A 56,164-nucleotide genomic window follows, 5' to 3' on the forward strand; every position below is an offset into this window, starting at 1 on the left:
TTGAGCACCACGCAGTTGCCGGCCGCCAGGGCCGGAGCCAGTTTCCAGGCGGCCATCAGCAGCGGGAAGTTCCAGGGGATGATCTGCCCGACCACGCCCAGCGGTTCGTGGAAGTGATAGGAGGCGGTGTGTTCGTTGATCTCCGCCGCGCTGCCTTCCTGCGCGCGGATGCAGCCGGCGAAGTAGCGGAAGTGATCGGCGGCCAGTGGCACGTCGGCGTTGAGGGTCTCGCGCACGGCCTTGCCGTTGTCCCAGGTTTCCGCGACGGCGAGCAGTTCGAGGTTGGCTTCGATGCGGTCGGCGATCTTCAGCAGGATCAACGCACGGTCCTGCACCGAGGTCTTGCCCCAGGCATCGGCGGCGGCATGGGCGGCGTCGAGGGCCTTGTCGATGTCCTTGGCGTCGGAACGGGGGAATTCACCGATCACCGAGGCATCCACCGGGCTGGTGTTGGTGAAGTACTGGCCACCGACCGGGGCGACGAATTCACCGCCGATGTAGTTGCCGTAGCGCGGCTTGAGGGTGACGACAGCGCCTGCGGTACCGGGTTTGGCGTAGATCATGACAGTTCTCCCAAGGACGGTTTCTTGTAGTTGTAAAGGGGTCGATGGTTCGACCGGAGCTCGCTTGAACTATGAGACGAATTCATGTGGCTGACTTGACGCTAGGCGGGGCTGGCTGTTCTGCAAGGTCAAATTTTCACCACAGCCTTGGCTCTGTCGTGGTGAGTCAAATGGTGCGCCCTGTTTCGGTGCGGGTGTTTCCGAATGACTCGTTTTGGGGCTTTTTAGCCGGGTGCGATTCGACCTTCTGTCCGCAGAGCCTCGGTGCAGAGCCTGTACGGTCGATCCGACGAGGGGCGGCGTGCTTCTTGCTTCCAGACATGAATTGTCACGAAGGAGGCGCCATGAGCTCCGTTCTCGCCCAGTCCGGTTTGGCTGCTGGTTTGTCCCTGTTATCCGGTGGGCAAACCAATAGCGGCGTCCTGGCGGCCGCTGCCAGCGGTCTGTGTGGCTTCATCGAAAAACACGGTGGTGACGCGGATCGCATCCTCGGCGTTTCCGGTATCGACCCGGAGTCCCTGCGCCACCCGACGCTGAGCCTGGCCCTGCCCAATTACTGCCAGGTGCTGGAGGAGGCCTCGCGGCAATCCGGCTGCGACAACTTCGGTCTCTACTATGGGCAGCAGTTCAAGCCTCAGGCGCTGGGGCTGCTCGGTTATATCGGGTTGTGCTCGGCGACCGTCGAGCAGGCGTTGATCAACTTTTCCCGTGCCTTCCCCCTGCATCAGCGCAATAGCCTGATTCGCCTGGTGGATGAAGGCGAGTGCTACCGCTTCGACTATCAGGTACGCCACGGCGCCATTCTTTGTCGCCGTCAGGATGCCGAGCTGACCCTGGGCATGGTGCTCAATCTGGTGCGTCACGTGCTCGGCCATCAGTGGGCGCCGCGGGCCGTGCATTTCGAGCACCCGCGCCCCGAACACTGGCATGAGCACTGCAAAGTCTTCGATGCGCCGGTGTATTTCGAGCAGCCGTTCAACTCGCTGGTCATTCCCAAGCGCGGCCTGGATCGCGCCATGCCGCAGAGCGACCCGGTGTTGCTGCTGGTCATGCAGGACTCGCTCAGCCAACTCAGCAACCTGAGCGGGCGAGGCGAGCGGGATATCGCCGACGACGTCCGTGAGCAGATTCGCCAGCAATTGTTGATTGGTGAGCCGGTGCTGGAACTGGCTGCCGAGCGGCTGGGCATGAGCAGTTGGTCACTGCAGCGACGCCTGCGCGACCAGGGCCTGACCTTCTCCGCGATGGTGGACAAGCTGCGCCGCGAACTGGCCACCCATTACCTGCGTCAGCACCAACTGCCCATCTCCAACCTGTCGCCACTGCTCGGTTACTCGGAAGTCAGTGCCTTCTCACGCGCCTTCCGCCGCTGGTTCGGTGTCAGCCCACGGCAGTGGCGACACGACAGTGACGGCGTCGGCGGGCGCGCTCACTGAGTGAGCGGCTCAGTACGTCGCAACAATGCTTGTGGGATTAAGCGTGGATGAAGCTCCTCCCACAGGGACTGTGGTCTGTCTGGTCTGTTCCCGTTCTCGTTGACTCTGCCCCTAGGGGCAACCCTCACGATGCCTTATCTGTTTCGGGTTCCACTCCTAGTGGATAAGGCTACCTATGCAAACGCTATCGCTCGTCACCGGTGCTAATGGGCATCTTGGCAACACCTTGGTCAAAGAGTTGCTCGCCAGAGGGCAGCAGGTGCGCGCAGGCGTTCGTGACCCGCAACAGCCCACAGAATTGAACACGCTCGGCTGTCATGTGGTTCGTGCCGAACTGCTAGATCCGGACTCTTTGCGCCATGCCTTGCAAGGCGTAGACGTGTTGTACCAAGTGGCAGCTGTGTTCAAACACTGGGCGAAAAATCCGTACGCCGAGATCGTTGAGGTCAATGTGCAGGGCACACGAAACGTGTTGCGTGCTGCTGCCGAGGCGGGCGTCAAGCGCGTGGTGTATGTAAGTTCAGTGGCCGCCGTGGGGCACAGCGGCAAGCAGTTGGATGAAACTATCTGGAACACCGAGGAGCAGAATCCGTACTACCTGTCGAAGATTCTGTCTGAGCGCGCTGCATGGGAAACCGCAAAAGCTATGAATCTATCGATGGTTGCCATATTGCCGTCAGCGATCATCGGCCCGAATGCTACACGGCTGACCGACACCATGGGCTTTCTCGCTGCCGTTCTTGATCGCAGACTGGTAATTGATCCGAACTTTCATTTCAATTTTGTCGATGTACGTGACGTAGCCGATGGCCTGATTCGAGCTGCACAGAGTGGCCTCTCTGGCCAACGCTACATTCTGGCGAACTCGCAATCATCGTCACTGGCAGACGTGATTTTAGCGCTTAACGCCTGCTGCCCCGGTTATCGGCTGCCACCGCGTGCACCCAAGGCGTTACTCCTGCTGATCGCCTGGCTGCAAGAGCTGCGTGCCACCATCATCGGCAAACCAGCCGAATTGCTGCGAAGTCAGGTACGGATGTTTTATGGCGTGCAGCAGCGCTACAGCATTGAAAAAGCGGTCACCGAATTGGGTTACCAACCTCGCCCTGCGCAGGAAGCCCTGATACAAGCATTTACGCACCTACTGGCGTACAGACACCCGAATCCGGGCCAAATTGCTCGTTGAGTTGCTGCTGTAATTGGGTGAGATTAGCTTGGCGACTTAACAGAGATTGGATTTCTACGTTTAGCTCCACGCGCTTGGCTTCGATACCCTGATTGGCAAGGGCCAGGGGAAACGGCGCCTGGTGCTGCTTGGCGGCTAGCAGCTCACTCATTTCTGCCAATTTGAAACCCACCGTCTGGGCCTGACGGATCATCTGAACAAGTTTTAGATGATGTGCGGTGTAAGACCGATAGCTGCCCATCCGCTGAGGCGTTATCAGCCCCATCCGCTCATACAAACGAATGGCCTTCGGTGTGCAGTGCGCTCGTTTGGCAAGTTCACCAATATACATAAATCACATCCTGATCGTTTGGTCTGCAGGTCACAGCGAGAAATGGCCAAAACGCAAAATGACCGCTTTTTGGCCGAAAGCTGCCGGTCGCGAACGGCTGCAATCGCATTGATGTGTATCCCGATAACCAAATAAAGCGTTTGATAAGATTGATGAGCTAGAGTGCCGAAAGCAAAGACCTCAAGGACGCGCGATGATATTGCAACACAGGCCTGTGAAGGCTGATGACATCAAGACGATTTGTAGCTTTCCCCTTAACGCTCAGGAACTGTTCTATATGTTCCCGAAAGCTCAATACCCTTTGACTGAAGCTCAGCTGTCTAACGCGATTGCTCAACGATTCGATTCGACGGTTGTCGAGAGCGAGAATGGTGTAGTCGGTTTTGCTAACTTTTATCAGGTTGAAGCGGGTGGGGTTTGCTGTATTGGCAATGTCGTCGTTGCCCGAGAGGCAAGAGGTAACGGCGTGGCTACCTTTATCGTAGAGACGATGACAGCTCTGGCGTTCGACCGTTATGACGCCACAGAGGTACAGATCTCGTGCTTCAATGAAAATACAGCAGGCTTGCTACTTTATCCGAAACTAGGTTTCTTGCCCTTTGCTGTCGAAGAGAGAGCCTCTCTGGATAGCCGTAGATCAGCACTCATCCATATGACCCGCAGCAGAGCGGATCGACCATAGCTCACCTTGAGCCGCCAGTTCCTCACCTGAACTCAGTACGCCGCCAAAATCCCCTGCGGGTTATAGCCGTGGATCACCGTGCCATTGACCTTGAGCACCGGCACGCCGCGGCCGCCAAGGGCGTCATAGGCGCGGCGGGCTTCGGATGATTTCTCGATATCCAGCTCGGTATAGGCGATGCCCCGTTCGCCGAGAAACTCCCGGGTCTTGGCGCAGTAGCCGCACCAGCTGGTGGCGTAGAGGATCACCTCGCCCTGGCCGGCGACCTGCTGGCTGTTGCCGAACAGCCGTGGCTCGATGCGATCCCAGTGTTGCCAGGTCGCCAGTACCGCAAGAATCAGCAAAATCCGTTTCATGCTGCAGCCCTCTGCTCAGGTCGATCAGTCTTTGCGGCGCTTCAACTGGTCGGTCAGTTGAGTCGGCAGGTTGCGAATGGTCAGGGTGTCCGAGGCCTCGTCGTACTCGATCTTCGAGCCCAGCAGGTGGGCCTCGAAGCTGATCGACAGGCCTTCGGCACGGCCGGTGAAGCGGCGGAACTGGCTCAGCGTGCGCTTGTCGGCAGGGATCTCCGGCGACAGGCCGTAGTCCTTGTTGCGGATATGATCGTAGAACGCTTTCGGCCGCTCTTCGTCGATCAGCCCGGAGAGTTCTTCCAGGGTCATCGGCTCGCCCATCTTGGCCTGGCTGGTGGCGTAGTCGACCAGGGTGTCGGTCTTCGCCCTGGCCTGTTCTTCGGGCAGGTCTTCGCTCTCGACGAAATCGCTGAAGGCCTTGAGCAGGGTGCGTGTCTCGCTGGGCGAGTCGACGCCTTCCTGGCAGCCGATGAAGTCGCGGAAGTACTCCGAGACCTTCTTGCCGTTCTTGCCTTTGATGAAGGAGATGTACTGCTTCGACTGCTTGTTGTTGCGCCACTCGCTGATGTTGATTCGCGCCGCCAGGTGCAGCTGGCCCAGATCCAGGTGCTTGGCCGGGGTCACGTCCAGAGCGTCGTTCACGGCGACACCTTCGCTATGGTGCAGCAGGGCGATGGCCAGGTAGTCGGTCATGCCTTGCTGATAATGGGCGAACAGTACGTGACCACCGGTGGACAGGTTGGACTCTTCCATCAGCTTCTGCAGATGCTCCACGGCCTGACGGCTGAATGCCGCGAATTCCTGGCCTTCATCGAGGTAGGTTTTCAACCAGCCACTGAAGGGGTAGGCGCCGGATTCCTCATGAAAGAAGCCCCAGGCTTTGCCCTGTTTGGCGTTATAGCTCTCGTTGAGGTCGGCGAGCATGTTCTCGATGGCCTGAGAAGCGCCCAGTTCGCTGTCGCGGGCGTGCAGCACGGCAGGGCTGCCGTCGGGCTTCTTGTCGATCAGGTGGACGATACAGTGACGGATCGGCATGGGAGGTCCTTGTGACAGCGAGTGGGTGACGAAGCGCAGCGAGGCGCTAGTGTACCCGAGCAGGCCGTCACAGGTGCAGCCTGCCACCCTTGTCGATGACGCCGTGGCGGCATAGAGTGCCGCCGAGATTCGACGACCAAGGAGGGTAGTGCAATGTCCGTTTTCAATCCCCATTCCCAGACGCCATCACCAGCTCTGCTCGAACGCCTCGATGCGCTGGTCGATCGTGGCCTGCTGCTGCAGGCCTACGCGCTGGCCAGCGAGCAGGGCGATCCCCGTTACTGGCAAGGCGCCGAGGCGATGACCAGCTTTGCCCGGCTGGCAGGGCACGTCGGTGCATCACGGCTGGCCGATGCGCTGAACTGGCTGGCTTATCGACGCTATCCGCAGTCCTCCCATGCGCGTCTGCGTTACGCCCGCATGCTGTTCGCCCGCCGAGGTCACTATCGTGCCTGGCGCTTGTTCCAGTCGTTCGGCGACTGGCTGCCGCCCGAGCAGGGGTTGCGTGCTGAATGGCTGTCGTTCAAGGGCTTCCTGTATGCCTCGTTGCGTGATTTTCAGGCAGCCGAAGCGCTGTTCGAGGAGGCTCGCGCACTGAGTGGTGATGACCCCTGGTTGCTGGTCGAGCGCAGCCATGCGCTGGAGCAGGAGGACCGCCGCGAAGAAGCACTGGCGCTGTGCGAACAGGTACTCGACTCACGCCCCGATTTTCGTTCCGCCCTGATGCAGGCAGCCTCCCTGCAGTTGCAGCTCGGGCACGCCGATGGGGCTCTGCAACTGATGCGCCGTGGCGCCCGTGACATGCAAAGCCCAGGCATCTGCGCGCACCTGGTCGATCACCTGATCGAGCGCGGGCTGCTGGACGAAGCCTCGTCCTGGCTCGATCACATACAAACGCTCGAGCCGATCACCGAGCGCCGGCGTACCGACTGGGCCGCCGCCCGCCGCTGTGACATTGCCTGCCTGCAGGGCGACTACGCGGCAGCCCGCGAGCTGGCAGGCAAGGCGGGCGGCGGGTTCTACCTGAACGTGCAGACCCGTCTCGCCGAGCCGACGGGGCGGCGTCAGGTACTGCCGGTACGTTTCGTCAGGCAGCATCACATGACCTGTGTGCCTGCCACCCTGACGGCGATTTCCGATTACTGGGGGCTGCCCGTCGAACACCTCGAGGTTGCCGAGGAAATCTGCTACGACGGCACCTCGCACCAGGCCGAGCGCGCCTGGGCGGAGCGCAATGGCTATCTGGCCGTGGAGTTCACCGCGGACTGGGCGACCACCCGTGCGCTGATCGACCGCGGTGTTCCCTTCACACTGACCTTGCAATACACCGGCAGCGGTCATCTGCAGGCGCTGGTGGGCTACGACGAACCACGTGGCACGCTGCTGGTGCGTGACCCCGCACAGCCACAGCATGGCGAGTACCTGGCCGAGGAACTGTTCGAGGCACAGCGCGCCTCCGGTCCGCGGGGCATGCTGTTGCTGCCGGCTGCCGAAGCGGGACGCCTGGAAGGCCTGGTGTTGCCGGATCGTGACCTGTGGGATTTGTACTATCGATTCACCAGTGCCCTGGAAGTCCATCGCCGTGACGAGGCATTGACTGCCTACCAGGCCTTGCAGGCGCGTGCTGCCGAGCACCGGCTGACCCGCCAGGCGCAACGCTCCCTGGGCTGGTACGACGGTCAGGAACGTGAAGTGCTGCAGGGTACCGAGGCACTTCTGAAGCAGTTTCCCGAGGACTCCAACCTGATTCTGGCCAAGGCCAATTCGCTGGCGCAGCTACAGCCCCGTTCCGTTCAGTTGGACTGGCTCGCCGGGCACTGCCAGGAGCGCTGGAACGAGCCGACGATCAGCGTGCGCTATGCCGAGCTGCTCAGCGAGGATGGCCGTACCCATGAACAGGTCAGCGGTATTCTCGAACGGGTGCTGCTGCAGACCTCCACCCAGGCCCGCGCCTGGAATGCCCTGGCCAGTTTGCGCTGGGGCGAGAACCTGCGCGAACAGGCCTGCGAGCTGTATCGAATCGCTGCCTGCCTGCACGCTTCCCACGAAGGCTACAGCGTGCAGTATTTCCGCGCGCTGCGGGCGCTGGGGCGTACGGCAGAAGGGCTGCAATTCCTCGAACGGCGTCAGGCCCAGCTTGGCCGGCTGGCTGCCGCACCCAGCCTGACCCTCAGCGAGATGCTCGACGAGTTGTTGCGCCCCTATGACGCCCAGGCCCTGCTGGAGCAGGCACTGGAGCAGCGCCCCGAGGACGGCGAACTGCTGTTGGGGCTGGCCGAATACCACGGGCGCAACGGTGACATCGATGCCTGTCAGGCGCTGCTGGCCCGCGCCGAGCCGCGGTGTCGTCGCGCCTGGTGGCTGCGTGCCGCGGTCAAGCAGGGTATGCGCCGTGCCGCCGATGTGCTGCAGACGCTCGAGTGGGCACGGGAAGCCGCGGCCCTCGAGCCATTGTCGGTAGCGGCGCAGCGCATGTGCGTGACCCTGCTGGAACAGAGCGAGGGCAGCGAAGCGGCCGACCAGTACGTCGAGGAACTGGCCGGCCAATACCCGCACCATCTGGGCATCGCCGAGCTGCAAGTGGAGCGCGCGCAGCGCCGCTCGCTGCCAGCGGCGGAACAGGCGCTGCGTCGCCTGTTGGAGAATCATCCCCAGTATTCCTGGGCTCTGCGCGAACTGGCCATCTGCCTGGCTCGGCAGGGGCGTCGTGACGAGGCGTTGCAGCTCTGCGAGCAGGCTGGTCAGGTCGACATGCAGAGCACCTTCTACCATTCCACCCGCGGCTTCGTCCTGTTGCAGGACGGTCGTCGGGAGGCCGCCCGGGAGGCCATGCGACTGGCCCTGCGCCTGTCGGTCGACAACGACTATGCCAGCAATGTCCTGCTCGACACCTGCGATGGCCAGCAGCAGGCCACCCAGACGCTCGCCGAGATCCACGCCGAACTGGTGCGCCAGGTGACCTTCGGAGACGGCTGGCTGGCGTATGAGCAACAGGCGCAGCGCTTGCTCGAGCCACAGGTATTGCTCGACCAGTTGCGCGAGGCGCTGGAGCAGCGTGAGGACCTCTGGCATCTCTGGGTGGTCGTGGCCCGCCAGCTGGCGCGCATGGATCAGCACGAGGCGGCTGCCGCCACCCTGCGCCAGGCGATCGAGCGTTTTCCGCTGCTGCCCAGGCTGTCGCTGGAACTGGCGCGGCTGCACAAGCACCTTGGCGAGCTCGATGCCTGTTACGAGACGCTGCAGGAGAGCTTGCGCATCAATCCGTTGTGGACGCCCAGCGTCAGTCTCTATGTCGACTGCCTGCTGGAGCAGGACGATCGACTGGACGAGGCCGAGCGCATGCTGCGCCAGGTGTTGTCGCGTGCGCCGGAGAACACCGAGCTGCGGGTCTATCTGGCCTACGTACTGGGCCGCCGCGATGCGTTCGCCGAAGCGGCGGATCAGGCCGAGCGGGTGCTGCGCGACGAGCCGGGCAACGAGTGGGCGTGGAATCAGCTGAGGCACTATGCGGGCACGCTGCAGTGCGAGCAGCGCCCCTTGCAGTTGGCGCGGGAACTGGTGGAGAGCCGGCCGGGGGACTCCGATGCCTGGATCGCCCTGGCCGATCAGGAAAGTGACCTGGCCGAGCGTGAGCGTGCCCTGCGCGAGGCATTGCGCTACAGCCCTCGGCATCGGGCAATCAACGGCCGCCTGCTGGATCTGCTGCTGGAGGCGGGGCGCCACGACGACATGCGCAGGGTGCTCGCCGCCCCGTACTGGGAAGGCAAACCGCCGATCGACATGGCGCTCTACGGGCCGCGCGCCTTGCGTGCCGAGGGGGATGGTCCTGGAGCCATCGCCGCCCTGCGTGACCTGCTGACGCAGCATCCGGACAGCTATCAGGGCTGGCGCCACCTGGCTGACTGGCATGACGAAGATGGCGACCACCCGGCCTACATCGGCGCCGCTCGCGAAATGGTCCGTCTGGAGCCTCAGGTCGCCATGGCCCATGGCTTCCTTGGCCATGCCCTGCTGCTGCATGGCGACAAGACTCAGGCATTGCCTGCGTTCGAGCGTGCCTGGGCACTGGATGCCCGCTACAGCTTCGCGGCCTTCAACGCGTTCGATCTGGTCGCTGAACTGCAGGGCACTGGCGCCGCGCTGCAACGGCTGGACGCATTGCTCGAAACCGGTGACCAGGTCGCCGCCTGGGGTCGGGTGCTGCCGTTGGCACGGGCGAGCGGTGAACGCGAACTGCAGCGTCGGGCATTGACCTTCCTGGCCAGCGAGGCGGCCGCGGAGTCGCGCTGGGACGATGACGTAACCGACTTCGCCGTCCGTGAGCCACTGCTGCGTGAAGTGCTGGATGCCGGGATCGCCGACGGCAGCCTGCATAGCGCAGCGGTGGAAACCTGGCTGAGCTGGCGTACCCATGACCTGCTGAGCAACCTCACGCTGTCGTACGCCTTCCGCAAGGCGCTGCGCAATGACCCGCGTCACGCGGCCAAGTGCGCGATGTTCCGCATACTGGGCAGGACGCCGCACGCCAATCGCATCCTGCTCGGCTCCGTCCTGAACAACTGTCGACAGGCCATTGCCGAGGAGGCCGACGTATGGGGCGCCGCCAGCTATGCCCTGGTCGAAAGCAAGCGCTATCGACTGCTGTTCGACACCCTCGGTGACTGGCAGCGGCCCGATGCACCGGCCTGGGCATTGGGCAACCTGGCGCTGGGCTATCGTGTGCGCGGCATGGATGACACTGCCGCGGCGATTTCAAGGCAGGCGCTGGAGCGTGATCCACGGGAAGCCGATGCCATGGTCTGGCTGGCTGTCGACGCGGCACTGGCCGGTGATCAAGAAGCCCTCGGTGGCTGGCTGGAGCGCCTGGAGGGCGCCTCGATGCGCAATTATTATCGCGCCTTGCTGAACCTGGCCGAGGCCTGTGCCGACGCCGTCACCCCGGACCAGGCTCGTGAGCGCCTGCAGCAAGGCGAGGATCTGGCGGGGCCGAAGCACCTGGCATTCTGGCGCCTGCGCCAGCGCGTTGGCGTACGCCTCGGGTTGCATGGCGAGTTGCTTTCCGCGCGCTGGCGCTGGCGTCTACGCCGCTGGTGGAAGGGCTGACCTCATGCCACGCAGGCCCGGCGCGCCTGGCGCCTGCGGTCGAGCAGCATCAGCACACCCAGCAGGCCGATGGCATACAGCGCGTCGATGCCGAGCATCAGCAGGATGCCGAGGCAGAGCAGGGCGCTGATGCCGGCCAGCCAGCGCCATACGCCCTTGAGCAGCACCCAGCCGGCGGCCATGCTGAGCAGGTAGATGACGACGAAGTTGCCGTTGGCATAGCGGATCAGTTGATCCAGCGACAGTGACAGGCACCAGATCACCGTGGTGCTCAGTGCACAGCTGAGCACCACCAGCAGCAGCGCCCTGGCCGGCACACCATTGGCATTACGGGCAGCCAGCAGGCGCGGCAGCTTGCCTTCGTCGGCTAGGCTCCAGATCAGCCGCGCGAAACCCTGGATATACACGTTCATGGACGCGAAACACGCCAGATAGCCGATGCTTGCGCTGAGCCAGCGCGCCTGGTCGCCCAGCAGCACATCGAGCATACGTGGCAGCGATGCGGCATCGGTGCGCACATCGCCGTAGGCATGAAAACTTAGCACCGCCACTGAACAGGCCCAGTACACTAGCCCGGCGAGCAGCACGCCAAGCAATAGCGCCAAGGGGAAATCGCGCTGCGGATTCTTGAATTCCTCGCCCAGGTGAGTGAAGGCCTCGATGCCAACGAAACACCAGAACATCACCCCCAGCGCCACCGGCAGCAATTGCCAGTTGCCGGCCAATGGCGGCAGCAATGGTTGCTCGGCGTGGGGCAGGTCGCCCTTGAACCAGATCAGCGCGATGGTGGCGACGATGGCCAGGGCAATGGCGATTTGCACGCTGCCAGAGGTGCGCGCTGGTCGTTGGCCGAGCAGCAGGATGATGCCCAGCGTAGCCAGCTGAATGGCCAGAACAGCGAGATCACTCAGCTCGAACAAGGCATGCCAGAACCCGCTGGCGATATTCAGCGCCGCCGGCAGGCCGACTGGAATCACCGCGAGAAACAGAAACGCGCTCATGCGCTCCATGCGCTCGCCGAATGCACGACCGATCAAGTGCGGCGCCCCGCCGGCATGCGGGTAGTAGCGGCCAAGCTGGGCGAAGGTGAATGCCATCGGCAGAATCAGCACGAGCAGCAGCAGCCAGGCCCACAGCGATATCTCGCCAGCGGCCGTGGCGGCCAGTGCTGGAATCACGAAGATCCCGGTGCCCAGCAGAGACGTGCACAACAGGCCAATCCCTTGCAGCAGCCCCAATTCCTTGTTCAATCGACTCATGTTGTATGCTCTCGCTCGTCGTGACATGGCGGCTGTCACCCGTTGCGGTGCGCTGATCCGCCAGGCTGTCATGGTAAGGCCGCCTCGCTTCGGCGGCTGCTGGCGAAGTGTCGGCGTAGACCGACGAAACGGCGGGAATGCCCGTCATCTTGTATGTGCAGACGGGTGCAGAGAGCCACGTGGACAAGTTCGATCAACGCATCATCGCCTTGCTGCGCGCAGACGCGCGCCTGACCGTCACCGAGGTCGCCCGGCAGGTCAACCTGTCACGCTCCGCGGTGAGCGAGCGCATCCGCCAGCTGGAAGCGTCCGGGGTCATTCAGGGCTATCACGCCCGCATCGCCGAACCCACCAGTATCGCGGTGCGGGCTTATCTGGAGCTGTTCTACACCGGCGGGCGCTGCGAACAGTACGTCGAGCGCATGCGTGTATTCCCGGAAATCCGTCGCTGCTCCGGCATCAGCGGGGAAACCGACATGCTGCTGTATATCGAGGCACCTTCCATGGAACGGTTGGCTGAAGTACGTGGCGAAATCGAGAACTTCCCCGGTGTCTTCAAGGTGAAGACCCATGTGCTGGTCAAGGACTGGCTGATGTGAGTTTGAGCCGTGGCGAACATGCAGTGCCATGAGCGGCAAGGGCTATTCAAGGGGGATACGTAGCACGCAGAGCTTGATCAGGCTCACCCCAGCCGGCGAGCCTGCGTGCCCGCCGCGCCTGCAATAAGCGAAGTAGGTAACAAGGTCATCCGCTCCTTGGCGCCCTTGCCGTCATGTACGGCGATCACCTACCGATCAAAATCCACATCCTTGCTACGCAGGCGAGCGGCCTCCACCATGCGCAAACCGGTACCTTGCATAACTGCGGCCAGTAACTGATACGGCTGGCCAAGCTGGGCGATCAGTGCCGTTGCCTCAGCATGCGTCAATACGCAGGGAATAGGTGTGGGGCGTTTGGCACGCACCACCTCACCAAGTTGGCCCAGCGGCACAAGCACGTTGGTGCATAGAAACACCAACGCATTGAGCACCAGGTTCTGGGTCGCGGCAGCCACCTTGCGATCTTACCGCCACGCCAGCCACGCAAGAAAATCGCTGACCTCCACAGCTCCCATCTCCATCGGATGGCGCAACCGATGAAAGCGGATGAAATAGCGAATCCAGTACCAGTAAGACTGCTCGGTGCGAATGCTGTAGTGATCACACGCATCACTGCGCTGACCTGCTCACGCAGGCGAGGCTTGGAGGGTGAACGATCCATGTCGACTCCAGTGTGGTGCTTCTGGTTTTATATGCAGTGGTGGCGGGAGGTGGAATACACAAGTCAAGCGAGTACGGCGTGTGGGGATGTATGGGCTTAAGATCCTGATAAATAAGTATTTTTTCTTATGCTTACGTTGGGTGGTGCGGCATTATGCGGAATTCTTTACTATTGCTTTAACGAAGAATTCCATCTAGTCACTGTCAAGCTCAAAACAAGATCCAAACCACCCAAACCTCAAGGAAGAAAATGAAATACATCATCCTCATAATGCTAGCTGTCGGCGGTTATTACGCATACACAAACTATGCAGTAGAAAACATCACCGTGGACAGCTATCAGGCTCTACTTAGAAAAGTAGAGGCGACAGAGGTAACCCAGCAAGAGGTAAAGGCTGGCTCAATCATGCTGGCTGAGTTTTTCTGCAATGACGCCGAGTTTCAAAAAAGCGGAGGCTCTAGCGTTAGTGCTTGCATGAGTAAACTCAATAACTATCGCGAAATTTGTGAGTCTCGAATCTTCAATAATGCACCTGCTACCTTTACCACCAAAGAGCAGGTAGTAGCCACTGCAAAAAGCTATGTAGCCTGCACTGGCAGCACCAGTTAGCATAACAATTGGTTTAAGTCGTTCGCTTCGCTCACTGGGACGGGCTAAAGCCCGCCTCTTAACCAAACGTTAGGTGCCTCTATGGAACTTGATCTGTCGATTCCAGGCGCTCGCGAAGAGCGGGCTAAGCTGAAATCATTCCACAGTCACCTGAATCACCCTGAAGTTGTCCCTGAACAGGTCTACCGTCGAAACTCCAGCGGTTACCCTTTAGTTAGCTATTTGAACAACATTTGCGGCCTGTACCTGAGCAAAAACTACGAGGTCATTCCAGTTTTTATCAGTAGAGCTCATCAGCACATGCAAGAGCATCCAGCGTCGGCCAATTCGAAAGCCTATTATGAACTGGCATCTATCTATATTCGGCAAATGGCTTATGTTCTTAGTGCTTACACAAATATCACTAAAGAATGCCTTAGACTCATCCCCGCCGAAATTCTTGATGCGGGCCCACAGGCCCTTGTACTTGAGTAAGGCACCTAACTAGTGGTTGAAACCGTTCGCTTCGCTCACTGGGACGGGCTAAAGCCCGCCCCTTAACCAAACGTTAGCCATACTTTATGACAGCTCGCAGATTTTCGTTTAGCAATAAAAAACTTCGTGGCATACCACGTCGTTTACGTGCACTCGCGCGCTGGAAAAAATCGTTCTCAGGATATTTTCCAAGCCAGCTAACACCAGAGGAAAAATACTGGAACTATAAGATCCCTGTGTATCGAAATCTTGTTGAGGGCAAGCAAACCACCAAGAGCATACAAGCATTTTGTGCACAGCAACTTATAGATGCCGCACACCATATATACAAAGCCAAACCCCAAGACGCTGAGTACTCTAGAGTCACATGCGTTATTTCATTTCCCTGCATGTTCTCAAGTGAGTTGTGCGTTTATACAAGTGAAGAATATTTCAAAGAGCACACAGTCGAACAAACTGGACGCTTCGGGAAAATTGAAAGAATCCAAGGGAAAAGTCTTGCTCAAGAATTTGGGCTAGAACTACCGGAGGATTTTAATGAGCTTGGAGTTTTGCGTATTGACAAAGATGATGATGGAAATCCATATATTTCTGAGCATTGGTATTTTGGCGAAGTCCATCAGTACGGCTAACAAGTGGTTCAAATCGTTCGCCTCGCTCACTGGGATTTTTCAAATACCATTGGGAGCGTGAGCATCCTGGTGAGCGCTGGCCGTGTGCCTGACACCTAACTAGCGGTTCAAATTGCTCGCTCCGCTCACTGGGACTGCGTTCCGCCGCCCCTTAACCAAACGTTAGAGAACATCATGTCAGTTAGTGTCTATGGTTTTATTGCAGGGATCACGACATCATCTCAAGATGCTCATAATATTGTGCAGCTTCAAGCTCTGCCAGAGACCGGCGCTTATCTAATCAAAAGACTTTTCTCCCATATTCCTCAGAGCCAACCTCACTCTTACTACGGTAGCCATATAAATTTTTCCGCAGGGTATAAAGAATTTTACTGCCTAGAAAATGATTGGCTCGAAGAGTTTGAAGCACTGCTATCAAATTTATACTGGAGCGAAGCAGAGTTAATAGTTACTTGGTCGAGAGAGCGCTACACGTGGCGCTCCAACTACTCCGCTGAGGCACCAGAAAGCGGGCCAAATAAAATTACGGAACGCTCAAGGTATGGAAGCGCTTGGGAGCTAAAGCAAGTCCCATGGAACTCCTAAAATGCTCTCTAACAAGTGGTTCAAATCGTTCGCTTCGCTCTCTGGGACGGGCTAAAACCCGCCCCTTAACCAAACGTTAGGACTTCCATACTTCTGAAGTGCCAGTTGGCCCACGAACATCTGAATACGGAGCACGAATGAGCTTTGCAACATTCCTAGAGATCCAATATATCGAAAACGAGATCGACGTCGATTCGATACAAGTTGAATTGAAGAAGGTTCTTGCCGAAGACGGCATGAACTTCGATGTACTCCAAGACCTGAGGGACGCGTTCTCTGGTCAGGAAGTCATGTTCAACGTCTCAGCAAGCTATCTCTCTTACCTAGTCGAGCGTGTCGCTAGTTTTCAACCCTCCGTCTCATTTCACGCGCGCGGTCGTGGTGAAGAGTTACGTGATGTATGGGTTCGAGAATTCGAGGATGGCGAGATAACCTTTTCTCAAGGCAGCTTTCTTTAGAGCCTCCCGTGGTGCTACGCGGAGCGGCGCCGAAGCCTATCCATTCCTTCAAGCGGACCCGCCTGCGGTGGTCCGCTTAACTCAAACGTTAGAAACGGTTATTCGTTTTGGTGGTTTTATATGCACGGAAGCCTTAAATCAGTTCATCAGCCAAACCTTTGCGCAGCTACAAGCATTAGGCATCAGCGCACCAGTCAGCTGAATGTCCGCAGCGTTCTGCAGTGGCCTTACCGGCCCATCGCCGGAGCAAGCCTCGTTGACGCCTCACCTTTCTTTATCTGCCAGCGCCCGCACGTTCGTTGCCCACCCTTTCGGTTCGGCTTGAGGTACATTTGGCGTCGCCTGCACATTCAATGCTCGATTTACCACCGCGTCTAACTAGTGGTTTAAGTCGCTCGCTGGTACGGGCTAAAGCCCGCCCCTTAACCAAACGTTAGGCCTCACAATGGATCCGCGAGCCTTAGTTGTTTACTTAGAGTCACCCTACAGCGAACAACGCTGCAATCAGCCCCCTGCACACGAAATTGTTCTTGCGGGTTTACAAGCTCCATCAGAATATTGGGTTGGTCTTGCTGTTAGCTGGCTAGAGCAAGGAGCGCCAGCCAACAACGAGATCACCCAGGAATTAAACTCAATTGTAGAAAACAAACATTTTTCACAGAGAGTTCGCCATCATTCATCTGCTCTTGTTAAAAAGTGGTACCAAGCTAATGGCACAGCCTAACAACTGGTTCAAACCGTTCGCTGCGCTCACTGGGACGGGCTAAAGCCCGACCCTTAACCAAACGTTAGGTCTCACATGAAGAATCCTGAGTGGACGTCCAGAGGCAAGACAATAGCTGGCTTGATTAATGAACTACTCTCGTTTGAAGATCAAGAAATGGAGGTAAGGATATCGCTGGATGGTGGCGACACTTCACAGCCAATTTCCTTAGTGGACAAGTCCAATGGAAAATATGCCTTACTCCAGAACTGCCAAGATACTCCAACCCCGATCAGGCATCGTGATGAAAGCTAACAAGGCGCTGAAATCTCTCACTTCGTTCGCTGGGACGGTGTGCCGCCGCCTCTTAGCTTAATCGTTAGGCACCATGGAGATACATTTGCATGGACATTACGCAAAACCAATTGTTGGCTTTCGCAGTTTACGAAATCCGGCAATTGCTCGCCCATCATTTAGGTAGCGACGACACTCCTGATCCGGCGGTAAAAGCTGCAGCCCATCTGGCATATGCTCTCCATAATCAAGCTGACGCTATCCTGCAAGGACGCACATTTGATCCTCAGCAAGCAATAGAATCTCTGAATGCAGTAGATCGAATGCTGGCAACAAATTTTCAAGCTAGGTTCTTACAATCAGTTAGCCATGATGCCTAACTAGTGGTTCAAATCGTTCGCTACGCTCACTGGGATGGCCTAAGGCCCGCCCCTTAACCAAACGTTAGCGGTAGTCCAGTATGAAATATCGAGATGGCGTAACTGTTGAGCTAGAGGACAGGGTGATTGTTTACTCTTTTGGTATACCTATGGAGGCATCCGTAGTATTCATAAGCTCACCGATGCGATCAATTAATGGCTATGAATGGTTGGCTTCTAATTTTTCCTCGGAATGCATTGCGATCCGCTGGGAAAACCAAGCTAAAGCACAGGAGCTTTATTGGCCTTCAGCGGAGATAGGTGAAATGGCCGATTTTTTGATAACAGATTCAGATGATGAAGAGGTTATTTTTGTATCGAGAGCAATAAATTAACGCGGTAAGACGGAACAGCACCTGTAGGATGGATCGGTGCGCGTAGCCTAGCGCAGCGTAATCCGTCATTTACCGCTAACTGGCTATATCCACCGCTAGACTGAGCGCCTCGCCTCGCACGGGGCGTTCTGTTATTGGAGCACGGTGAGGCCACTTTCATTCGGCGGATTACGCCTTAATACGCTCTACGCCTTGGTGCGTAAGTACATTTTAGCGCTGCATCAACGACGCATAGGCTTCCATCAGTAAATCCCAATCCTCGTCGGGCATGGCGCCACGGTGGCGTTGTAGCTGGCGCATGTCGTGGCGTGAGGCATCGGTTTTGCGCCAGCGGCGGCGGCTTTTTTCCAGGTCGAGTAGGGCGATCTCTGCGCTGGGTGAGTTGTCTTCAAGATCGTTGACCTTGACGAAGATGTGCTTGGCATAACAGCAACTGTGTTGCCAGCGGTTCTGGTGCAGGCGTGCCAAGGTGTTGGCCAGGGCCGTCAATATGCAGCGGGATTGCTCGGGAGCGCGTGCTTCGGCGTACCACTGATCGAGGCTGATAAAGCCCGGAAGGGCCTGGGTGATGAGCAGCGCCTGCCACTGGCCGGCTTGTTTTCTGGCCGATCCATAAACGAGTTTTGGCACATGGATGCCCAATTGCGCGAATGCCTGGTATGCCTGTAGCTCGCGCATGATGGTCGGGCGGCCCAGCGGATGGCGCAGGCTGCGATACAGATGGCCGGTCTGGCGCTTGCTGTACAGCGCCGGGTAAGACGGGTTGCGTGGTTGCAGAAATTGCACACCGCTTTCTCCCTCGCGGCGCTGGTTGAGGGGCTCCACCCAGGCGCCGCTGCATTGCCACCAGCGCTCGAAGGTCGAGCTGGCCTGCACTGCCGATTGATAGCCGATGACCGTCGCCATTACAGCACCTCACGCTTGCGCAGCACGTAGGTGCGCCACATGGCGTAACCGGGCAGGAAGTCGCGGTGGCCGAGGATCTGGAAACCGGCTTTGAGAAACTCGAATTCGATTTCGTCGCGGCGCACCACGAAGCGATTCTCGCCAACGCCGCGGCGCTGTTCCAGGCGGCGCCGACGCCAGGCCTTGTAGTTGCCGTCGACCCACAACGACACGATCACGGTATCCCGGGTGACGCGATGAAATTCGCCCAGCGCCGCCAGTCGATGTTCCGCTGACTGGAGGTGGTGCAGCAAACGAATGCAGAACACGCAGTCCACCGAGTTGTCGCCCAGGGCGATGTCGAACGCCGAGGTCTTGAAGGCTTTTACCCGAGCGACCACCTCGGCTGGTTGAGCGGCGAGGGCGGTGCTGAGCATGTCAGCGGAATTGTCGGCGGCCAGGATCACCCGGTTCGGGTGTTCGGCGAGCATCGGCCAGAAACGGCCCGCACCGCAGGGCAGGTCCAGCACCAGGTTGGGATCGCCGGCCAGGCGCAGGGCGCTACGGCCTACCTGAAGATCGCGCCAGTGGGAAAGCCGACGGGCCAGTCCGTCCTGGTGTTTGTTGAGGTAACCCTGAGCATGGTTCTGGTCGTACTTGCCGGAGAATGCGAGCTCGATGGATCTGGGCTTGGACATGGCGAGGCACCTTGGTGGTAGTGCCTCGATCTTATGCAGCGGCTTCTGATGAAGCCGTTAAGCAGACGTGAAAAAAGTGTCAGGACGGCGCCTCGAACGACACCTGAAAACAGCTCCCGGTGACGGGCAGGCTGTGCACCGATATCTGCCAGCCCTGGTGCGCGCAAATCCGTTTGACCAGCGACAGGCCCAGGCCGAGGCCCTCGCCCCGGGCCTGCTCGCCGCGCACGAAGGGGTCGAAGATTTGTTCGTGCTGCTGTTCCGGAATGCCGACGCCGCTGTCCTCGACACGAAAGCCGCCGGGCTGCAGGGTCAGCTTCACGAAGCCGGTTTCGGTGTAGTGCAGGGCGTTGCGCAGCAGGTTGGCCATCACCGTACGCAGCAAGGTGGGGTTGTAGACACCATCGTCCTGTGCAGCCACCTCCATGCGGAAATCCAGACCTTTCTCGCGCATCAGCGGTGACCAGATATCTAGCTGTTCATCGGCGATCTGGCGCAGGCTGGCGCTGCCGGCGAACAGGCTTTCGTTACCCTTGACCCGGGCCAGTTGCAGAAAGGTCTGCACCAGATCCTGCATCTCGGCGCTGGCTCTTTCGATACGTTCCAGCTGCTTGCGTTGTGCTGGCTGCAGCGCGACCTGAGAGAGCAGTTCGCAGGAGCTGGCGATGACCATCAGGGGCGTGCGCAGCTCGTGGCTGACGTCGCTGGTGAACAGGCGTTCGCGCTCCAGCGACTGGCGCAGGCGACCCAGGGTGCTGTCGAATGCGGCCGCCAGCTGGCCGACTTCGTCGTCCGGGTACTCCGGTGCCAGGGCTGGCGCCAGCGGCAGCAACTGGTCACGGTGGCGTACCTGATTGGCCAGCTTGCTCACCGGGCGCATCACCCGTTCGGACATGAACCAGCCCAGCGCCAGGGCGCCGAGTACGGAAAGCAGAAAGCCGGCGAGCACCACGTTGAACAGCACCTGCTCGCGTTTTTCGAATTCGCTCTGTTCCTGCACCAGCAGGTAACGCTCGCCGCCGATGATCTGCGTGAAGATATAGAAGGCCCGCTCGCCTTCGAACTGTTCGCTGAAACCCTCCGGCAGGTCCGCATAGCGGCTGGGCACCGCGTACTGCGGGTAGTTAGAGGCATAGAAACGGGTGCGCGAGTCGAGGCGCGGCTCCTGGCCGCTCTGCAGATCCTGCTGCACTACCACGCCCAGTTCGAGGGCGAGCTCCTCGGAAACCAGGTGTTCTTCGATCAGATGAACGATGGCCACGATGCTCAGGGAGAATATGCCGCTGACCAGAATGGTCATGGTCACGAAGGCGATGAGAATGCGCCGTCGGAACGGTTGCCTAGTTTCCATCGCGATTCGCTGCCAGGCGGTAGCCCACGCCGTGCAGGGTATGCAGCAGTGCCGTGGTGAAGGGTTTGTCGATGGCCTGGCGCAATTGATGGATATGGCTGCGCAAGCTGTCGCTGTCCGGGCAGTCGTCGCCCCACAGAGCTTCCTCCAGCGCCTCGCGGCGCACCACCGCGGGCGAGCGCTGCATCAGTACCGCCAGCAGCTTCATGCCCAGCGGGTTGAGCTTGATGAGCGTACCGGAGCGGCTCACGGTCAGCGTGTCCAGGTCGTAGGTGAGGTCGGCGACCTCCAGCAGGCGTCGCCGATTGCCCTGGGAGCGCCGCAGGATGGCTTCGATGCGGGCGACCAGCTCGGAAAGCGCGAAGGGCTTGACCAGATAATCGTCGGCGCCCGCACTCAGCCCTTGCAGGCGGTCTTCCAGGGCGTCACGGGCGGTGAGCATGAGGATCGGAATGCTGCTGCGCGCTTCTTCGCGCAAGCGGCGGCACAGCTGATAGCCGTCCAGGCCGGGCAGCATGATGTCCAGCACGATCAGGTCGTAATGCCCTTGGGTCGCCAGGTGCAGGCCGGACAAACCGTCCTGGGCACAATCGGCGGTGTAACCCTTGAGCTGCAGGTAATCCAGGATATTGGCCAAGATGTCACGGTTGTCTTCGATCACCAGAATGCGCATGCAACGTTCTCTTCACAGGGATTGACGCTTTTTTCACGAAGCGATGACGAAGCCCTCACGGGGCGATCGCAAGACTGTAGCTCGTTCATCCAGCCAGGATCATACGATGCCACAGCTTCGCTACGCTCAACTACGCTACCTGTCGATTATCCTGCTCGCCTGGATGGTCACCTTCCTGCTCACGCGCAGTGCCCTGCTGATCGGCTATTGGGGCGAGGCCGGGGCGAGCAGCGCCGAGATCCTGCGCATATACGCGGTGGGCCTGGTCTATGACACGGCCTTCCTGCTTTATGCGGCCCTGCCGCTGGCGCTCTATCTGCTGCTGTGCCCGCAGCGCCTCTGGCGGCATCGCGCTCACGCCGCGTTCCTTCACGTCCTGTTGGGTATCAGCCTGTTCGCCATGCTTTTCACGGCAACGGCGGAATGGCTGTTCTGGGACGAGTTCGGGGTGCGCTTCAACTTCATCGCAGTGGACTATCTCGTCTATTCGGAGGAGGTGATCAACAACATTCTCGAGTCCTATCCGGTATACCCGCTGATCGCCGCGTTGGCATTGATTGCCCTGATCCTGACCATCGTCTTGAGGCGGATCGTCAGCGCTGCCGTATCCGCTGTACCGATGCCCCGAAAGACTGCCTTGGGGGCCTGGGCCGTGGTGCTTGCCTGCGCGTTGCTGGGCACCCTGGCGATAAACCAGAACTTCCCCCGTGGCCTGGGTGGCAATGCCTACCAGAACGAACTGGCCAGTAACGGCCCCTTCCAGTTCTTCGCTGCCTTTCGCAACAACGAACTCGATTACCTGCAGTTCTACGCCACCTTGCCGGATCAGCGCACGGGCTCTCTGTTACGCCGGGAAGTGGTGGAGGGCAACGCTCGTTTCGTCACCAACGACCCCGAGGACATCCGGCGCGTCATCGACAATCCGGGGCCTGAGCAGCGACACAATGTCGTGCTGGTCACCGTCGAGAGTCTGAGCGCCCGCTACCTGGGCAGCTTCGGCGACAGCCGTGGCCTCACGCCGAATCTCGATGCATTGCGCGATCGCAGCCTGTTCTTCGACAACCTCTATGCAACCGGCACGCGAACCGATCGCGGGCTGGAAGCGATCACGCTTTCCGTACCCCCCACGCCGGGGCGTTCGATCGTCAAACGGATCGGCCGGGAGTCGGGCTATGCCAGCCTCGGTCAGCAGTTCAGGGACAAGGGTTATGACAGCGTTTTCGTCTACGGGGGGCGTGGCTACTTCGACAACATGAACGCGTTTTTCAGCGGCAATGGCTACCGGGTCATCGATCAGAGCAGCGTGGCCGAGGCGGACATGTCGTTCCAGAATGCCTGGGGCATGAGTGACGAGGATCTCTACCAGCAGACCCTGCGTGTCGCCGACCAGGACCACGCTGCCGGCAAGCCGTTCTTCCTGCAACTGATGACCACGTCCAACCATCGCCCCTATACGTATCCGCAAGGGCGCATCGACATTCCCTCCGGCAGCGGCCGTGAGGGCGCCCTGAAATACACGGATTACGCCATTGGCCAGTTCCTGGCCGAGGCGAAGGAAAAACCCTGGTTCGCAAACACGGTATTCCTGTTCGTTGCCGACCACACGGCGGGCAGCGCGGGTAAGGAAGATCTGCCGGTCGCCAATTACCACATCCCACTGTTCATCTATGCCCACGGTCTCATCGAGCCGGCTCGTGTGTCGCGGCTCACCAGCCAGATCGACATCGCGCCCACGCTGCTGGGGTTGCTGGGCTTCGATTACACCTCGACATTCTTCGGCCGCAACGTCTTGCGAGAGCAGGCCGGTGCCGGGCGGGCCTTGATCGGCAACTACCAGCATCTGGGCCTGTTCGATGGCCGCGACCTCGCCATTCTCAGCCCGAAGCGGGCCATGCGACGACATGACGATGCACTGGGGATCAGCCACGAAAGCCTGGCTGGCGCCGATGACGATCTCGTGGCTCGCGACATCGCCTACTACCAGGGAGCCAGCCATGCCTTCACCGAGGGCCTGTTGAGCTGGAAACCGGGGACCACGCAAACCGTTGCCACCCACCCCTGACCCCGTCGTTTCCGAGGAGCTCTCCCATGCAGGTTTCTTACGCCCAGCCGGTCGCGTCGCGTCGGTTCGATTTCAAACGGTGGCTGGGTATCCCATTGGCACTTATGGCACTGCTGTTGGTGGTCGATCCCCAGCCACTGGATTTTGCCTTGGCCGGGCTGTTCTACGATCCCGCCAGCGGGTTCATCGGCAGCAGCAGTTTCTGGCTGGAGGATGTCCTTCACGATCAGGCCAAGATACTGGTCATCGGCCTTGGCGTGATGTGCATCGCCGCGTTCTTGCTGAGTCTGCTGCCCGTGAAACTGCGCGCCTGGCGCCGGGAGCTGGGTTATCTGGTGCTCTCGCTGAGCTTGTCGACCGGCATCGTCACGCCACTGAAAACGCTCACGGCGGTGCAGTGCCCGTGGAGCCTGACCCAGTTCGGTGGCCGCGAAACCTTCAGCCCGCTGATCGGCGCCCGCCCCACGACGGACAAACCGGGCCGTTGCTGGCCGGGCGGGCATGCTTCCGCGGGTTTTTCCCTGCTCGCCCTGTTTTGCGCCCTGCGTGATCGTCGCCCACGCCTGGCTAAATGGGCACTCGCTTTCGCCCTGGCCCTGGGCACCGTGCTGTCGCTCGGGCGGATGCTGCAGGGTGCCCACTTCCTGTCTCACAACCTGTGGACACTGCTTTTCGACTGGCTGATCGCCGTGATCGGCTATCGCGCCTTGCTGTATCGGCCGATGCCGGTTCCCCGACAGACGCCAGCTCGACTGCAGGCCACACGTGAAGGAGCCCGCCCATGAGACTGCGCAGCCTTCGCGGGCTCCTGCTCGCAATGCTTGTCTGTACGCCATTCGCTTCGTCCTGGGGCGCCTTACGACCGGAAAACTCCAGCGCCACGCAGCCGCTCTGGGCGACGCCTGTGGACAAGAGCTTCAACCTCTATCGCATGCAGCCCGATCTCTATCGCAGTGCCTTGCCGAGCGCCGCGCAGCAGGGCGAGTTGCAGCAATTGAAAATCGCCACGGTGATCAACTTCTATCAGCGCAGCGATGCCGACTGGCTGAGCGATGCGGGCATTCGCCAGGTCCATCAGCCGCTGCATGCCGACCGTATCGACGACGCCGATGTGTTGCAGGCCCTGCGCAGCATTCGCCTCGCCCAGGCCCGGGGGCCGGTGCTGATTCATTGCAAGCATGGGCAGAACCGTACCGGGATGATCGCGGCCATGTACCGCATCGTCTATCAGGGCTGGAGCAGGCAGCAGGCCATCGACGAGATGCGCGAGGGAGGCTTCGGCGGCAGGGAGCGCTTCGAGGATGCCGAGGATTATTTGCAGCAGGTCGATCTGCCGCGTTTTCGCGCGGCCCTGGACAGCGGTGCCTGCAGTACCAGCCCCTGGGCCTACTGCGTGCTGAAGGAAAAAGTGCTGGATGCTTTCAACGGGTGAGGACCCTGCCATGACCATGATCGATGTGCGCCAGCTGGCCCTGGCGCTGCTGCTCGTGCCGCTGTTGAGTGCCTGCCAGAGCACCCGGGACTACATGCTTGCCCAGGGGTACTCGGTGGCCTTCGCCACCGGCTACGAGGATGGCTGCGTCAGCGGTAACAGTGCCGCCAAGGCACTCGGTGCGTTTCGCAAGAACGTGCCGGTCTATCTTCAGGATGCCCAGTACGCAACCGGCTGGGACGACGGCTTCCGCCAGTGCCAGGCCAGTGCCAACGCGGAAATCGAACGGCGCCTGCAGCCCGACAGCGACGAGGATCGCGCGTGGCGCAGGCAGGTGGATCAGGACATGGCCAGGGCACTTGGCCGCTCGCTGAAAAAGAGCTGAGCCGACCTTACAGGCTCAATCGCAAGGCGAGGGCGCACAGGGTGATCAGTAGCACTGGCAGTGTCAGCACCAGGCCCACCTTGAAGTAGTAGCCCCAGGTGATGCGCACGCCCTTGCCTTGCAGGACGTGCAGCCAGAGCAGCGTGGCCAGGCTGCCGATGGGGGTGATCTTCGGGCCCAGGTCGCAGCCGATGATATTGGCGTAGATCATTGCCTCACGGATCAGCCCGCTGGCATCACTGGCGTGAATCGACAGTGCGCCGATCAGCACGCTGGGCATGTTGTTCATCACCGAGGACAGCCCGGCGGCGAGCAGCCCGGTACCCAGTGTCGCGCCCCACAGGCCGTGCCCGGCGAGGCCATCGAGCACCCGGCTGAGCAGATCGGTCAGCCCGGCGTTCTTCAGGCCATACACCACCAGGTACATGCCCAGCGAGAAGATCACCACCTGCCAGGGGGCTTCGCGCAACACGCGACGGGTGGAAATCACCTTGCCGCGCGCGGCGATGCTGGCCAGCAGTGCGGCGCACAGCGCGGCTACCGCGCTGATGGGGACGCCCAGTGGCTCGAGGGCGAACAGGCCAACCAGCAGCAGCCCCAGTACCCACCAGCCCATGGCGAAGGTGGCAGGATCACGGATGACGGTCTCCGGCGCCGGCAGTGCCTCGGGCGCGTAGCGGGCTGGAATGTCGCGGCGATAGAAGAGGTAGAGCACCAGCAGGGAGGCGGCGACGCTGGCCAGGTTCACGGGCATCATCACCGCTGCGTATTCGCTGAAGCCGAGCTTGAAGTAATCCACCGAGACGATGTTGACCAGGTTCGACACCACCAGCGGCAAGCTGGCGGTATCGGCGATGAAACCGGCTGCCATCACGAAGGCGAGGGTGGTCGCGGCGGAGAAGCCAAGCGCCACCAGCATCGACATCACGATCGGCGTCAGGATCAGTGCCGCGCCATCGTTGGCGAACAGTGCGGAAACCACTGCGCCGAGCAGCACGGTAAAGGCGAACAGGCGCGGGCCGCTGCCACCGGCCCGGCGTGCCACGTGCAGGGCGGCCCAGGCGAAGAAGCCGGCTTCGTCCAGCAGCAGGCTGATGATAATGATCGCGATGAAGGTCGCGGTGGCGTTCCAGACGATGCTCCAGACGGTGGGGATGTCCTGCAGCGACACGGCGCCCACCGCCAGCGCCAGCAGGGCGCCGAGGCAGGCGCTCCAGCCGACCCCCAGCCCCCTAGGCTGCCAGATGACCAGAAGCAGCGTGAGCAGAAAGACCCCGGAGGCGATCAGCATGGCACGCTCGCGCTGCCGAGGCAGGAGCGAAGCGGTGCACCAGCGCAGCAATCGAGAGAGTCGGTGGGGGTAATCATGATGGCTCCGTTGGCAGGCATGCCGACTATACGAGTGGATGTGAGCAAAGCAAACCAGCGGCGGAGATCGTCAGCCTTCTTTGAAACGTCATCGGCGCAGGGCACAGTGACGGCTCGAAGGGCAGGCGTGAAAAGAGCGATGCGCGATCCAGTACCTGCATTGGATACTCGTGATGCCTGTCGCTCCCAAGCCCGTACCGAGAAACCCGCATGCTCCGCACCGCAAGCGATCGCCATCCGTGGTCCATCTTTCTGATTTTCCTGCGCCTAGGGCTGACGTCGTTCGGAGGCCCGGTCGCTCATCTCGGCTACTTTCGTGAAGAGTTCGTCAGCCGCCGACGCTGGTTGAGCGAGGCCCGTTATGTGGAGCTCATCGCGCTCTGCCAGTTCCTGCCGGGCGCCGCCAGCAGTCAGGTCGGCATGGCGATCGGCTTGTCCCAGGCCGGCTACCGCGGTGCGCTGGCCGCCTGGGTAGGCTTCACCCTGCCGTCGGCCGCGCTGCTGGTGCTGTTCGCGCAGGGGCTTTGCGCTCAGGGCGAGGCCATGGCGGCCGGGGCACTGCATGGTTTGAAGATCGTCGCCGCCGCCGTGGTCGCTCAGGCGGTGTGGGGCATGATGCGCACGCTTTGTCCGGACACGCCGCGGCGGGTGCTGATGGTGATCGCCGCCTGCACGGCATTGTCGGTGCCGGGTGCATGGGGGCAGCTTGCGGTGATCCTGTTTGCCGGGCTGGCCGGCTGGCTGTTGCTCAAGCCTGCTGACCGGAGCGGCGAGGATGCGCTGGCTATCGACATCAGCCCGCGGGCTGGAGTCTTCTGGCTGGTTCTGTTCGTCGGTCTGCTGCTTGGCTTGCCTGCGCTGGTGCACCTGCTGGAGAACCAGACGCTGAGCCTGCTGGACGCCTTCTACCGAACCGGCGCGCTGGTATTCGGCGGTGGGCACGTCATGCTGCCGTTGCTGCAGGCCGAGGTAGTGGCCACCGGCTGGATCGACAAGGATCTGTTCATCGCCGGTTACGGCGCTACCCAGGCCGTGCCCGGCCCTCTGTTCACCTTCGCGGCCTTTCTCGGTAGCGCCATGCAGGGTTGGAGTGGCGGCCTGCTGTGTCTGCTGGCGATCTTCGCGCCTTCGTTTCTGCTGCTGGTGGGGGTGTTGCCGTTCTGGGCTCGGCTGCGCAGCCGCCCGCGGGTGCAGGCGGCGATGCTTGGCGTCAACGCGGGAGTGGTCGGTCTGCTGCTGGCCACGCTGTACCAACCCGTCGGGATCAGCGCCATCTTCGGCTTGCTGGATCTTGCCCTGGCAGCCGTCGCACTGGCCGCCCTGACGCTCGGCAGGCTTGCGCCCTGGCTGGTGGTGCTGGCTGGCGCGCTTGTCGGCTGGCTAGTACTGTAACGGCCACTTTCCCAAAGAGATGCAGCAATGGCTTTCGACTGGCATGGCGGCACCATCACCCGCGATACGCCCATTGGCAGTGATTATCGCAGTACCCAGAACGTACGCCGTTTCATGTGTGAACAGTGCGGGGCAGGCTTTCGTTTCGACCGGCCCTTCATGGCCTGGATTCGCAGCGGAGCGCCACGCACCATGGGGGAGGTGGTCGACGAGTGGAAACGCCTCAACGGCGAGACCGGAGCGAGCGTCTTGCCGTAAGACGCTGCACAGGCTCCGCTGGCGCTTCAGGCGCCGCCGTTCTGCAAGCGCTGCACCAGCGCCGGCAGTTCACTCATGCGCCCGATCAGGTGCTGCACACCCAGTTGGCGCAAGGTTTCGCCGTGCTCCGGGGGGATATGGCTGGCGCCCAGAAAACCGACGACTTGCATGCCCGCCGTCAATGCGGCGGTGGCGCCGGTGACGCTGTCTTCCACGACCAGGCAGTTGCGCGGATCGACGCCAGCGCGCTCTGCGGCCAACAGGTATAGATCCGGAGCGGGTTTGGGCCGTTCGACCTGATCGGCGCTGAACGCACCGCGGTTTACCCGTTCGACCAGTTCGCAGCGTTGCAGGGCGAAGGCCACGGCATCACCGTAGCTGTTGGAGGCCACGGCCAGCGGCAGGTCGATTTTCAACAGGGCCTCGCGCACGCCTTCGATCGGCTGCACTTCAGCGCGGATCAGTGCCTTGATACGGGTGCGGTTCTCTTCGAGAAAACCGTCGGGCAGGCGTTTGCCGAAGTGCGCCTCGACCCGGGCCAGAATGTCACGGCTCTGCAGTCCGAAGGTGCCGGCCAGTACCACGTCCAGCTCATGGGCCGGATAGTGTTCGGCCAGTGCCGCGTGCAGGTGACGCTCGGCGATGATCTCGCTGTCGATCAGTACGCCGTCGCAGTCGCAGATCAGCAGTTCGATGGGCGGTTTCGGCTGCATGGCAAGCAGTCTCCTAAAAGGCGGGAGGATTGTGTAACACAGATCCCACCTCAGTTCGAACCGCTGGGCACCGTTTGCGCAGGTCTTTGCAACAGCAGCAGCGGCAATCCTGCTGCAAGCACGACCAGGCCGAGCAGTGCTCCAGCGCCCGCATACAGTGCGCTCGACACGAACAGCGCCAGGCAGCTGCCAGCGAACAACACCGGCATCAGCGGGTACAGCGGCACGCTGAATGGCCGCGTACTGTTCGGTTGCAGTCGGCGCAGACGCAGGAGCGACAGGGCGGTCAGGCACATGAAAAGCCAGAACACCGGTGCGGTGTAGGCCACCATGCTTTGTACGCCGTTCTCGCTCAAGGCGCCGAACAGCAACAGCGGCAGGGTGATCAGGCATTGCACCAGCAATGCCCGCACCGGCGTTGCCGCGCGGTCGTTCCAGGCGCCGAGCATCGACAGTTGAGGCACGTCCCGCCCTAGCGCGTAATACACCCGTGAACCGGTAAGGATGGTGGCGTTCAGCGTGCTGATCGCGGTGATGCAGATCAGCACGCTGAGCAGTACACCGCCCCAGGGGCCGGCGACGATGGTCATCAGGTCAGCGCCAATGGCGGTCGACTGGCGCAGGCCCTCGAGGCCGAAGATGTTGATGAACACCAGATTGGCCAACAGGTACACGGCGGTCACCACCAGCGTGCCGAACAGCAGCACGCGGCTCATGTTGCGTGCCGGGTTGCGCAATTCGCCGGAAAGGTAGGCCGCCTCGTTCCAGCCGCCGTAGGTAAGCAGCACGAAGACCATGCCCATGCCGAGCATGCCCGCCAGGTTGCCGCTGCCTTCCGCTGCAGCCGCCGGCACGGCCGCAACCGGTTCGGCCAGCAGCAGACCGGCGAGTATCACGGTGACCAGCGCCACCAGGGTGATGCCGGTGAACAGCACCTGCAAGCGCTTGGATTCATGAGTGCCGAGGATATTCAGCGCGGTCAGTGCCAGTACCACCAGGGTGGCGTGCCAGGCGCTGCCATGGTCGCCCAGCGGTAGCAGGCGCTGGGCGTAATCGCCATAGATGAACGCCACCACGGCGATTGCGCCGGTCTGGATCACCGTGCCCCTGGCCCAGGCGAACAGCAGGCTGACCTGCCGGCCCCAGGCCAGGTTGAGGTAGTGGTATTCACCGCCGCGATCCGGATAGCTGGCGCCGAGTTCGGCATAGCACAGCGCGCCGACCAGCATCACCAGGCCGCCGGCCAGCCACAGGCCGATGTACACGAAGGCATTGTCGGCGTGCTGGGCCACCAGCGGCGGGAAGCCGAAGATGCCGACGCCGATCACCACGCCGACCAGCATGGCGACGCCGTCGATGACCGACAGGCCGGGTTGTCGTGTCGCTGTGCGTGCGTTCATGGCTTAGCTCCGTCGTGCGCTCCAGCCGGTCACCGCGCCTTCGGCGGAAATCGGTTCGATGCGATCACCCTCGACCTGGCCGACGTACAGCTTGCCGTCGACCTCGAAGCGCAGCTCGGTACCATTGAGGCGACCACGCAGGTTTTCTTGGTGCTGGGTGGTGCCGCTGATCTCCTGGAAGCGCTGCTGCAGGTCGACATGGAAGGTCTCGCCTTCGCTCTCGATCTGCCAGTTGCCAGCGATCTTGGCTGGGACCACCCACAGGTAGATGCGTGCACCTTCGACGATATCGCTGCGATCCGGCTCCCAGTCCTCCATGCTGAAGGCGTGGGAAACCACACGGGTGCCGGGCTCCAGAGTGTCGAGGATCACCGGGCGCAGGCGCATGTTGACGGAGTTCAGCAGGTACATGGTCAGCACGTCGGCATCGGCGATGTCCTTCTTGAACAGGTCGCCCTGCTCGAACACCACCTTGTCCATGACGCCGGCTTGCTGCGCGTTGGCTTCGGCCTCTTCGATGCGCTGCGGGTTCAGGTCGATACCGTAGGCAGCCTTGGCGCCCCGATCCTTCACTGCCGAGATGGCGATGCGGCCATCGCCCGAGCCGAGATCCACCACGTAGTCGTCCGGGCCGACGTTGGCCATCTCCAGCATGCGTGCCACCACCGGTTCGGGAGTGGGCACGTAGGGCACGTCGAGGGCGATCGTCTGGGCGTGGGTGGACGCGCTGTGCAGCAGGCCGAACAGGGCCAGCGCAGTGGCGCACAGGGAGAGGGGGCGGGCGGACGCGGTGTTCATCGGCGGATACTCCTCAGCGGGGTCGGTAAGGGAGGTGAACGATTTTCCGACCGAGGCCGTTGCGCCATGGTTCGACCCGTGATCCGGCCCGTGCCGGGCGATTCGCCGCAAATAGGCCCGCAGCGCAGGTGGTACGGTCGCTGCGGGGTGTGTTACCTGATGTGAAACCATTGCCTTGGCGGCGTCGAAAAGGCATGGTGGCCGGATTTTTCAGTCACTGGATCGGGCCGTTCATGCGCCTTTTGCACACTTCCGACTGGCACCTGGGCCAGCACTTCATGGGCAAGACGCGCCAGGCCGAGCATCAGGCGTTCTGTGCCTGGCTGATCGAACAGGTGCGCGAGCATGCGGTGCAGGTGGTGCTGGTGGCCGGGGACATTTTCGACACCGGCTCACCGCCCAGTTATGCCCGTGAGCAGTACAACCATTTCGTCGTCGCGCTGCGTGACACCGGGTGCCAACTGGTGGTGCTCGGCGGCAATCATGATTCGGTGGCCATGCTGGGCGAGAGCCGTACCTTGCTGGCGCAGCTTGGCACCCGGGTGATCCCCGGCGTCGGTGTCCATCTGCACGAGCAACTGTTGGTGCTCGAGGGCGCCGATGGCCAGCCCGCGGCACTGCTCTGCGCCATCCCCTTCATCCGCCCGCGTGATGTGCTGCGCAGCGAGGCGGGGCAGAGTGCAGCGGACAAGCAGTTGTCGCTGCAACAGGCCATACACGCTCATTATCAGGCGCTGTTCGAGCTGGCTCTGGCGCGACGTGCCGAACTGGGCGCGGCCTTGCCGATCATCGCTACCGGGCACCTGACCACCGTCGGTGCCAGTGCCAGTGAATCGGTGCGGGAAATCTACGTCGGCGCGCTGGAAGCCTTCCCGACGTCTTCCTTTCCCGCTGCCGACTACATCGCGCTCGGCCACATCCATCGGCCGCAGAAAGTCGGTGGTCTGGAGCACATCCGCTACAGCGGCTCGCCAATCCCGCTGAGCTTCGACGAAGCGCGTCAGCAGAAGGAGGTGCTGTTGGTGGACGTCGACGAAAGTGGTCTGCGTGAGGTGCGCGCTTTGCCGGTGCCGCGCTTCCAGGCCCTGCAATCGATTCGTGGCACGCTGAAGACGCTGCCTGCCGCCCTTGCCGAGGTGGCTGCCGATGGCACCGTCGAGCGCCCGGTCTGGCTGGAGGTGCAGGTCGAAGGTGACGATTACCTCAGCGATCTGCAGGTACGTATCGCCGCGTTGTGCGAAGGCCTGCCGGTGGAAGTGCTGCGCATCCGCCGCGCCCGGGGCACGGCGGTGGCCAGCCTGCACGGTGAGCAGAGCACCCTCGATGAATTGACGCCTGAGCAGGTATTCGAGCAGCGTCTGCTGAGCGAAACCTTCGAGCCGGATCAGGCGCATCGGCTACATGGCCTCTACAACCAGGTGGTTGCCAGCCTGCGCGATGACGACACCTGAGAGCCTGTTTGCGATCTGCCGCGCGTCAGCCCTGCTGCGTTAAAAACAGACGGGATTGCCAGCCCTGTCGAAATGCTCATTTACCCCAGCAAATTCCGCTTCCTCGCCTATGTTTGTGGGGGCGCATGACTCTAGCTCGCCAGATCGTAAACGGGCTCTGAAACTCAGGCCTTGAAGAAACTCACCCGCTCCATCAGGCGGCGTGCCAGTGAAGACAGCTCCTGGCTGGCCGCCGACACCTGCGTGGAGCCTGCGGTGGTCTCCAGCGTGCTGGCATGGATGCGGCTGATGTTCTGGTTGACGTCCTCGGCTACCAGGCTCTGCTGCTGAGCGGCGCTGGCGATCTGCGCGCTCATGTCCTTGATGGCCCCTACCTCCTGGCGAATGCGGCCTAGGGCCTGTTCGGTTGCCGCAGTCTGTTCGACGGTCTTGCGCGCCATCTGACTGCTGGTCTGCATGATCTGCGCGGCGCCACTGGCGCCGGCCTGCAGCTGTTCGATCATGCTGCTGATCTCTCGCGTCGACGCCTGGGTGCGGTTGGCCAGGGAGCGCACTTCGTCGGCCACCACGGCGAAGCCGCGACCGTGCTCGCCGGCGCGCGCCGCTTCGATTGCAGCGTTCAGTGCGAGCAGGTTGGTCTGGTCGGCGATGGCGGTGATCACTGCGATGATGGTTTCGATGTTGGTACTGTCACGCGACAATTGCTCGACCTTGTCCGCAGCCGAGTCGAGCACCGTCGCCAGCTCCTGAATCGCCTGGCCGCCCTGCATCACCAGATGGCTGCCATGCTCTACCTCGGTGTCGGCCGTGCGTGTCGCGGAGGCTGCCGTACCGGCATAACCTGCCACTTCATTGACCGTTGCGGCCATCTGGTTGATGGCTGCGGCCATTTGCTCCGCCTCTTCGGATTGGGCCTGCAACTGCCTGTTGTTGCTCGCCGAAGTGGTCAGCAGCTGTTGCGAGCAATGGTTGAGTTCGTCAGCGGCGCTGCGCACCTGGCTGATGGTGTCGCTCAGGCGCGCGCTCATGTCCTTGACCGCACCCATTACGCTGCCCGGGTAGCGGGTATCTATTCGCTGGTCGAGAGCGCCATCGGCCAGCCGCCGGATGACCAGGGCCACGTCATGGGGCTCGGCGCCCAGGGTCGAGCGCATCTTGCGGATGATCAGCATCGAGACGATCACACTGAGCAGAATCGCGATGGTAGTGACCGCAACGATCAACCGGGCAAAGCTGCCGGCGGTTTCGCGCACGCCGTCCAGGCTGGTGGTGATTTCTCGTTCCTGCAAGTCGATGAAGGTATTTATGCGTTTCAGCCATTCCAGATAGGCGGCTGCCACCTCTGTGGATAGCAGCGTTTGCGCGCCCTCCACATCACCGCCCTGGCGCAGGCTGATCAGGCGCTGGGTCAGTTCGCGAGCACTGCTCTCGATGGCCTTGATCTGGGCAAGCTGGCGCTGTTCCTCTGCGCTCGACGTGTTGTCAGCAACCAGCCTGTCGAGGGGCGCGGCCGACTCCTGATAGAACCCATGCAGCCGCTCGATGTTCTGCAATTGGTCATTCAGCGCCGTGGTGTCGCAGGCCAGTACCAGGTCGCGGATGGCAATCGCACGGTCGTGCACGCTGCCGCGGAAATTGATGGCGTAGCGCTGCTTGAGGCTGGCACCTTCGCTGACCTCGCCAAGGCTGCTGTCGATGACCTGAACGCGCTGGATGCCCACCAGCGCGATGAGGATCATCAGGGACAGAACCAGGCCGAATCCCATTGCCAGGCGCTGGGCGATCGTTAACGGTTGGGACATGTGCAGCGTACCTCTGGCAGGGGTGTGGCCATGCCGATCGAGTGGATCGAGGTGTATTGGCTGAAGGGTGGCCTGAGGACACTGAGGCTATTATTTCTGTACGGGAAAGCAAGCGTTTAATGATGGCTAATTGATGCTATAGCGGGCGTCTATCGTGCGTGGTGCCGACGTTTGCCAGTGGGAGGCCGGTCTTTGCGATGGGGCGGTCGCAGCTGAAGGCGCCCGAGAGTCGTGCGAGCCTCTCGGGCGGATGATCTGCCCGAGGCGTTCGGCCCTTCGCCGGGCCGAACGCAGGTACGAACATCCAGGTCCTGTCAGACGCGGAATTGCCCCAGCAGACGACTGAGCTGCTCGGCCAACTGCTTGAGGTGCTGGCTGGCGGCACTCGATTGCTCGGCGGACTCGGCAGCGCTGTGGGCCAGCCCGGCGGTGTGGGTGACGTTCTGGTTGATGTCGTCGACCACGTGGGACTGCTGCAGGGTGGCACTGGCGATGGAGGCATTGAGCCCGGTCAGGTTGCGCAGCGATTGCGCGATCTGCGCCAGACTTTCACCGGCCTGGCTGGCCTGGCCGACCGTCAGTTGCGAGGCCCGGCTGCTGTCGCTGATGGCTTTCACCGCGGCCTCGGAGTTGCCTTGCAGGCGTTCGATCATGCCCTGGATTTCCGCGGTGGATTTCTGCGTGCGTTGGGCCAACAGGCGAACCTCGTCGGCGACCACGGCGAACCCGCGGCCCTGTTCGCCGGCCCGCGCCGCTTCGATGGCCGCGTTGAGCGCCAGCAGGTTGGTCTGCTCGGCGATCGAGCGGATGACTTCCAGCACGCCGCCGATCTGCGTGCTTTCCGTGGCCAGTGACTGGATCACCGTCACCGCCTTGTCGATGGTGCCGGACAACTGGTCGATCTGCTCCAGGCTGGCGTCGATATTGCGCTGGCCTTGCTTGGCCTGCTCCTCTGCGGTGTGCACTTCGCTCGAAGCATGCTCGGCGTTCTTGGCCACGTCCTGTACGCCGTAGGTCACTTCGTTGACCGCGGTGGCGACCAGCTCCATCTGCTGGGCCTGTTGCTGGCTGTGCTGCTGGGCGGCGCTGGAAATGTCACCCAGCGAGCGCGCGGCCTGGTCCAGTGAGGCGGCGGAGTCGAGCAATTGTCGGATCACCTGGCGCATCTTGCCGGTGAAGGCGTTGAAGTGCCCGGCCAGGGTAGCCAGTTCGTCGCGGCCCTGATCGTCGAGGGTGTGGGTCAGGTCGCCTTCACCACTGGCGATATTGGCCATCGCCGTGACAGCCTGCTGCAGGGGCAGGGCGATGCTGCGCGAAATCATCACCACCAGAACGATCAGCAGCAGGGTCGCGGGCACGCCAATGGCCAGGGCGCGCAGGGCCTGGGATTTGAATTCGGCCTGCACGTCATCGACATAGACGCCGGAACCGATGATCCAGCCCCAGGGCTGGAACAGCTCGACGTAGGAAATCTTCGGTACCGGCTCGCTGCTGCCAGGCTTGGGCCAGCGATAGTTGACCGCGCCTGCGCCCTGGCTGCGGGTGATGGCGACCATCTCGTTGAACAGCGCCTTGCCGTCCGGGTCCTTGAGCCCGGAGAGGTTCTGCCCTTCGAGCTTGGGGTTGGTCGGGTGCATGATCATGGTCGGCGTCTGATCGTTGATCCAGAAGTACTCCTGGCCGCCGTAGCGCAAGCCGCGAATCACCTCCATCGCCTGCTTCTGCGCCTGCTCGCGGCTCAGGCTGCCGCTGGCTTCCAGGCCCTGGTAGTACTTCAGCAGGCCGACGGCACTCTGTACCACGTGCTGAGTCTTTTCCGACTTGCCGGCGTAGAGGCCAATGCTGATCTGGTTGAGCATGTAGGCGCCGAGCAGCACCAGCATCAGGATCGGCAGCACCATGATAAGCCACAGACGACGGTTTATCGGCAAGCGACGTAAGCTGTTCATGGGGGCATTCCTGATGTGTTTTTGTTGTAAGTGACGCGTCTGCAGCGCGCCCTTTCTTTCAGCACCTGATAGCACTTCGGCAGCACCGCGTAAATCTAAATAGTGGCCGGGCAGGATTTTTCTCTCTGAAACGTCTCAGGCCCCCATGCCAGAGGCTCCGTTGGCAACCCTGGCAAGTGCTTGATGGGGTGGAAATTGGCGCTTTTGCCGCGCAGCTATCGCGCTGATCAGGCCCTGGCAGGCGGTCGTTGGCGGGGCGTTACGGGGCGACGAACGGTTGGCGACCGTCCTGCCTATGCAGGGCCCCGCGGGTATTCAGCAGATATCGATCTGATAACGGAAGTTGGCTGCCGCGGCGCGCGAGAGGCGGTACTCCAGTGGGCTGCGGTCGTAGCCCAGGGCGGTGCGTTCGATCACCACGATGGGCTCTCCCTGGCCGATGGACAGCGTATGGGCGATCTCTGCGCTGGCCGAGCCGACGGTGAGGGTTTCCCGGGCCGAGGCGATGCACTGGCCGCATTGCTTCTCGTAGAAAGGGTAGAGCAGGTCGCCGAAGGTGTTCGAGTCGATGTCCAGCAGCACGATGAAGCGCGAGGCGGGCAGCCAGATTTCCTCATGGAACAGGGTGCGGTCTTCGATCACGCGCAGGCGTTCCATGCGCAGCACCTGCTCGCCGTTTTTCAGGGCGAGTGCCTTGGCAACCTCCTTGGAGGGCTTCTGCAGTTCCTTGGAAAGGATCTGGCTGCTGGGAATCTCCCGGCCGCCGCTGGCATTGACCTGGCGAAAGAAGCGCGCCAGCGACGCATCGAAATTCGGCCGACGCACGAAGGTGCCACGGCCCTGGCTGCGCAGCAGCAGCCCTTCGCTGACCAGTGTATCCACCGCCTTGCGAACCGTGCCGATGGCCACGCCATAGAGCTTGGTCAGTTCCGCCTCGGTGGGAATGGGCGCGCCGGGTGACCACTCTCCGGCAGCGATCTTGGCGAGCATTTCCTCGCGCAGCCGCTGGTACAGCGGCAGGCGTTCGTCGTATCCGAGGGTCGAGGCATTCATAGCGTGTCGTTGTCCGGTTGCCACAGGCTGGCGCCACTCTACCACCGGCGGGTCGATTGACAGAATGTCCGACACAGATATATGGTCAACTATTCATATATATGACTGGATGTCGTGACAAGAACGGTCAGCGCCCGATGCCGGCCTCTACAACAATCGATCAGGTATTTCCTTCATGAGTACTCCCAGCCCTGCCATCACCGGCATCGACACCCATGCGCATATCTTCCGCAAGGATCTGCCGATGGTCGCCAACCGTCGTTACAGCCCCGATTACGACGCGCTGGTCGAACAGTATCTCGAGCACCTGGACCGCCATGGCCTGTCCCATGGCGTGCTGATCCAGCCGAGCTTTCTCGGCACCGACAACAGCTTCATGGTCGAGGCCCTGCGCCGCTACCCGCAGCGTCTGCGCGGTGTGGCCGTGGTCGACGCGTCCATCAGCGAAGCGCAACTGGACGAGCTCGCCGCATCCGCTGTGGTGGGCATCCGCCTGAACCTGATCGGCAAGGCGCTGGAGGATTACACGGGCCCCGAGTGGGCGGCATTGTTCGGGCGCCTGGCCCGCCGTGGCTGGCAGGTGGAAATCCAGCGTGGCATCGATGACCTCGCGCAGGTCGTGCCGGCCATCGTCGCCACGGGCGTGAACCTGGTGATCGACCATTTCGGTCTGCCGACTGGCGGCATCGACCCGCACAAGCCCGGTCATCAGGCTTTTTTGAATCTGCTGGGCGATTCGCGCGTGTGGCTGAAACTGTCGGCTGCTTACCGCAGCCGGTCCGATCAAACCCAGGCGGCTGCCGCGCTGGCGCAGGTGCGTGGGGCGGCAGGCGGTATCGAGCGTTTCCTGTGGGGCAGCGATTGGCCCAACACCCAGTTCGAAGATCGGACAGACTACGCCGAGCAGTTCACGTTGATCGAAGCGCTGTTGCCGGATGCAGCCGAGCGCAATCGGGTGCTGGTGGATAACCCCGCCAGGCTCTTCGGCTTCACCCCCCGCTGATCAACCTCGAACAACAATCTGGAAGCTTCCATCATGATGAGCCTGCTCGTTGTCGCGGCGATCATTATCGCCGTGGCTCTCGGCTACAAGACCAAGATCAATATCGGTCTGTTCGCCATTGCCTTTTCCTACCTGATCGGCTGTTTCGGCATGGGCCTGAGCCCGTCCGACATCATCGGCATGTGGCCGCTGAAGATCTTCTTCATCATCTTCTCGGTGTGCCTGTTCTACAGCTTCGCAACGGTCAACGGCACCCTTGAGAAGCTGGCCGAACACCTGATCTATACCTGCCGCGCGGTGCCGCAACTGATGCCGTTCGCGGTGTTCGCCACCGCCGGGGTGATCGCCGCGATGGGCGCGGGTTACTACACGGTGCTGGCTTTCATGGCGCCGATCACCCTGCTGCTGTGCGAGCGCACCGGCATGAGCCTGATCATCGGCGGCATGGCGGTGAACTATGGCGCGCTGAGTGGTGCCAACTTCGTCTCCAGCCAGAGCGGCATCATTTTCCGTGGCCTGATGACCAACGCCGGGCTTTCCGAAAGTGATGCCTTCATCAACGCCTTCGGCATCTTCGTCAGCACCTTGATCATTCCGATTGTGGTGATCAGCGCCTTCGTGTTCCTGTCGAAAAATGGCCAGGCGATGAAAGCGTCCACCTTCGTCGCGACAGCGCCGACCCCACTCAATCGCGAACAGCGCATCACCCTCTGGCTGACCCTGGCGATGATGGCCATCGTGCTGGCAGCCCCTATCGCCAATATCGCGATGCCGGATAACCAGACGATTGCCTTCATCAACTCGAAGATGGATATCGGCCTGATCGCCAGCATCTTCTCGGTCATCGCCCTGCTGTTGAAATTGGGTGACGAGCGCAAGGCCATGGCCTCGGTACCGTGGAGCACGCTGATCATGATCTGCGGCGTGGGCATGCTGATCTCGGTGGCGATCAAGGCGGGCACCATCGACATCCTCGCCTCGTGGATCGGCAGTACCATCCCTCCGCTGCTGGTGCCCGTGGCATTCGGCATCATCGCTGCGATCATGTCGATCTTCGCCAGTACCCTGGGCGTGGTGACGCCGGCGCTGTTTCCCATCGTGCTGCCGATCGCCTCGGCCATGGGTATCGAGCCGATGGTGATCTTCATCGCCATCGTGGTGGGCGCCCAGGCCACGTCGATCTCGCCATTCGCTTCCGGCGGCAGCCTGATCCTCGGCTCCTGCACCTCGGAGCAGAGCCGTGCCACGCTGTTCCCGCAGTTGCTGTTCAAGGCCGCGCCCATCGGCTTCGTCGCCGCCCTGGCGTTCAACGTGCTGCTGACGTTCGTCTACTGATCGAGCCTGACGCCCATCGTCCTGCGCTGGCTGCTCCGTGAATGCAGGGGAAGCCAGCCGCTAACGCCGATAGCGCAAGGTGGCGGACGGAAGCTCGCCGTAGCGCTTGCGGTACTCCTGAGAAAACCGACCAAGGTGAGTGAAGCCCCATTTCAGGGCGATGTCGGTTACCGATTCGCTCTCTTCATGCCGCAGGGATTCATGGACGCGTTGCATGCGGACTTCGCGCAGGAAGGCCATTGGGCTGGTGCCGCGGAACTCCCGGAATCCCGAAAACAGCGTGCGTACGCTGACGCCAGCCTGATCGGCCAACTGTTCGACGGTCAGCGTTTCATGGGCGTGATCGAGAATGTACTCCTCACTGCGTTTGACGAAGTAGGGCGAGATCCTGCGTTCGCTGGACAGGGCACCGACCATGCGCTGCATGCTGTTCGGCTGCCCGTAGATCAGGGCATTGATCAGGGTCGCCTCGAACTGCTTGAGCACCATGGGCTGATGGATCGGGTGGTCGGCGCAGGTCAGGGCATCGGTCAGGGTGGACAGCAGCTGGAGGAAATAGCTGGCGCCCGGCTTGTCCAGATCGAAGGCCGGCTCGAAGCGCAGCGGGGTTTCCAGGCGCCGGCCAAGGTGTTGGGCGCAGTGGCTTTCGACGTCTTCGCGATCCAGGCGCACCGCCAACTGCGGGGCATCTGCAGCCCAGTGCATCGATACCGGTGTATCAGGGGAAATGAACGAGGCGCAACGCGGCGACGAGGTGAATTTACGGCCGTCGCAATTGATCTCGGCGCTGCCCTGAAGGGGGATCTGGATCAGGAAGAACGTATCCAGGCTGCCGGGATCGATGCGCACTGCAGCCCCGTACTCCAGACGGCTCAGAGACAGACGCCCAAGGCTGACATGGTGCATCGAGGCACTGACGTTCTGGCCCGGCTCGACCAGGCTCAGATCGTGGGGTTTGAACACGCCGCCGACCTGGTCACGAATGCTGTCGCGGTCGTTGAGCAGGAACAGACGATTGTGTACCGAGAACAGAGGGGTGCGCAGGAAGCGCGTTCCCCCCTCCGAATTGAACTCCGTATTCATGAACACCTCACCCGCGTGCACGATTTCAAGGCAGTGTGTGCCATTGCGTTACCGGTCTCTTGCACGATCCGGATAGTCGCTGCAGTGCGTGGATACTGCGGCACCTCTGCTGTTTCTTAACGGCACGTTTTTTCGTGCCTGGTGTTGCCAAAGCAATACCTGAGCCAGCTTAAGGGTCTGTTGACGTTTCAGCGCAAGCCGCGTTGCTGCGAGAAATCTCGCCAGTCCGGGCGGCGATCCGCGAGGCGGAGGACGCAGGGAATGGCGCTCCCTTTCAAGTCCTGCAGCGACGCATGGCGAGATTTCCCGCGCAACCCGCAGGGCCGGGCCAGTTTTTGCGCGATGCGGCGTTACTCGGTGGCTCATTTGGCCAGCCAAACTTCGCACCTCGTGCCTTGCCTAGCGCAAAAACTGGATCCTGCGCGGTCGTGCTGAAACGTCAACAGACCCTGAGCTCCGCCCATCGCGGCTTCGCGCCAGGGGCTGGAAACTTTCCGCGTGTCACGGACAGACCTTGCGCTAGGCGGATAGTGGCCTGGCGTCGGGGAGTCGCACCATCGTTTCCAACCTCACTGGACGTTGGAGACACACATGAAAGGTCGCTATGTCAGCGTCGCCGCCAATGGCGGCGGAGCGTTCCAGGCCTACCTGGCCACGGCAATCGGCGGGCAGGGGCCCGGTGTCGTGCTCTGTCAGGAGATTTTCGGCGTCAACCAGGCCATGCGCGAAGTGGCCGACTTCCTGGCGGAGGAGGGCTATAGCGTGCTGGTGCCGGATCTCTACTGGCGCCAGGAAGCGAACGTCGAACTGGGTTATACCGAGGAAGACTTCGCCCGCGGCCTGGCCCTGTACCAGGCCTTTGACGAAGACCTCGGCGTGGTGGATATCCAGGCCAGCCTCGCCGCGCTACGGGCGTTGCCGGTCTGCACCCCGGGCCCGCAAGGCGTGGTCGGCTATTGCCTGGGTGGCAAGCTCGCCTACCTGGCAGCCTGTCGGCTCTGCGAAGTGGCCTGTGCGGTCGGTTACTACGGCGTCGGCATCGAAGCGGCGCTGGATGAGCTGGCTGGCCTGAACGGTCGTCGGCTGGTGCTGCATGCCGCCGAGCTGGATGCCTTCTGTCCTGCCGAAGCGCGGGCGGCGATCTTCGCCGCTGGCCGCGCCACGCCGGGAGTGGAAACCTACCTGTATCCCGGTGTCGACCATGCCTTCGCCCGCCCCAATGGGCATCATTTCGACAAGCCGGCAGCGCTGATGGCCCACGAGCGGACGGTAGCCGCCCTGCGCCGCAGCATCGGCCCTGACTATGACCTGTCGACTTTGTGGGAGGAGCATATCCGCCACGAGTTCGATACCCGTGATGTGCCGGCGACCATGGCGACCATGGTTGCCGAGCCCTACGTCAACCATATCCCGACCATGACCGGTGGTGTCGGCTACGCCCAGCTCAGCCGCTTCTATCAACACCATTTCGTGCATGGCAACCCCAGGGACATGGCCCTTACGCCGATCTCGCGCACCGTTGGCGCTACCCAGATCGTCGATGAATTCATCATGACCTTCACCCACGACAGCGAGATCGACTGGATGCTGCCCGGCGTCGCGCCGACCGGGCGGCAGGTGCGGATTCCCATGCTCGGAGTGGTCAAGTTCCGTGGCCCCAAGCTCTGCCACGAGCACATCTACTGGGACCAGGCCAGCGTGCTGGTACAGATCGGCCTGCTCAGCCCGAACGGTTTGCCCGTCGCCGGGCAGGAGACCGCCGCCAAGCTGCTCGACGAGAGCCTGCCTTCCAACACCCTGATGCCCAGCTGGGCCAGCAGCGCCGCCAAGAGCGCCTGAGGAGATCCCATGTCTGCATTTCTCAATGACCAGGCGCTGCGGGGCAAGGTCGCCCTGATCAGTGGTGGCGCGACGCTGATCGGCATGGCCGTGGCACGCGGCCTGATCGCCTGTGGTGCGCGTGTCGCCCTGCTGGATATCGATGCCCAGGGTGGCGATCGGGTCGCCAGCCAGTTGGGGGCGGGCGCGCGTTTCTGGGCTGTGGATATCACCGAGCCCGCTCAGGTAGACGAGGCACTGAGCGCTATCCGGCAGAGCCTGGGGCCGATCGATCTGCTGATCAACCTGGCCTGCACCTATCAGGACGACGGCTTCGCCTCGACCCGTGAAGACTGGTTGCGTGCTCTGGACGTGAACCTGGTGTCGACCGTGACCCTGACTCAGGCCGTGCATGGCGACCTCAAGGCGCGCGGCGGAGCCGTCGTCAACTTCACGTCGATTTCCGCAGGCTGCGCACAGACCGGACGCTGGCTGTACCCGGTCTCCAAGGCCGCGATCAGGCAGCTCACGCGCAGCATGGCCATGGATCTCGCCCCGGATGGCATCCGCGTCAACTCGGTATCGCCTGGCTGGACCTGGTCGCGGGTCATCGCGGAGGTCAGCGGTGGCGATCGCGCCAAGGCTGACCGCGTCGCTGCGGCCTATCACCTGCTCGGGCGCCTCGGCGAGCCCGCTGAAGTGGCCAATGTCGTCGCTTTTCTCTGCTCGCCGGCGGCCAGCTTCGTGACCGGCGCCGACTACGCGGTGGACGGCGGCTATTCGACCATGGGCCCCGAGCAGAACCTGCCCGCCATCTCTCGCTTGGCCGAGTGAGGTACCTCGATGAACAAGCTCCTCGCCCGCCTTCTGAACCTCACCACAACGCCCGGTACGACTGTGCCGGCTCAACCCGCCACCAGGAAAACCATCATGCGTCGCATCGCTATCGTCGGAGCCGGCCAGGCCGGTTTGCAACTCGCCCTGGGCCTGCTGGCCAAGGGGTATCAGGTCACCCTGACCACCAACCGCACCGGTGAAGAAATTCGCAATGGCAAGGTCATGTCCAGCCAGTGCATGTTCAACACCGCCCTGCAGACCGAGCGCGATCTCGGCATCAACTTCTGGGAAAACGAATGCCCGGCGGTCGAGGGCATCGGCCTGTGCGTGCCGGATCCGCAGCAGCCTGGCGAGAAGCTGTTCAACTGGAGTGCGCGCCTGGAGCGCTACGCCCAGTCGGTCGACCAGCGCGTGAAGATGCCGGTCTGGATGGACACCTTCGTCAAGCGTGGCGGTGAGCTGGTGATCAAGGACGTCGGCCTGGCCGAGCTCGAGGAACTGGCCGCCAGCCATGACCTGGTGCTGCTCGCCGCTGGCAAGGGCGAGATCGTCAACCTGTTCGCCAGGGACACCGAGCGCACCCAGTTCAGCACACCGCAGCGTGCCCTGGCGCTCACCTATGTGAAGGGCATGACTCCGGTTTCGCCTTTCTCGCGCGTTGCCTTCAACCTGATCCCCGGGGTGGGCGAGTACTTCGTGTTCCCGTCGCTGACCACCAGCGGGCCCTGCGAAATCATGGTGTTCGAAGGCATTCCCGGTGGTCCGATGGACTGCTGGCAGAACATCAAGACCCCCGAAGAGCATCTGCGCAAGAGTCTGGAAATCGTCCGTCAGTACCTGCCGTGGGAGGCGGAGCGTTGCCAGAACCTGACGCTGACCGACGACAACGGTTTCCTCTCGGGCCGCTTCACGCCCATGGTGCGTCGTCCGGTGATGACCCTGCCGTCAGGCCGGGAAGTGTTCGGCATGGCCGACGCTCTGGTGGTCAACGACCCGATCACTGGCCAGGGTTCCAACAATGCCGCCAAGTGCAGCAAGGTCTACTTGCAGGCGATCCTCGCTCAGGGTGACCAGCCCTTCAATCGCCTGTGGATGGAGCAGACCTTCGAGCAGTACTGGAGCTACGCCCGCCACGTGGTGTCCTGGACCAACAGCATGCTCACACCACCACCGGCTCATTTGCTCGAACTGCTCGGTGCCGCCAGCCAGATACCGCCGCTCGCCGCTGCCATCACCAATGCCTTCGACGACCCGCGCCAGTTCGCACCCTGGTGGTTCGATGCCGAGCAGTGCCGGACCTTCATCCAGAAAATGAGCCAGCAGGCCGCCTGACCCGAGGGGAGATGACCATGAATGATCTGACCGCCCCATGCGCCGACCTGCAGGATGCCGAAGGCCGCGATGTTCGTGAGTTGCGCAACCTGCTGGGCCAGTTCGCCACCGGTGTGACGGTGATCACCGCGTGCACCGCCGACGGCCGCAAGCTGGGCATGACCGCCAACTCCTTTTCCTCGGTCTCGCTGACCCCGGCGCTGGTGCTCTGGAGCCTGGCCCTGACTGCGCCGAGCCTGGACGACTTCCAGGCCGCCAGCCACTTCGCGATCAATGTGCTGGGTGCCCATCAGCATGGGCTGTCGGGGCAGTTCGCCCGGCCGGCGGCGGACAAGTTCGCCGGGGTCGCCCACGCCCTGAGCAAGGCTGGGCCGCCGGTACTCGATGACGTGGTCGCGGTGCTGGTGTGCCGTAACGTCACCCAGTACGACGGCGGTGATCACCTGATCTTCATCGGTGAAATCGAGCAGTACCGATACGGCGGCACAGAACCGCTGGTCTTCCACGCAGGCCAGTACCGGATCGCCGCCGCGCACCCTGGCCTCACTCAATGAACGTTCTGCCGCAAGCCTTGCCAATGGGGAGAAGCAGCATGAAGAAACGACTGATGTGTGTGTGCGGTGCCGGTTTGCTCGTCGCTCAGGGCGCGCAGGCCTATGACCTGCCCGTGGTCAACCTGGGGCTGACCAGTTTTCTCGATGGTGGGCTGCCGGCTGGCCCTGGCTGGTATCTGCAGGAGTATTTTCAGAACTACAGTGCCAGCCGCCTGCGTGACAAGGATGGCGATGACATCGGCCTGCCCCGTCAGGATCTCGATTATCAGGTCGCGGTGACCCAGTTGAGCTACCTGTCCGATCTGCGTCTGGGCAACGCCCGCCTGGGGCTCAATGCGGTATTGCCGCTGGTGACGCGGATGAAGGTCGACGATGGCCTGGACAACGCCGCGCTCAGAGGGCAGACCGGCATGGGCGACCTGCTGATCGGGCCGTTCATTCAGTTCGATCCGATCATGGGCCCCGAGGGCCCGCGTTTCGTGCACCGCATCGAACTGCAGGTCAATCTGCCCACCGGTGAGTACGACAGCGATCGCGACATCAATCCGGGCAATAACGCCTGGTCGTTCAACCCGTACTGGGCCGCAACCTACTGGTTCACTCCAAAGTGGACGGCGTCGATCCGCGCGCATTATCTCTACAACGGCAAGAACGACGACCCCACCCGAGGTTTCGGTGACGCCAGCGACATACAGGCCGGACAGGCACTGCACGCCAATCTGGCCACCGAGTATGCGCTCACCGACAAGCTGCGTCTGGGCATCAACGGCTACTGGCTCAAGCAGTTCACCGATACCGAGGTCGACGGCCACGACGTTTCCGGTCGCCGGGAAAAGGTCTGGGCCATCGGGCCGGGAGCCATGTACAGCTTCTCCCAGGACGATCACCTGTTCGTCAACGCCTACTTCGAACAGGAGGTGGAGAACCGTCCCGATGGCAGCCGCGTACAGGTGCGCTACGTCCATCACTTCTGAGCCCTGACCGCTGCTCCACAGCACTTGGTTTGCGCCCTCCCTCCATGGGGGGGCGTTTTTTTATCGCTGCAACACGAGTGCCGACCGATGAACGACCTCTCTTGTGTCTCTGCGCTGATCTGCCGTACCGATCTCAATGGGCGTATCACCCATTGCTCCGAGTCGTTCGCCGACAGCCATGGTTATCGCCCCGAGGAATTGCGTGAGCAGCCGATCACAGTGCTGCGTCATGAATGGGTTCCCGCCCAGGTCTTCGATAGCCTCTGGCTGACCCTGAGGCAGGGATCTCCGTGGATGGGCCTGATCTGCAACCGCGCCCGCGATGGTAGTCGCGTGTGGCACAACCTCTACGTGAAACCCGCCTACGGGCGCGATGGTGTGCAGGGCTATGGCGCCGTGTATTTGCCGACCACCGTCGACCAAATCGAGCGTGGGCAGCAGCTGTTCGACCACTGGCGGCGCCACGGCACACCACTGACCTGGCGCCTGCGCATCGCTCGACAGTGCCAGGCCCATTGGCCGGCCGCCGGTGTCGGCATCGGCCTGGCCGCCTGCACCTCGTTTCTGCCCTCGCCGGTATTTCAGGGCGCAGCGCTGGCGGTTGCCGTGATCGCCACCGGGATATGGCAGCGCCGGCGGCAGGATCATGCGCTGCGCAGCGTACTGGCTGAGCACCCCAAGGCCTTCAGCGATCCGCTACTGGCCGAGCTGTACAGCACCCAGGGTGGCAATGCCGCGCTGATCAACATGGCCCTGATCACCGGCGAAGCGCGTCTGCAGACCGCGTTGTCGCGCATCGGCATGAGCGGCCAGCTCCTCGATGCGCACACCGGCGCTCTGACCCATCTGATCCAGCAAGAGGCACAGCGCCTCGAACACCAGCGTAACGAGACGGATCAGTCGGTGGTCGCCTTGAGCCAGATGACCGCGACCATTCAGGAAGTTTCGCGCAGCCTGCACGAAAGCCTGGGGGCCACCCAGCAAGCGGTGAGCCTGTCGAATCAGGGCCAGGGCCTGGCCGAGCAGAGCCTGTCGGCGATGCAGCGCCTGAATGCGTCGGTGGAGGAGATCGCTTGCGCATCCGGCGAACTGGCAGCGGCCACCCGGGCGATTGGCGAGATCACCGACATCATCAGCGCGATCGCCGGGCAAACCAATCTGCTGGCCCTCAACGCCGCCATCGAGGCGGCCCGCGCCGGAGATGCCGGACGTGGGTTCAGCGTGGTGGCCGACGAGGTACGGCAACTGGCCACGCGCACGCAGCAGGCGACTGGCAGGATCCAGCCGTTGCTCCTGCGTTTCAACCAGACCACCGAGCAGACCGTGCAACTGACCCGCGAGGGGCAGGCGCTGGCGACCCAGACCACCGAAGCGGTTACCTCGGTGCAGGCAAGCTTTCATGGAGTCAAGCAGGCGCTCGAGCAGATATCCGACATGAACGTGCAGATCGCCAGCGCCATGGAAGAGCAGGGGCAGGTGGCAGATGGTCTGAATCGCCAGGTGGTGCAGATTGCCGAGCTGTGCCATCAGAGTGCGGCCAAGGCCCAGGACGGCCACAAGGTCAGTGCGCAAATCGGCCAGCAGATCGAAGCGCTGCGTAACCTGGCGGAGCGGTTCGACCGGTGACCCATCTGGCCGCCGGATGCAAGGGCATCCGGCGTGCCCAGGGTCTGTTGACGTTTCAGCGCAAGCCGCGTTGCTGCGAGAAATTTCGCTAGGTTAGGCGGAGGACGCAGAGAATGGCATTCCCTTTTCAAGTCCTCCAACGACGCCTGGCGAGATTTCCCGCGCAACCTAGGCGGCCCCACCCGAAGGGCCGGGCCATTTTTAGCGCGATGCTGCGTTTCTCGGTGGCTCATTTGGCCAGCCAAACTTCGCACCTCGTGCCTTGCCTCGCGCTAAAACTGGCTCCGGCGCGGTCGTGCTGAAACGTCAACAGACCCTCGGGTCAGCGGCTCGAATTGCTTTCCACGAATTTCTCGTAGTACAGGTTGCCGTTGTCGATGCCGTGATCATGCAACCAGGTCTTGATCGCTTCGACCATGGGAGGTGGCCCGCATACGTACATGTCGAAAGGCTGCGCGGCGAGGACGGAGCGCTCGAAGTGCTCGGGGATCCAGCCGGATTTGCCGGTCCAGCCCGCTGACGGCCGCGATACGACAAGATTGAGGTCGAAGCCTGGCAGCTGATCGGAAAAGCCCTGCAGGCGTTCGATCTGGCACAGGTCGGCTTCCTGATTCACCCCGTAGAACAGCGTGACCGGCTGGCCGGCGCTGCCGCGTTCGGTCATTTCATCGAGCATGCCGAGGAACGCCGAAAGCCCCGTGCCGCCTGCGACCAGGAACAGGGGCCGGGCCACCTGGCGCAGGTAGAAACTGCCCAGGGGCGCTTCGAACTCGAGCACCTGGCCGGGCTGGCAGCGCTCGCGCATGAAGTCGCTCATCACCCCCTGTGGCAGCAGACGCACGAGGAACTGCAACTGATTGGCCATGCCGGGGCGGTTGGCGAACGAGTAGGAGCGCCACTGCTCGGTGCCCGGCACGCGCAGCCGTGCGTACTGGCCAGGCAGGAAGTCCAGCTGCTGGCGATGCTGGCTGGCGTCCACGTGCAACACCGCGGTGCTGTCGGACACCTGCTCCACAGCGCTGATCACGCCCTGTATGTGGCGCGGCCCCTCGGCATGGCAGAGGCTGGAATCGAAGTCGAAGTAGAACGCCGCGTCGGACTGCACGCGGGTCTGGCAGGTGAGTACCTTGCGCTGTTGCAGATCGGTTGCCGACAGTGCTTCGTCATCGACGTAGTCCTGGGTGTATTGACCCGATTCACAGCGACCCTGGCAGGTGGCGCACACACCTTCCCGGCAATCCAGGGGGATCTTGATGCCTGCGCGCAATGCGGCGTCGAGCAGGATCTCGTTGCCCTGCACCGGGCAGAACAGCGTCTTGCCGTCCGCGAAACTGAAGGCGACCTTGTACGTCATGATCGATAATCCGCTGAATCAGAGGTGGTAGAAGTCGAGCACTGAATTGATGGTGTCGTTGAGCAGCACCACGTGCTTGCGCGCGATCTTCCAGCTGTCGCCGGCCGGGCGCAGCCGGTAGTTGGCATGGCCGAAGAACTGCTCGGCGCTGCCCATGCGGTAGTACAGCGTCAGCCAGTTGACCCGCACCTCCAGCGCGTCGTCGGCCAGCGGGGCGATACGCAGGTTGCTGATCTGGTGCAGCGTGCGCGGCATGGGAATGGTCGACGCCGCCTTGCCGGTGCGGATGCGGAACACCCGATCTTCCAGGCCGCCGCGGTTGGGGTAATAGATCAGCGACATGCCTTTCTTCGGATCGCGGGTGTAGACGTGTTCCGACTCCCACTGCGGCAGATGGAACTCGCTGTCCTCGCTGAACAGATCCAGGTAGGCATCCCAGTCCTGTGCATCGCACAGCTCGGCCATGCGGTAGAAGAATTGCTCGATGCGGTATTGCAGTTCGGCATTCATGGCTCAGACCTCGTGCAGTTTCAGTGCTGCTTCGTCGGCGGCCTTGCGCGCCAGGCCGTCGAGCAGGAAGCGTTGCCAGTTGGCGTGCTGGTTGACGTACAACCCTTCATGGGTGAATTCGGTACCGGTAAGTACCGGCGCGATGCCGATGGCCTCGCTGTTGGGGGTCGCACCGTCCACCCATTTGCCGTGCCCGCGGGAGATATCGCTCCAGCGCTCCAGGCGTGCCTGGAAGCCTCGCTGGGCCTCGCGAAACTCCACCAGATCGTCCGGCGTACCCATGCCCGAGACGTTGAAGAAGTCTTCGAACTGACGGATGCGGTTTTCGCGATCAGCGTCGGATTCGCCCTTCACGCCAAGGCAGAAGCTGTTGATCTCGGTCTTGTTCCAGGCAATCGGACGAATGATGCGCAGCTGCGAGCTGATCTGATCGAGGAAGAACATGCTCGGGTAGATGTTCAGGTTGCGCAGGCGGTGCATCATCCACTCGGCCTTGCTCTGCCCGTACTCCTCCACCAGGCGCGGCATGATGCTGGCGTAGCCGGGGCGCACGGCGGGGTTGGGCATGTCGCTGAACAGCAGGCTGTGGCCGTTGTGGAACGAGAACCAGCCATCGTCGGTCTGCGCGTCACCGGCACCCAGCTTGCTGTAGTCGAGGGTGGCACTGGCGGCGGTGCCTTTCTCCGCGTTGACCTGCTGGCGGTGCTGCACGGTAGCCACGTAGTTGTAGTGCACGGTACTGACGTGATAACCGTCCAGACCGTTCTCGTTCTGCAGTTTCCAGTTGCCATCGTAGGTGTAGGCCGACTTGCCCGGCAGCACTTCCAGTTCACCGGTGGGCGACTGGGCGACCATCATGTCGAAGAACACCCGAGCATCGTTGAGGTAGTCCTCCAGGCTGTCGCTGCCGCTGGTGTCGAGGCTGACGAAGACGAAGCCCTTGTAGCTGTCGATACGCGCCTTCTTCAGGCCACGGGTGGCTTTGTCGAAGTCTTGCGGGTACTCGCCAGGTGCTTTCACCTTCACCAGGCGCCCGTCGCTCTTGTAGCACCAGGCATGGAACGGGCAGGTGAAGGTCGACTGATTGCCCTTGCTCACTCGGGTCAGGGTGGTGCCGCGGTGCTGACAGGCATTGATCAGCGCGTTGAGTCGGCCCTCGCCATCACGGGTGATGATCAGTGGCTGGCGACCGGCACGGATGGTCACGAAGTCGTGCTTGTTGGGTATTTCGCTTTCGTGGCAGGCGTAGATCCAGTTCTTCTCGAAGATCAGCTCCATCTCCAGGTCGAACAGTTCCGGCTCGGTGAACATGTCCCGGGCGATGCGATAAACACCTTCCACGGGGCGAAAATCCAGGCAGCCCTCAATGAAGCGCTGCCATTGGGTCACGGTTCTCATGTTGCTCATCGGGGGGCTCCTTTCGAGTGATCAGGCTCGGCTCGATTGAAGCGCCGGTGCCCCCGGCTATCTATCCATTTACTGCGAGGGGACTATCCGTTTTGCGGTTATCCGCACTAAGTGGATAGTGGCTGCGCAAGGTGTCCATCAGCGGCAGCAGCAGTGGTGGGGCAGGGTGCAGCCAGCCGCTGGTTCGACGTGCTTCCTGGCGATTGTTGCCAGGCATGAAAAAACCGCAGCCAGGCTGCGGTTCTTTCATGGGGGCACGCCGTGTTCAGTGTGGCGTCGAGCGAGGCGATCCCCTGGGCCAGGTATCGCCGGCCAGCTACTTGGGCTGCAGCTCCAGCAGGCGACCGCCGCTGCCATCTTCCAGCAGCCAGATGCTGCCATCCGGGCCTTCCTGCACTTCGCGGATGCGTGCGCCCATGTCGTAACGCTCGGCCTCGCGGGCGTTGTCGCCGTCGAAGGCGACACGCACCAGTGCCTGCGAGGACAGCCCGCCGATCAGCCCTGCGCCGTCCCAGCCCGGAAAGCGCTCGCCCTGATAGATGACGAAACCCGCCGGGGAAATGACCGGGTTCCAGGTGATCTTCGGCGCTTCGAATTCGGGGCGGGTGTCGTGATCCGGGATCGATTTGCCGCCGTAGTGATCGCCGTTGGAAACTTCCGGATAGCCGTAGTTTTCGCCACGCACGATCAGGTTCAGTTCGTCGCCGCCAGCCGGGCCCATTTCGTGCACCCACAGCTTGTCCTGAGCGTCGAAGGCGATGCCGAGCATGTTGCGATGGCCCAGCGACCAGACCTGGGCAGCGACGCCGCCCTGGTCGGCGAACGGGTTGTCGCCAGGCACGCTACCGTCATCGTTCAGGCGCACGAGCTTGCCCAGATTGGCCTGCATGTCCTGGGCCGGCGTGAATTTCTGCCGCTCGCTTGAGGTGATCCACAGCTTGCCGTCCGGGCCGAAGGCCAGTCGATGACCATAGTGGCCGGCGCCGCTGACTTTCGGCGTCTGCTGCCAGATCACGCTCAGTTCGGTGAGTGCGCCACTGCCGTCGTCGTTGAGCTGCAGCTTGGCGCGGGCCACTGCTGCGCCCCGGGTATCGCCATCACCGGCTTCGGCATAGCTGATGTAGACCCAGCCGTTAGTGGCGAAGTCCGGATGCAGGATCACGTCGCCGAAGCCACCCTGGCCGCCGTAGGCGACTTCCGGCACACCGGCGATGTCGTGGGTAGCGCCGCTCTTCGGGTCGACATGCTTGAGTGCGCCGCGCTTTTCGGTGACCAGCAAGGTGCCGTCGGGCAGGAAGGTCATGGCCCAGGGCTCGTCGAGGGTGGCCCGGGGTTCGGCGGTGAACGGCCATTGCGCCTGGGGCAGGGCGTCTGCAGCCTGGGCGCTGAGGGTGGCGAGACTGAGTGCGATACCACCGAGCAGGTGGTGGACGGGACGGACCATGGCGAATCTCTCTCCTTAAGGACGGATCTCACACGTTACCCGCGCCTTGCGCGGGTAGCCGGACGTATTTGTTACGACGCACGTCAGCGCCGCTCCGTTCAAACGAAAAGCCCCGGCTACGCGCATGAAGCGCATGGCCGGGGCCTTGGGAACGCCGGGTTTCAGCGAGCGGCTATCAGAGCGCTGCCTGCGGGCTGCGGCCCAGCACGCGCTGGTATTCCTCTCTGGCCTCCTGCTCGGAGAACTCACCCGACCACTTCGACACCACCACGGTGGCGACGCTATTGCCGATGGTGTTGCAGGTGGCGATGGCCATCGACATGAAGCGGTACACGCCGAACAGCAGCGCCAGGCCTTCGACCGGTAGCGAGCCGATCGCCGTCACCGTGGCCGCGAACACCACGAAGCTGCCACCGGAAACCGCTGCGGCGCCTTTCGAGGTCACCAGCATGATGGCGAGAATCCCCAGTTGCTGCTCCCAGCTCAGCGGTACGCCATAGGCATTGGCGATGAACAGCACGCACAGCGACATGTAAATCGACGTGCCGTCCAGGTTGAAGGCATAGCCGGTGGGCAGCACCAGGCCGACGCTCTGCTTGGAACAGCCGAACTTCTCGAGTTTCTGCAGCAGGCGTGGCAGGGCACTTTCCGAGGAGGCGGTGCCGATGACGATGAAGATCTCGTCCTTGATGTACTTGAGGAAGCGCCACAGGCTGAAGCCGGAGAGTCGGCAGATGGTTCCCAGCACCACGAAAATGAAGAAGAACACCGCTGCGTAGAACATCAGCACCAGGTTGGCCAGCGACATCAGCACCGCGGTGCCATTGCTGCCTACCGCGTAGGCCACCGAGCCGAAGGCGCCCAGCGGGGCCAGTTTCATGATCAGGTTGATGAACTCGAAGAAGCATTCGGAAACGCGGTTCAGGCCGTCCTCGATCACTTCGCGTTTCTCGGCCTTGAGCGCCAGCAGGGCGAAGCCGAACAGTACCGAGATCACCAGCACCTGCAGCAACTGGCCACCGGCGAAGGCGCCGACGAAGTTGTCGGGGAAGATGCCGTAGATGAAGTCAATGGTCGATTGCGGGGCGTGACCCTTGGCGACCGCCGCTGCGGCAGCCGCCGAGGTGGCACCGCTGGGGTGGGCATCGTGCATGCCGGAGCCGATCTCGATCAGGTTGCCCCAGAGCAGGCCGATGGCCAATGCCAGTGTGGACACCACCTCGAAGTAGATCAGCGCGCGTATGCCCACTTTGCCGACGCGCTTGATGTCGCCCGCCGAGGCGATGCCGTGTACCACGGTGAAGAACACCAGCGGCGCCACGGCGGTCTTGATCAGCTTGAGGAAGATGTCGCCGAGGATCTTGAACTTGGCCGCGAGCTCGGGGGCGATGAAGCCGAAGGCGATACCGAGCACCATGGCCGCGATGACCTGGAAGGTCAGGTCGCGATAAAACGGTTTTTTGGCTGTGGATGACATGTCGGAATTCTCAATTGTTGTCTTTATGGTCTTGAGAGGTTTGGGCCCGTCGCCAGGCCCGGAGCGGCGATCAGCGGGCGACGCGCCCCTGGCGCTGCAGGGCGCGGTCGACCATGGGCCCGGCCAGGCCGAGGTAGTTGGCGGGATCGGTCAGGCGTTGCAGTTCGGCGCGGGGCAGGTGGTCGGCGACTTCGGGATCGCGCAGCAGGGCGTCGAGCAGGCTGACGTTCTCGTCGTTGGCCACACGGCAGGCGGCGTAGACCACGTCATGGGCGACCTGACGACCGAGCTCCGGAGCGAGGCCCATCATCACCGCCTCGGCGACGATCAGGCCGCGGGTCATGTCCAGGTTCTGACGCATGCGCTCGGTGCGCACGTCCAGCCCGGCGAGCATGAACTTGGCCTGGCCCAGTGAGGCCGCGCTGAGGGCGAAGGCTTCGGGAATGGCGATCCACTCCGCCTGCCAGGGGCCGGTGGAGCGCTCGAAGTCCTGGATCATCGCATCGAGCATCAGCCCGGCCTGCTGGCGCACGCCCTTGGCGGCGGCGTACATCAGCTCACAGGAAATCGGGTTGCGCTTCTGCGGCATGGTGCTGCTGGCGCCACGGCCCTTGACGAAGGGTTCGTAGGCCTCGCCCAGCTCGCTGGTCATCATCATCATGACGTCCAGGGCCACCTTGCCCAGCGAGCCGGTCACCAGTCCGAGGAAGTTGAGGGTCTCGGCCAGGCCGTCGCGGGCGACGTGCCAGGTGGCCTGTGGCACGCCCAGGCCGAGTTCCGCCATCAGCGCTTCCTGCACCTCCAGGCCCTTGTCGCCCAGCGACGCGAGGGTGCCGGCAGCACCGGCGAACTGGCCGATCTCGACCCGCGGGCGCAGTTCCACCAGGCGCTCGGCATGGCGGTCGAACATGCTCAGCCATACCGCGCACTTGTAGCCGAAGGTGATCGGCAGGGCGTGTTGCAGGTGGGTACGGCCTGCCATCGGCGTGTCGCGGTAGCGCTGCGCCAGGTCGGCGAGCAGACCCCGTACGGCCTGGATGTCACGCTCGACGATGGCCAGGGCGGCGCGCACCTGCAGGACCACGGCGGTGTCCATGATGTCCTGGGTGGTGGCGCCCCAGTGCACGTAACGACCGGCGTCACCACAGGTCTTCGACAATTGCTCGACCAGCGGCAGGATCGGGTAGCCGACGATTTCCGTTTCGTGCTGCATCAATGCCAGGTCGAGGGATGCGTAGCTAGCCTTGGCGGCAATCACCTCGGCGGCCTCGGCAGGAATCACGCCGCAGCGGGCTTCGGCGCGGGCGAGTGCGACCTCCACCTCGATATAGCGCTCGATCAGCGCTTTGTCGGAAAACACGTTGCGCATTTCGGCGGTGCCGAACATGTCGCGGAACAGGGCGGAGTCGAAGACGGTGGTGGACATGGGAAAGGATCCTGGCTGTTATTATTGATCGGACATAACTTATATGTACGGACATAATAAATACGCCTGCGCTGATACACTGTCAACCGCAACGGATCGGGAGCAGGTGAACGGTGAATCAGGCGCTTTATGCGGTCGTGGCAAGGGATCTGACGGAAAGCATCGTCAACGGGCGTTACCCGGTGGGGTCCCTGCTGCCCACGGAACTGGAGCTGTGCGAGATCTACGGGGTCAGCCGGCACACGGTGCGAGCAGCCATCACCCAACTGCTCAACCAGGGGCTGGTATCGCGTCGCAAGCGCGTCGGCACCCGGGTCGAATCGGCTTCGCCCAGCGGCGGTTACTCGCAATCGCTGGCGTCGGTCGCGGACCTGGTGCACCTGGCGGAAACCCAGATCCGCAGCATCCAGCGCGTCAATCATTTCGTCGCCGATATCGCCGAAGCCAAGCGCCTCGGCCTGCAGCCAGGCGGCCGCTACTTCTGCGTATCGAGCATCCGCATCGAGGAGGGGCACGCCCATGCTCCGCTGTGCTGGACCGACGTGTACGCCGAGCAGTGCTACGAGGCGGCCATCGAACTGGCCCGTGAGCACCCGG

At 62.1% G+C, this 56,164-nt stretch carries 53 protein-coding genes and 2 pseudogenes (1 of these 55 cut by a window edge); 28 read left to right on the forward strand and 27 right to left on the reverse strand.

All coding sequences use genetic code 11. From position 1 onward, the window contains the following. Positions 1-563 (reverse strand): aldehyde dehydrogenase family protein (locus tag ACT9T4_RS00005; RefSeq protein ID WP_499114984.1); only part of this gene is annotated, 563 nt, incomplete at its 3' end. Between the two features lie 344 nt (positions 564-907). On the opposite strand from ACT9T4_RS00005, the gene qhpR reads away from it, so the two are divergent. Next, positions 908-1,999 (forward strand): AraC-like transcriptional regulator QhpR, encoded by a 1,092-nt coding sequence (gene qhpR / locus ACT9T4_RS00010; RefSeq protein WP_499114985.1) that lies wholly within the window; start codon positions 908-910, stop codon positions 1,997-1,999. A gap of 175 nt (positions 2,000-2,174) precedes the next feature. Next, positions 2,175-3,185, forward strand: coding sequence for an NAD-dependent epimerase/dehydratase family protein (locus tag ACT9T4_RS00015; RefSeq protein WP_042556413.1), 1,011 nt, complete (start codon positions 2,175-2,177; stop codon positions 3,183-3,185). Here the strand turns inward: ACT9T4_RS00015 and ACT9T4_RS00020 are convergent. Further along, positions 3,133-3,516 carry a MerR family transcriptional regulator gene (locus tag ACT9T4_RS00020; protein WP_042556412.1) on the reverse strand — a complete coding sequence of 128 codons (384 nt, stop codon included), beginning with the start codon at positions 3,514-3,516 and terminating at the stop codon, positions 3,133-3,135. The genes ACT9T4_RS00015 and ACT9T4_RS00020 overlap by 53 nt on opposite strands. A gap of 193 nt (positions 3,517-3,709) precedes the next feature. On the opposite strand from ACT9T4_RS00020, the gene ACT9T4_RS00025 reads away from it, so the two are divergent. Next, on the forward strand, positions 3,710-4,198 hold the full coding sequence (locus ACT9T4_RS00025; protein WP_042556411.1) for a GNAT family N-acetyltransferase: 489 nt from the start codon (positions 3,710-3,712) through the stop codon (positions 4,196-4,198). 32 nt (positions 4,199-4,230) lie between these two features. Here ACT9T4_RS00025 and ACT9T4_RS00030 read toward each other — a convergent pair whose 3' ends face one another. Together ACT9T4_RS00030 and yejK are read right to left on the reverse strand one after the other, a co-directional pair. Continuing rightward, a complete protein-coding gene (locus tag ACT9T4_RS00030; protein ID WP_499114986.1) occupies positions 4,231-4,554 on the reverse strand; it encodes a glutaredoxin family protein in 324 nt (107 codons plus the stop codon). Between the two features lie 24 nt (positions 4,555-4,578). Next, entirely contained in the window at positions 4,579-5,586 is a 1,008-nt protein-coding gene (yejK, locus tag ACT9T4_RS00035) for a nucleoid-associated protein YejK (RefSeq protein ID WP_042556409.1), read from the reverse strand. 153 nt (positions 5,587-5,739) lie between these two features. Between yejK and ACT9T4_RS00040 the strand changes: the two genes are divergently transcribed. Continuing rightward, on the forward strand, positions 5,740-10,689 hold the full coding sequence (locus ACT9T4_RS00040) for a tetratricopeptide repeat protein (protein ID WP_499114987.1): 4,950 nt from the start codon (positions 5,740-5,742) through the stop codon (positions 10,687-10,689). A 2-nt stretch (positions 10,690-10,691) separates the two neighbouring features. On the opposite strand, the gene yjeH is transcribed toward ACT9T4_RS00040, so the two are convergent. Beyond that, positions 10,692-11,948, reverse strand: coding sequence for an L-methionine/branched-chain amino acid transporter (gene yjeH, locus ACT9T4_RS00045; protein WP_499114988.1), 1,257 nt, complete (start codon positions 11,946-11,948; stop codon positions 10,692-10,694). A 179-nt stretch (positions 11,949-12,127) separates the two neighbouring features. Between yjeH and ACT9T4_RS00050 the strand changes: the two genes are divergently transcribed. Next, positions 12,128-12,547, forward strand: a complete 420-nt coding sequence (locus ACT9T4_RS00050) for an Lrp/AsnC family transcriptional regulator (RefSeq protein WP_042556423.1) — start codon at positions 12,128-12,130, stop codon at positions 12,545-12,547. A 188-nt stretch (positions 12,548-12,735) separates the two neighbouring features. Here ACT9T4_RS00050 and ACT9T4_RS00055 read toward each other — a convergent pair whose 3' ends face one another. Both ACT9T4_RS00055 and ACT9T4_RS00060 read right to left on the reverse strand, forming a co-directional pair. Next, positions 12,736-13,002 (reverse strand): hypothetical protein, encoded by a 267-nt coding sequence (locus ACT9T4_RS00055; RefSeq protein WP_499114989.1) that lies wholly within the window; start codon positions 13,000-13,002, stop codon positions 12,736-12,738. 9 nt (positions 13,003-13,011) lie between these two features. Further along, a complete protein-coding gene (locus ACT9T4_RS00060; protein WP_499115251.1) occupies positions 13,012-13,137 on the reverse strand; it encodes a phage integrase N-terminal SAM-like domain-containing protein in 126 nt (41 codons plus the stop codon). A gap of 320 nt (positions 13,138-13,457) precedes the next feature. On the opposite strand from ACT9T4_RS00060, the gene ACT9T4_RS00065 reads away from it, so the two are divergent. From ACT9T4_RS00065 to ACT9T4_RS00095, 7 genes are all read left to right on the forward strand, one after another. Then, positions 13,458-13,817, forward strand: coding sequence for a hypothetical protein (locus ACT9T4_RS00065; protein WP_499114990.1), 360 nt, complete (start codon positions 13,458-13,460; stop codon positions 13,815-13,817). An 81-nt stretch (positions 13,818-13,898) separates the two neighbouring features. Then, a complete protein-coding gene (locus tag ACT9T4_RS00070) occupies positions 13,899-14,291 on the forward strand; it encodes a hypothetical protein (protein WP_499114991.1) in 393 nt (130 codons plus the stop codon). Between the two features lie 86 nt (positions 14,292-14,377). Then, entirely contained in the window at positions 14,378-14,923 is a 546-nt protein-coding gene (locus ACT9T4_RS00075) for a DUF3916 domain-containing protein (RefSeq protein WP_499114992.1), read from the forward strand. A gap of 174 nt (positions 14,924-15,097) precedes the next feature. Beyond that, on the forward strand, positions 15,098-15,508 hold the full coding sequence (locus ACT9T4_RS00080) for a hypothetical protein (protein ID WP_179538944.1): 411 nt from the start codon (positions 15,098-15,100) through the stop codon (positions 15,506-15,508). A 137-nt stretch (positions 15,509-15,645) separates the two neighbouring features. Further along, positions 15,646-15,966, forward strand: a complete 321-nt coding sequence (locus ACT9T4_RS00085; RefSeq protein ID WP_179538943.1) for a hypothetical protein — start codon at positions 15,646-15,648, stop codon at positions 15,964-15,966. 1,107 nt (positions 15,967-17,073) lie between these two features. Further along, positions 17,074-17,343 carry a hypothetical protein gene (locus ACT9T4_RS00090; RefSeq protein WP_082045669.1) on the forward strand — a complete coding sequence of 90 codons (270 nt, stop codon included), beginning with the start codon at positions 17,074-17,076 and terminating at the stop codon, positions 17,341-17,343. An 80-nt stretch (positions 17,344-17,423) separates the two neighbouring features. Continuing rightward, entirely contained in the window at positions 17,424-17,717 is a 294-nt protein-coding gene (locus tag ACT9T4_RS00095) for a hypothetical protein (RefSeq protein ID WP_156152628.1), read from the forward strand. A gap of 210 nt (positions 17,718-17,927) precedes the next feature. Here the strand turns inward: ACT9T4_RS00095 and ACT9T4_RS00100 are convergent, their stop codons facing one another. From ACT9T4_RS00100 to ACT9T4_RS00115, 4 genes are all read right to left on the reverse strand, one after another. Next, positions 17,928-18,623, reverse strand: coding sequence for a lipopolysaccharide kinase InaA family protein (locus ACT9T4_RS00100; protein WP_499114993.1), 696 nt, complete (start codon positions 18,621-18,623; stop codon positions 17,928-17,930). Then, a complete protein-coding gene (locus ACT9T4_RS00105; RefSeq protein ID WP_499114994.1) occupies positions 18,623-19,300 on the reverse strand; it encodes a class I SAM-dependent methyltransferase in 678 nt (225 codons plus the stop codon). The genes ACT9T4_RS00100 and ACT9T4_RS00105 overlap by 1 nt, the downstream gene beginning before the upstream one ends. A gap of 79 nt (positions 19,301-19,379) precedes the next feature. Next, on the reverse strand, positions 19,380-20,651 hold the full coding sequence (locus ACT9T4_RS00110) for a sensor histidine kinase (RefSeq protein WP_042551850.1): 1,272 nt from the start codon (positions 20,649-20,651) through the stop codon (positions 19,380-19,382). Further along, positions 20,641-21,324, reverse strand: coding sequence for a response regulator transcription factor (locus tag ACT9T4_RS00115; protein WP_042551849.1), 684 nt, complete (start codon positions 21,322-21,324; stop codon positions 20,641-20,643). Before ACT9T4_RS00115 ends, ACT9T4_RS00110 begins: the two co-directional genes overlap by 11 nt. Positions 21,325-21,430: 106 nt before the next feature. On the opposite strand from ACT9T4_RS00115, the gene ACT9T4_RS00120 reads away from it, so the two are divergent. The 4 genes from ACT9T4_RS00120 to ACT9T4_RS00135 are packed head-to-tail and all read left to right on the forward strand — an operon-like array spanning position 21,431 to position 25,203. Then, positions 21,431-23,386: an LTA synthase family protein gene (locus tag ACT9T4_RS00120; protein ID WP_499114995.1), complete on the forward strand. Its 1,956-nt coding sequence runs from the start codon at positions 21,431-21,433 to the stop codon at positions 23,384-23,386. 26 nt (positions 23,387-23,412) lie between these two features. Beyond that, positions 23,413-24,171 (forward strand): phosphatase PAP2 family protein, encoded by a 759-nt coding sequence (locus ACT9T4_RS00125; RefSeq protein WP_218878487.1) that lies wholly within the window; start codon positions 23,413-23,415, stop codon positions 24,169-24,171. Beyond that, entirely contained in the window at positions 24,168-24,818 is a 651-nt protein-coding gene (locus tag ACT9T4_RS00130; RefSeq protein ID WP_499114996.1) for a dual specificity protein phosphatase family protein, read from the forward strand. The genes ACT9T4_RS00125 and ACT9T4_RS00130 overlap by 4 nt, the downstream gene beginning before the upstream one ends. Before the next feature lie 25 nt (positions 24,819-24,843). Beyond that, positions 24,844-25,203 (forward strand): hypothetical protein, encoded by a 360-nt coding sequence (locus ACT9T4_RS00135; RefSeq protein WP_419761269.1) that lies wholly within the window; start codon positions 24,844-24,846, stop codon positions 25,201-25,203. Positions 25,204-25,210: 7 nt separating this feature from the next. On the opposite strand, the gene ACT9T4_RS00140 is transcribed toward ACT9T4_RS00135, so the two are convergent. Then, complete coding sequence (locus ACT9T4_RS00140) at positions 25,211-26,494, reverse strand: arsenic transporter (protein ID WP_499114997.1); 1,284 nt, start codon at positions 26,492-26,494, stop codon at positions 25,211-25,213. 287 nt (positions 26,495-26,781) lie between these two features. On the opposite strand from ACT9T4_RS00140, the gene chrA reads away from it, so the two are divergent. Both chrA and ACT9T4_RS00150 read left to right on the forward strand, forming a co-directional pair. Continuing rightward, positions 26,782-27,963, forward strand: coding sequence for a chromate efflux transporter (gene chrA / locus ACT9T4_RS00145; protein ID WP_499114998.1), 1,182 nt, complete (start codon positions 26,782-26,784; stop codon positions 27,961-27,963). Between the two features lie 27 nt (positions 27,964-27,990). Then, positions 27,991-28,221, forward strand: coding sequence for a DUF6434 domain-containing protein (locus tag ACT9T4_RS00150; RefSeq protein WP_499114999.1), 231 nt, complete (start codon positions 27,991-27,993; stop codon positions 28,219-28,221). A 26-nt stretch (positions 28,222-28,247) separates the two neighbouring features. Here the strand turns inward: ACT9T4_RS00150 and ACT9T4_RS00155 are convergent, their stop codons facing one another. The 3 genes from ACT9T4_RS00155 to ACT9T4_RS00165 are packed head-to-tail and all read right to left on the reverse strand — an operon-like array spanning position 28,248 to position 31,132. Further along, positions 28,248-28,934 carry an HAD family hydrolase gene (locus ACT9T4_RS00155; protein ID WP_042551843.1) on the reverse strand — a complete coding sequence of 229 codons (687 nt, stop codon included), beginning with the start codon at positions 28,932-28,934 and terminating at the stop codon, positions 28,248-28,250. Between the two features lie 50 nt (positions 28,935-28,984). Further along, on the reverse strand, positions 28,985-30,334 hold the full coding sequence (locus ACT9T4_RS00160) for an APC family permease (RefSeq protein WP_042551842.1): 1,350 nt from the start codon (positions 30,332-30,334) through the stop codon (positions 28,985-28,987). Positions 30,335-30,337: 3 nt separating this feature from the next. Next, complete coding sequence (locus ACT9T4_RS00165; RefSeq protein WP_042551841.1) at positions 30,338-31,132, reverse strand: methyltransferase domain-containing protein; 795 nt, start codon at positions 31,130-31,132, stop codon at positions 30,338-30,340. 233 nt (positions 31,133-31,365) lie between these two features. Here ACT9T4_RS00165 and sbcD point away from each other — a divergent pair, with 233 nt between their 5' ends. Next, positions 31,366-32,583 (forward strand): exonuclease subunit SbcD, encoded by a 1,218-nt coding sequence (gene sbcD / locus ACT9T4_RS00170; protein ID WP_499115000.1) that lies wholly within the window; start codon positions 31,366-31,368, stop codon positions 32,581-32,583. Positions 32,584-32,747: 164 nt separating this feature from the next. Here sbcD and ACT9T4_RS00175 read toward each other — a convergent pair whose 3' ends face one another. The 5 genes and pseudogenes from ACT9T4_RS00175 to ACT9T4_RS00195 form a co-directional block, all read right to left on the reverse strand. Next, entirely contained in the window at positions 32,748-33,755 is a 1,008-nt protein-coding gene (locus tag ACT9T4_RS00175; protein ID WP_413694628.1) for a methyl-accepting chemotaxis protein, read from the reverse strand. Positions 33,756-33,872: 117 nt separating this feature from the next. Next, positions 33,873-34,385: pseudogene (locus tag ACT9T4_RS00180) on the reverse strand (MCP four helix bundle domain-containing protein); the annotation flags it as partial. 314 nt (positions 34,386-34,699) lie between these two features. Then, positions 34,700-35,551, reverse strand: coding sequence for a methyl-accepting chemotaxis protein (locus tag ACT9T4_RS00185; RefSeq protein ID WP_413694629.1), 852 nt, complete (start codon positions 35,549-35,551; stop codon positions 34,700-34,702). A 6-nt stretch (positions 35,552-35,557) separates the two neighbouring features. Next, positions 35,558-36,334, reverse strand: a pseudogene (locus ACT9T4_RS00190) (cache domain-containing protein); the annotation flags it as partial. A gap of 315 nt (positions 36,335-36,649) precedes the next feature. Further along, positions 36,650-37,387, reverse strand: a complete 738-nt coding sequence (locus ACT9T4_RS00195; protein ID WP_179538931.1) for a GntR family transcriptional regulator — start codon at positions 37,385-37,387, stop codon at positions 36,650-36,652. Positions 37,388-37,562: 175 nt separating this feature from the next. Here ACT9T4_RS00195 and ACT9T4_RS00200 point away from each other — a divergent pair, with 175 nt between their 5' ends. Next, positions 37,563-38,390, forward strand: a complete 828-nt coding sequence (locus ACT9T4_RS00200; protein ID WP_179538930.1) for an amidohydrolase family protein — start codon at positions 37,563-37,565, stop codon at positions 38,388-38,390. A gap of 33 nt (positions 38,391-38,423) precedes the next feature. Next, the gene (locus tag ACT9T4_RS00205) at positions 38,424-39,725 is read left to right on the forward strand and encodes an SLC13 family permease (RefSeq protein ID WP_499115001.1); all 1,302 of its coding nucleotides are present in this window, start codon (positions 38,424-38,426) and stop codon (positions 39,723-39,725) included. A 60-nt stretch (positions 39,726-39,785) separates the two neighbouring features. Here the strand turns inward: ACT9T4_RS00205 and ACT9T4_RS00210 are convergent, their stop codons facing one another. Next, positions 39,786-40,808 (reverse strand): AraC family transcriptional regulator, encoded by a 1,023-nt coding sequence (locus ACT9T4_RS00210; protein ID WP_499115002.1) that lies wholly within the window; start codon positions 40,806-40,808, stop codon positions 39,786-39,788. A 591-nt stretch (positions 40,809-41,399) separates the two neighbouring features. On the opposite strand from ACT9T4_RS00210, the gene ACT9T4_RS00215 reads away from it, so the two are divergent. The 6 genes from ACT9T4_RS00215 (at position 41,400) to ACT9T4_RS00240 (ending at position 47,949) form a co-directional block, all read left to right on the forward strand. Next, entirely contained in the window at positions 41,400-42,647 is a 1,248-nt protein-coding gene (locus ACT9T4_RS00215; RefSeq protein WP_179538927.1) for a dienelactone hydrolase family protein, read from the forward strand. A gap of 9 nt (positions 42,648-42,656) precedes the next feature. After that, positions 42,657-43,460 (forward strand): SDR family oxidoreductase, encoded by an 804-nt coding sequence (locus ACT9T4_RS00220; RefSeq protein ID WP_499115003.1) that lies wholly within the window; start codon positions 42,657-42,659, stop codon positions 43,458-43,460. A 96-nt stretch (positions 43,461-43,556) separates the two neighbouring features. Then, positions 43,557-44,795: a styrene monooxygenase/indole monooxygenase family protein gene (locus ACT9T4_RS00225; protein WP_179538925.1), complete on the forward strand. Its 1,239-nt coding sequence runs from the start codon at positions 43,557-43,559 to the stop codon at positions 44,793-44,795. A gap of 17 nt (positions 44,796-44,812) precedes the next feature. Beyond that, positions 44,813-45,349 (forward strand): flavin reductase family protein, encoded by a 537-nt coding sequence (locus tag ACT9T4_RS00230; RefSeq protein ID WP_499115004.1) that lies wholly within the window; start codon positions 44,813-44,815, stop codon positions 45,347-45,349. A 38-nt stretch (positions 45,350-45,387) separates the two neighbouring features. Next, positions 45,388-46,323, forward strand: coding sequence for a SphA family protein (locus tag ACT9T4_RS00235; protein ID WP_499115006.1), 936 nt, complete (start codon positions 45,388-45,390; stop codon positions 46,321-46,323). A gap of 87 nt (positions 46,324-46,410) precedes the next feature. Beyond that, positions 46,411-47,949, forward strand: coding sequence for a methyl-accepting chemotaxis protein (locus ACT9T4_RS00240; RefSeq protein ID WP_179538922.1), 1,539 nt, complete (start codon positions 46,411-46,413; stop codon positions 47,947-47,949). Positions 47,950-48,271: 322 nt separating this feature from the next. Here the strand turns inward: ACT9T4_RS00240 and antC are convergent, their stop codons facing one another. The 6 genes from antC to ACT9T4_RS00270 form a co-directional block, all read right to left on the reverse strand. Then, positions 48,272-49,303 carry an anthranilate 1,2-dioxygenase electron transfer component AntC gene (gene antC, locus ACT9T4_RS00245; protein WP_179538921.1) on the reverse strand — a complete coding sequence of 344 codons (1,032 nt, stop codon included), beginning with the start codon at positions 49,301-49,303 and terminating at the stop codon, positions 48,272-48,274. Between the two features lie 18 nt (positions 49,304-49,321). Then, the gene (antB, locus tag ACT9T4_RS00250; RefSeq protein WP_179538920.1) at positions 49,322-49,813 is read right to left on the reverse strand and encodes an anthranilate 1,2-dioxygenase small subunit; all 492 of its coding nucleotides are present in this window, start codon (positions 49,811-49,813) and stop codon (positions 49,322-49,324) included. Between the two features lie 3 nt (positions 49,814-49,816). Beyond that, the gene (antA, locus tag ACT9T4_RS00255; protein WP_179538919.1) at positions 49,817-51,220 is read right to left on the reverse strand and encodes an anthranilate 1,2-dioxygenase large subunit; all 1,404 of its coding nucleotides are present in this window, start codon (positions 51,218-51,220) and stop codon (positions 49,817-49,819) included. Positions 51,221-51,536: 316 nt separating this feature from the next. After that, a complete protein-coding gene (locus ACT9T4_RS00260; RefSeq protein WP_179538918.1) occupies positions 51,537-52,664 on the reverse strand; it encodes a PQQ-dependent sugar dehydrogenase in 1,128 nt (375 codons plus the stop codon). A 175-nt stretch (positions 52,665-52,839) separates the two neighbouring features. Continuing rightward, on the reverse strand, positions 52,840-54,141 hold the full coding sequence (dctA, locus tag ACT9T4_RS00265) for a C4-dicarboxylate transporter DctA (RefSeq protein ID WP_179538917.1): 1,302 nt from the start codon (positions 54,139-54,141) through the stop codon (positions 52,840-52,842). 70 nt (positions 54,142-54,211) lie between these two features. Then, complete coding sequence (locus ACT9T4_RS00270; protein ID WP_179538916.1) at positions 54,212-55,567, reverse strand: class-II fumarase/aspartase family protein; 1,356 nt, start codon at positions 55,565-55,567, stop codon at positions 54,212-54,214. 113 nt (positions 55,568-55,680) lie between these two features. Here ACT9T4_RS00270 and ACT9T4_RS00275 point away from each other — a divergent pair, with 113 nt between their 5' ends. Continuing rightward, positions 55,681-56,164: the 5' portion of a GntR family transcriptional regulator gene (locus tag ACT9T4_RS00275; RefSeq protein ID WP_179538915.1), read on the forward strand. 254 nt of this gene lie beyond the right edge of the window; 484 of the gene's 738 nt are visible here — the first part of the coding sequence; its start codon is at positions 55,681-55,683; the stop codon falls past the right edge of the window.

The sequence above is a fragment of the Pseudomonas sp. SZ40 genome (assembly GCF_052958135.1).

Bases quoted from the DNA above. Each gene is read 5' to 3' on its own strand.
- ACT9T4_RS00270 (WP_179538916.1), bottom strand. From the start codon at position 55,567: ATGTCCACCACCGTCTTCGACTCCGCCCTGTTCCGCGACATGTTCGGC.
- ACT9T4_RS00140 (WP_499114997.1), bottom strand. From the start codon at position 26,494: ATGCTGATCGCCTCCGGGGTCTTTCTGCTCACGCTGCTTCTGGTCATC.
- ACT9T4_RS00030 (WP_499114986.1), bottom strand. From the start codon at position 4,554: ATGAAACGGATTTTGCTGATTCTTGCGGTACTGGCGACCTGGCAACAC.
- yjeH (WP_499114988.1), bottom strand. From the start codon at position 11,948: ATGAGTCGATTGAACAAGGAATTGGGGCTGCTGCAAGGGATTGGCCTG.
- ACT9T4_RS00230 (WP_499115004.1), top strand. From the start codon at position 44,813: ATGAATGATCTGACCGCCCCATGCGCCGACCTGCAGGATGCCGAAGGC.
- ACT9T4_RS00130 (WP_499114996.1), top strand. From the start codon at position 24,168: ATGAGACTGCGCAGCCTTCGCGGGCTCCTGCTCGCAATGCTTGTCTGT.
- ACT9T4_RS00125 (WP_218878487.1), top strand. From the start codon at position 23,413: ATGCAGGTTTCTTACGCCCAGCCGGTCGCGTCGCGTCGGTTCGATTTC.
- ACT9T4_RS00160 (WP_042551842.1), bottom strand. From the start codon at position 30,334: ATGAACGCACGCACAGCGACACGACAACCCGGCCTGTCGGTCATCGAC.
- ACT9T4_RS00235 (WP_499115006.1), top strand. From the start codon at position 45,388: ATGAAGAAACGACTGATGTGTGTGTGCGGTGCCGGTTTGCTCGTCGCT.
- ACT9T4_RS00120 (WP_499114995.1), top strand. From the start codon at position 21,431: ATGCCACAGCTTCGCTACGCTCAACTACGCTACCTGTCGATTATCCTG.
- antB (WP_179538920.1), bottom strand. From the start codon at position 49,813: ATGAATGCCGAACTGCAATACCGCATCGAGCAATTCTTCTACCGCATG.
- ACT9T4_RS00165 (WP_042551841.1), bottom strand. From the start codon at position 31,132: ATGAACACCGCGTCCGCCCGCCCCCTCTCCCTGTGCGCCACTGCGCTG.
- antC (WP_179538921.1), bottom strand. From the start codon at position 49,303: ATGACGTACAAGGTCGCCTTCAGTTTCGCGGACGGCAAGACGCTGTTC.
- ACT9T4_RS00260 (WP_179538918.1), bottom strand. From the start codon at position 52,664: ATGGTCCGTCCCGTCCACCACCTGCTCGGTGGTATCGCACTCAGTCTC.
- ACT9T4_RS00025 (WP_042556411.1), top strand. From the start codon at position 3,710: ATGATATTGCAACACAGGCCTGTGAAGGCTGATGACATCAAGACGATT.
- ACT9T4_RS00210 (WP_499115002.1), bottom strand. From the start codon at position 40,808: ATGAATACGGAGTTCAATTCGGAGGGGGGAACGCGCTTCCTGCGCACC.
- ACT9T4_RS00095 (WP_156152628.1), top strand. From the start codon at position 17,424: ATGAAATATCGAGATGGCGTAACTGTTGAGCTAGAGGACAGGGTGATT.
- ACT9T4_RS00070 (WP_499114991.1), top strand. From the start codon at position 13,899: ATGGAACTTGATCTGTCGATTCCAGGCGCTCGCGAAGAGCGGGCTAAG.
- ACT9T4_RS00205 (WP_499115001.1), top strand. From the start codon at position 38,424: ATGATGAGCCTGCTCGTTGTCGCGGCGATCATTATCGCCGTGGCTCTC.
- ACT9T4_RS00150 (WP_499114999.1), top strand. From the start codon at position 27,991: ATGGCTTTCGACTGGCATGGCGGCACCATCACCCGCGATACGCCCATT.
- ACT9T4_RS00155 (WP_042551843.1), bottom strand. From the start codon at position 28,934: ATGCAGCCGAAACCGCCCATCGAACTGCTGATCTGCGACTGCGACGGC.
- ACT9T4_RS00075 (WP_499114992.1), top strand. From the start codon at position 14,378: ATGACAGCTCGCAGATTTTCGTTTAGCAATAAAAAACTTCGTGGCATA.
- ACT9T4_RS00090 (WP_082045669.1), top strand. From the start codon at position 17,074: ATGGACATTACGCAAAACCAATTGTTGGCTTTCGCAGTTTACGAAATC.
- ACT9T4_RS00020 (WP_042556412.1), bottom strand. From the start codon at position 3,516: ATGTATATTGGTGAACTTGCCAAACGAGCGCACTGCACACCGAAGGCC.
- qhpR (WP_499114985.1), top strand. From the start codon at position 908: ATGAGCTCCGTTCTCGCCCAGTCCGGTTTGGCTGCTGGTTTGTCCCTG.
- ACT9T4_RS00100 (WP_499114993.1), bottom strand. From the start codon at position 18,623: ATGGCGACGGTCATCGGCTATCAATCGGCAGTGCAGGCCAGCTCGACC.
- ACT9T4_RS00115 (WP_042551849.1), bottom strand. From the start codon at position 21,324: ATGCGCATTCTGGTGATCGAAGACAACCGTGACATCTTGGCCAATATC.
- ACT9T4_RS00185 (WP_413694629.1), bottom strand. From the start codon at position 35,551: ATGCGCCAGGTGATCCGACAATTGCTCGACTCCGCCGCCTCACTGGAC.
- dctA (WP_179538917.1), bottom strand. From the start codon at position 54,141: ATGTCATCCACAGCCAAAAAACCGTTTTATCGCGACCTGACCTTCCAG.
- ACT9T4_RS00195 (WP_179538931.1), bottom strand. From the start codon at position 37,387: ATGAATGCCTCGACCCTCGGATACGACGAACGCCTGCCGCTGTACCAG.
- ACT9T4_RS00240 (WP_179538922.1), top strand. From the start codon at position 46,411: ATGAACGACCTCTCTTGTGTCTCTGCGCTGATCTGCCGTACCGATCTC.
- antA (WP_179538919.1), bottom strand. From the start codon at position 51,220: ATGAGCAACATGAGAACCGTGACCCAATGGCAGCGCTTCATTGAGGGC.
- ACT9T4_RS00080 (WP_179538944.1), top strand. From the start codon at position 15,098: ATGTCAGTTAGTGTCTATGGTTTTATTGCAGGGATCACGACATCATCT.
- sbcD (WP_499115000.1), top strand. From the start codon at position 31,366: ATGCGCCTTTTGCACACTTCCGACTGGCACCTGGGCCAGCACTTCATG.
- ACT9T4_RS00085 (WP_179538943.1), top strand. From the start codon at position 15,646: ATGAGCTTTGCAACATTCCTAGAGATCCAATATATCGAAAACGAGATC.
- ACT9T4_RS00175 (WP_413694628.1), bottom strand. From the start codon at position 33,755: ATGCTGATCATCCGCAAGATGCGCTCGACCCTGGGCGCCGAGCCCCAT.
- ACT9T4_RS00015 (WP_042556413.1), top strand. From the start codon at position 2,175: ATGCAAACGCTATCGCTCGTCACCGGTGCTAATGGGCATCTTGGCAAC.
- ACT9T4_RS00110 (WP_042551850.1), bottom strand. From the start codon at position 20,651: ATGGAAACTAGGCAACCGTTCCGACGGCGCATTCTCATCGCCTTCGTG.
- yejK (WP_042556409.1), bottom strand. From the start codon at position 5,586: ATGCCGATCCGTCACTGTATCGTCCACCTGATCGACAAGAAGCCCGAC.
- chrA (WP_499114998.1), top strand. From the start codon at position 26,782: ATGCTCCGCACCGCAAGCGATCGCCATCCGTGGTCCATCTTTCTGATT.
- ACT9T4_RS00220 (WP_499115003.1), top strand. From the start codon at position 42,657: ATGTCTGCATTTCTCAATGACCAGGCGCTGCGGGGCAAGGTCGCCCTG.
- ACT9T4_RS00215 (WP_179538927.1), top strand. From the start codon at position 41,400: ATGAAAGGTCGCTATGTCAGCGTCGCCGCCAATGGCGGCGGAGCGTTC.
- ACT9T4_RS00105 (WP_499114994.1), bottom strand. From the start codon at position 19,300: ATGTCCAAGCCCAGATCCATCGAGCTCGCATTCTCCGGCAAGTACGAC.
- ACT9T4_RS00040 (WP_499114987.1), top strand. From the start codon at position 5,740: ATGTCCGTTTTCAATCCCCATTCCCAGACGCCATCACCAGCTCTGCTC.
- ACT9T4_RS00065 (WP_499114990.1), top strand. From the start codon at position 13,458: ATGAAATACATCATCCTCATAATGCTAGCTGTCGGCGGTTATTACGCA.
- ACT9T4_RS00200 (WP_179538930.1), top strand. From the start codon at position 37,563: ATGAGTACTCCCAGCCCTGCCATCACCGGCATCGACACCCATGCGCAT.
- ACT9T4_RS00225 (WP_179538925.1), top strand. From the start codon at position 43,557: ATGCGTCGCATCGCTATCGTCGGAGCCGGCCAGGCCGGTTTGCAACTC.